A 57,488-nucleotide genomic window follows, 5' to 3' on the forward strand; every position below is an offset into this window, starting at 1 on the left:
ACATTTACTACCAGAGATTGAACAGACTTTAGCAGAAGAACTCTTGGCTTAACACCTGAAAACACAATCCTTAGTAGTGGCATAAATTGCCAAAATATTTAGGGTGCATCCGTAAAATCAGATAAAACTTGCTTGGTTATGACAACCCGTAATTCACGAATCACAAAGTGGTTCTTTTATTTAATGCTTTTACCCATCGTTGTTGCCTTCTCTGGATGGCAAGGATGGCGGTGGTGGAGTTGGGCTATTAGTCCGGTTATGTCTGCAAGTGCTGAGGCCAGGGATCGTCAAGTGCTAGTTGAAATTGGCCTCGGAACTTCAGGACAACAAATTGGTACGGATTTAGCCGATCTCGATCTCATTCGCTCAGAACAGGCTTGGAATATTTGGGCGAAATGGCTTAGATTACAAGCCAAACTTAAACCGGAGTTAGAAGGCTATTTCCAAGCAGGAACCTATCAGTTGTCTCCCACCCAGTCCTTACCGGAAATTGCGGCTCAAATTCGATCGGGAACCGTGATACAAACTACTTATACCATTCCAGAAGGCTGGACGTTGGCCCAAATGGGGGATTATTTTGAAGACCAAGGATTTTTTACATCCCAAGAGTTTTTAGAAGCAGTTAATCGAGTTTCTGGCCAAGATTATCCTTGGTTACCTTCTGTGCCGAAATTGGAGGGTTTTTTATTTCCAGATACTTATCAGATTTCTGGGGATAATTTGACGGCCGATCGCATCGTTCAACAGATGTTAACTCAATTTGAACGGGTGGCCCTGCCTCTGTATCAAAAAGCTCAAGCGCAAACGGATTTGAGTCTTTTGGAGTGGGTGACGTTGGCGAGTATTGTAGAAAAAGAGTCGGTTGTTGCTCAAGAACGAGGGGTGATTTCTGGGGTATTTCATAATCGACTGCGAACAGGAATGACTCTAGGCGCTGATCCCACGGTGGAATATGGTTTGGGAATTAAGCAAACGCCGGATCAACCGTTGACCTTAAAGGATGTGAATACTCCAAATCCTTATAATACCTATTTGAATCCAGGATTACCGCCCACGCCGATTGCTGCTCCCGGAACAGCGAGCTTAGAAGCAACCCTCTATCCGGAAACAACGGAGTATCTTTATTTTGTGGCTCGCTATGATGGGACACATATCTTTAGTCGCACTCTCAATGAACATAACCAAGCGATTAACCAAGTTGCCCAACAACGTTAACCCTAAATGGGTCTCATTTTTTTGTCCTATGTCTTCTAATCTTCTCCTGCAACCGGATCTCGTTCTTGGTGGCCCAATTTTGGATTTAACGCCAGATTTGTTGCGCTTGCACGATCTCAAAGGTCTGATCCTAGATGTTGATGATACTCTTGTACCCATAAATTCACCAGGTGCTTCTGATGACTTGAAAAATTGGATTGCACAGATCAAACCCTTGGTTCCCATTTGGCTGGTGAGTAATAACCTAAATTGGATTAGAATTCGGGCGATCGCTGAGTGTTTAGACTTACCATTTATGATGGGAGCGGCTAAACCTTCCCGGCGAAAATTGCGTCAGGCTGCCGAAAATATGGGTTTACCGATTGAGCAGATTGCAATGGTTGGCGATCGCCTGTTCACAGATGTCTTAGCTGGGAATCGTTTGGGAATGTTTACAATTCTAGTTGAACCCATGGTCGATCCCCACCACGGTTATCGACCGTTTGATGTTCGATCCTTTGAAGTGTGGTTATCTCAGATGTTGGGCGCTCGCTTGAGTCCTTCCGTACAAAACTTTACAAATCTTGATAAAACCTGAAAAAACGAAATATAAAGAAAAGATTACGAATCGGGGATCATCAACAAATTGATGCAATTATGAGAATTAGTTCAAATGGGGTCAGCCAATATAAAGACCCTAAAGATAAATCCCTGTAAATATTTTACCCTGGTAAAGCGCTGGCCCTCACTATAGAGAAGCCGGCGCTTTCCACATCGTAAAGGAAGCTGCTGTAAGGCTGGGGATCGCAGAAGCGATCCCCGAGATATAGAGCTTCGCGCTAGGCAATAGGCAATAGAAAATGTGCGAACTCTCCCTTTCTCTGCTACAGGCAAAAAGAAATAGAGGCGAAAAATTTTTCGCCCCTACTTAGGTTTTGAGAATTCAACCCTGTACTCTATAACAGAGTAAACTGCTGTATTTTGGGTTGCATATTCTATGTCCCTAACCCTTGTCATTAAAATTGGTACGTCCAGCCTGACCGATCCGGAAACCGGAAATTTGGCCCTATCCACCTTAGCCCTATTAGTTGAAGTCTTAAGCCAACTGCGCCACCAAGGACATCGCGTGATTTTAGTCTCTTCGGGAGCCATGGGAGTCGGGTGTTCGCGGTTAGGCTTGAAAAAGCGCCCCCGTGATATTGCCCTCAAACAGGCGATCGCCGCCGTCGGCCAAGGTCGCTTAATGCGGATTTACGATGACCTATTCACCACTCTCGATCAAGCGATCGCGCAAGTGCTCCTGACTCGCAGAGATCTAGAATCAAGAGTCTCCTATGTCAACGCCTACGATGCCTTTCAAGAACTACTCGATTTGGGCGTGATCCCCATCGTCAATGAAAACGATACCGTTGCTACAGACGAACTGAGACGGAAATTTGGAGATAACGATACCCTAGCTGCCCTAGTTGCCAGTCTAGTGGAAGCAGATTGGCTATTTTTACTCACAGATGTGGATAAACTCTATTCTGCCGATCCCCACTTGGTTCCCGATGCGCAACCTATTGCCCACGTTCATAACCTGGAGGAGTTAACCGAGGTGGAAGCGGGAGAGGCTTCTACCTGGGGTACCGGAGGCATGAGTACCAAAATCGCGGCTGCTCGTATTGCTACCAATGCAGGAGTGCGGATGGTGATTATGCAAGGACGCTATCCCAACCAAATTCCACGGATTTTAGATGGGGATGAAATTGGCACTCAATTTCATCCCGCTCCCCGAACACTAAATGCTCGTAAACGGTGGATTGCCAATGGGTTGGTTCCCTCTGGTACTGTGGTTCTCGATCCAGGTGCAGTCAAGGCCATTTGCGATCGCGGAAAATCCCTATTAGCCGTCGGAATTTCTGAGGTAATCGGCCAATTTCAGGTCTCAGAAGCCGTGACGCTTTGCGATCTTGAGGGTAAGGAAGTCGCTCGCGGAATCGTCAACTATGGCAGTGATGAATTAGATTTAATTAAGGGCTATCGTTCGGATGACATTCCTGACCTTTTAGGATATGAAGGTTCGGATACGGTGGTTCATCGAGATGATTTAGTTTTGATGTAATAGAGCGCTGAGGGGAGGGAATTCAGAATAAGGAATGGAAAAAAACCCGATTGTTCCCTTACTCGTAATAGCGTTCTTCTAGCCAAACCCGTACCTCTTGCTCAGAGTCAAACATCAAGTGTTGGTGGCTGAGGGGATCGTAAACGTGATAAATCCAATTCCCATCTCGGTCTTTTTTCTCGGTAATGCGAGGTTCATCGCTGTACCACCAAATGGCAACAAAATAGTTCCAAAGCTTCTGGAGGCGATCGCCTGGAAAAATAGAATGGGGAAGCTGAGGTACGCTTTTTAGATCGGTTAAATGTAACTGCGATCCTTTCGTGATTTCTGGAACAGTAGTGGTGTTTTTCATGGATCGTGCCCTCAATGCTGATCAATGGTGGTAGACAGGGGATAGAAATCTGTCAATAATCGAAAAATTCGTTGCCCCTACTTGCTATATCTCTAGTTTGGACAAAAGCTAGAAAAAAAAACAGATGCAATTGAGCTAAATTGTAACCATAACAGTTTTCCTTCTAGAAACTGTTATGGTTGATAAAATCAATAACTGTACTGGAGCGTTATGCACTTACGACCGATTGAGCAAACCCAAGGCGCTAACTTATATGAACAGGTGGCCAATCGTATTCAGGCCTTAATTGCGGAAGGAACCCTGCAACCGGGCGATCGCCTGCCTTCGGTGCGAAAAGTCCATCAACAAATGTCAGTGAGTATTTCTACTGCCTTAGAAGCCTATCGTCTCTTAGAAGACCGGGGACTCATTGGGGCTAAACCCCAATCTGGCTATTTTGTACGCTCGCTGAAATCGCCTCCGGAACCGGATCGCTCTTCCCCAACCCAAAAATCCTGTCGAGTGGATACGTCCCTCGTCTTTCAAGTGAATTCTATGCTCCGCGATCCAGAAATCATTCAACTTGGAGCTGCTGTACCCGGAATGGACTTATTTCCTCTGTCCACCTTAAACCGTCTCATGGGTCAAGTGATGCGCCAAGATCCAACCTTAGTCCATAGTTATACTCCGCCTCCAGGATGTCTTGAATTTCGCCGGGCGATCGCCAGACGGTTATTGGATGCGGACTGTGCAGTAACCCCAGATCAAATTGTGGCCACCCATGGAGCTACGGAAGCAGTGTACTTATCCTTACGAGCAACTACTCAACCCGGAGATACAGTGGCGATCGCCTCCCCGTGCTATTATGGATTACTCGAAACCCTATCTATACTTCATTTGCGAGCGTTAGAACTCCCCACCCATCCCAGGGAAGGAATTTGTCTCACTGCCCTAGAAACGGCTCTCAAACGGAAACAAATTAGCGCCTGTGCCCTCGTCTCTAATTTTAGTAATCCCCTGGGAACTTGCATGAGCAATGAGAAAAAACAAGACCTAGTGGAATTACTCGCCCGGTATCAAATTCCCCTGATTGAAGATGATGTTTATGGTGACTTGTCCTTTGATGGCGATCGCCCTAAAGCCATCAAAGCCTTTGATAAAGATGGATTTGTTTTATACTGTGCTTCCTATAGTAAGGTTTTATCTCCAGGATTGCGTGTCGGTTGGGCCATTCCTGGACGCTATCAATCTACAGTGGAACGACTTAAGCTAACAGTAAATATGAGTACTTCTCCGGCAAGTCAACTAGCGATCGCTGCCTTCCTAGCCAATGGAGGATACGATCGCCATCTGCGAAACCTGCGCCGCGCTTATGAACAGCAAATGCTACAAATGATTCAAGCGATTTGTCATTACTTCCCTGAAGACACAAAAGTTACGCGTCCGACAGGCGGTCAGGTCCTCTGGATCGAACTTCCTCCCCACTTCGATGCAATGGAACTCTTCTACAGAGCGGGTCAACATAAGATCAGTATTTCCCCAGGAATTATGTTTTCACCATCTGGAAGCTATGGCAATTGTTTCCGGCTCAATTCCGGTTTACCGTGGTCACCAGAAATCGAACAAGCAATGGAAACCTTGGGGCGGTTAATTAGCGAACAGGAAGAGTGAGGGGAGATGGGGAACATGGCTAATTACCTAATTCCCCATGACCAGCGCTTCATGCTATAGACACTTAAGGAGCAAATCAGGTGATTACCATTAATCTAATAGACACCATTTTAGATCGGGCCTTATCGGGTCAAGATATCTCAACGGATGAAGCCATGCTCTTATTGCAGCAAAGGGATTGTGGAGTAATTGAAGCGATTCGAGAAACTAGCGATCGCCTGCGAAAACAGCAAGTCGGCAACACCGTCACCTATGTCATCAATCGCAACATTAATTTCACCAATATTTGCGAACAACATTGCAGTTTTTGTGCTTTTCGTCGAGATGACAACGCTCCAGAATCCTATTGGTTAACGATAGAAACGATGCTTCAGAAAACGGCGAATGCAGTAGAGCGAGGAGCCACCGAGATTTGTCTGCAAGGGGGCTTAAATCCAGCCGCAAAAATCGAAGGAAGGACCTTAACCTATTATCTAAAACTCGTACAAGAGATCAAAAGCCACTATCCCCAACTCCATCTTCATGCCTTCTCTCCTCAAGAAATCCAGTTTATAGCTAGAGAAGATCAAATCAGTTATGAAAGCGTCATCTCTAGCCTACAAGAAGCGGGGCTGGGATCGATGCCAGGAACTGCCGCCGAAGTTCTCGACGATCGCGTTAGAGCCATCCTTTGCCCCGAAAAAATCAACACCCAAACCTGGGTAGAAATTATTAGCACTGCCCACCGTTTAGGAATGCCTACTACTAGCACCCTATTATCTGGACATATTGAAACCCCCCAACAGCAAATCACCCACTTAAATTATCTGCGAACTCTACAGCAAAAGTCCCTAGAATCCTATCCATCAGCCATTACAGAATTCATTTTATTGCCCTTCGTTGGTCAAGACGCACCGCCCATTATTCGTCATCGAGTTGGGCGAGATCAACCCCTATTATCTGATGCTTTATTGCTGACCGCAGTTGCTCGAATTTTTCTGGGTAAGTGGATTATTAACCATCAACCCAGTTGGGTAAAATTAGGCTTAGACGGGGCAACCAAAGCCTTAAATTGGGGATGTAATGATATCGGTGGAACTCTGATGGAAGAACATATTAGCACCATGGCTGGGGCCCAGGGAGGGACTTGTATCGAAGTGGGAACCCTACAAGCTGCTATTCGCTCCATCGGCCGAGATCCGCAACAGCGAGATACTCTTTATGGGACTATTTCCGGGTAATGGCGAATAATGATAAGAGTATCCTAATGGTCTATTTTCTCCATTGTTAACGGATTGATATGCTATGGCTAGAACTCGATTTGTCGTTTGTCGGCTGATGCTCCATTTAGCAGGAGATCGGATTGCACCTTTGCTGGGGGTATTGAATGAAAAGGCACAAGAAGCGATTAATGCAGAAGGGGATATCAGCGTTTTGGGTGAGGGGTTGGTCGATATTGCTGAATCTTTACTGCAATCTGAATCCTATTGGCGATCGGCGGCGAATGAAGGGGATGTGATATGGAAAGAAACGGAAGCAGCCGATTATGTGCAAGAGTTGTTTACAGATTCAGCCCAGCGCTATTTGAGCCAGCCCGATTTAAGTGATAATGACGATGACGATTTGCTTTCCCTGCCGATTACAGAGAATATTGTAGTGATGATGACGATCGCCTTTGAAGGAGAATCGCCCGATCTAGAAACGGATTTAGCCAGCTTCAGTGCCCTACAGAAGGGATTAAAAACAATGATTAATCTCCATTATCAAGACCGACTGCGAGCAGTGCAAGTCCATTTTTCTCCCGCTCGATTGGGCGATCGCCTCACGGAGGATCAACTGTTACTCAATTTCTCTGAGCTGATCCCTCTCTAGCTCATGGCACAATAGCTTTAAGGAAACCTGATAACATAACCCAATTCAATTCTATGTGGCGCAAATTCTTAACTGTCTTTCTGTGTTTTACCTTACTCCTGACCACAACTGCTTGTGGTGGCTCATCGAAGCAAACGGTCAGTTCAACCCAAACCGCGAGCGCTCCTGCGCCCGTGCGTAACCCGGTCTCTAGCGGAGAATATCCGGTACAACAAGCTACCTATGATGATGGTACGGGGGAGTATGGCTTGATGTTACTGAATACTCCGGCAGGAACTGGCCCCCTATTTCGCACGAGTGATGTACAGATGGCACGACTCACGGATGAGCAGATTCAAGCGGGAAAAAGCACTTATGCTGAAATTGAAGGCGATCGCGCTCTTCTCTATATGACTCCAGATTTTCAAATCCAATATGTTCATAATGTGACTGAAGATCGGACTAACCCGCAAACGGGACAAACAGAAACGGTTATTGTGCGCCGAGAATCTAATTTCTGGACACCGTTTGCAGGAGCATTAGCAGGACAGGCAGTTGCCAATATGCTCTTTAGTCCAACTTATTATGTACCCCCTGTTTATCAAGCTGGAACAGTAATGACTGGTTATGGTGGCTATGGCAATACCTATAATCAAGCTGTAAACAGTTACCAAAGTCGCTATAATCAACCGCCAGCAGCAGTTAAAAATCGTCAAACTCTCCGCACAACTGGCAATCTCCGTTCTCCCAGTACCACCACCAACGGTAAACCCAATTCGACTAATGCCAATCGCTCGACGGGTTCTGGGTATGGTAGCTCTAACTTGCGCTCTTCTGGCAATTCCCAATCCAAACAGCGTACATCCAGTTTTGGCAGCGGAACCTCCCGTCGCTCTTCCGGATTTAGCAGTGGTCGCAGAAGACGGCGTTAATAATGGGTAATAAATAGGTAATGGGTAATAGGGAATATCCCCATCTCCGTGTCTCCCCATTTCCCCATTCCTCCATCACCCTCAACTGCCCAATTGCTTCAAAGCGTCCAGGGCGCGTTTAAAATTTGTAACATCTGCTTGAGTATCAAAAAGCGCAGCAGCTTGTTGTAAATCAGAGATCGCCCCTTCCTGATCTCCAATTCGAGACCGGGCTAACCCCCGGTTCCCGTAGGTAAAAGCATTCTGAGGTTCAAGTTCTAGCGCTCGACTATAATCGGCGATCGCATCTTGCCATTGTTCTTTCCCAGCATAGCGATTGCCTCGATTGAGATAAGCCAGAGCTAAATTTAACATTAAGGTCACGTTCTGGGAATCCCCATGGGAAATCACCCGTAATTTTCCCGTGACTGCTCCTCTCATATCTCCCCGATTTTCATAGATCATCGCCATATTTTCTGGTAAATTCAAAGGAGATGAATGATCCCATAAAGCCTGATGTTCACCCCCCTCCTGATCGGCGATCTGGGCGGAAAGGCCAACCCCTTGATCTCTATGCCATAATTTCAGAGCTTCTTCATACACTTCAATTGCCTCTGAGTAGCGCTGGAGTCTTTGTAATAAATGACCTTGTAGCTCTTGGAGATGAATATCATGAGGAACTAAAGTAATCGCCTGTTCAATGGATTTCAGAGCTTCATCATATCGATTTAACCAGACTAGCTCTTCTGCTCGCGCCCGCCAAGCCGGTGCAAAGGTGCCCTCACTTTCAGTAATGGCTTCTTCAAAAGCAGCTAATGCCTCGTTGTAGCGTTTTTGAAAGCGCAACATCATGCCTAAACCGTACCAAGCTTGATAGAAAGATTGATCCTGTTGAATAGCCCAATTAAAGGCCAGCATTGCTTCTTCGTACTGCTCCAATTGCCAGAGGTTCATGCCATAATTAAACCAGGCAATCTTATCCGTACTACTCCCTGGTATTTCCAAATGTTTCAACAGAGAGTCCCGGATATGCTCAAGTGCAGTGGCGTGTAACTGCGGGGGAGGATTAGAGTCTAGCTTTAGCCAGGCGGGATCAATCTCCACAGAAGAGGCTAAGTCCAAAAAGGTCTCAATCGGAATTCCCACTCCATAGCCCAACTTCAGGGGACGAATTTCTCCCTCTTCATCTTCTTTTATTTCCCCCGAACCCCGACCATGAACCCCAATCACATGACCTTGAGTATCTAATATTAATCCTCCACTCATTCCGGGAGCAGTCAAATTAGAGTAAACCATTTCATAACCATAGGTTAGAGATAAAGACTCAATTCCCGGTTGCCTTTGGGTTACTTCTAGGGCACTTTGGATCTGGGAATCCTGACTGAGCAACCGCCCAGTACTTAAGAGACGTGTGGGAGGATGGGAGGTTCGCTTTAGAGAAGATACTGGCCAACCCGATACAAAGACATAATTTAAGCTCTCGGAGCTACGCCAATCATAGTTTCCTAACGTTGCGACTTGATACGGTCGATGACTTTCAAATTCTACAATAGCTAAATCTACACCTGTTAGAGGTCGTATTTGTTCTGGGTTGATGGGGTAACATTGACCATCTGGAGTCACCAGGTGATAATCAGTTGGGTTACGGATGACATGCTCGGCGGTTAAGGCATAATAGGTTGAATTATTTTGGCCAATGATGATCCCAGAGCCAATACTTTTAGAGTTAGCAATCAAGACCGTTGTTTTTTGGGCGATCGCATCCACTTGGTGAACTAAGTTCAGATTAACCCATTCTGGAACAGCTTCAGCGATTCGGTGTATGGGAATACCCCAAGCCACTTCTCTCATTTGATTTTGCAAGGGAAGCTTGGGTCGAGATCCATCCTCAAAAACATAGGGATTGCCCCAGAGAGGGTAAGGCATCATGCCATTAATACTCATCAGTTCTCCCCTCGAATTTAGGACTGGGCCCCCACTCATCCCTTTATAAATATCGTTGGTATATCCGATCTGATATCCTTGTTGTAGGGATTGATCGGGAATCAGCGTAATTTCCCCTTTGGTTAAATTCAAGGTTTGTGTCTCATCTGAAAACCCCGCTGCTATAACTTTTTCGTTGATCATTAACGTCGCCGATGATCCCAGTTGAGCAACTTGATAATCCTCTGATGATTGGAATTGTAGGAGTTCTACATCTTGGTGATTCAGAGGTAAATCTTGGAGAACCCTAGCTTGATAAACTCGACCATCAGGCATTTCTATCTGATAAGAGTCTCCTGTCGCAATGACATGACGAGTCGTCAAAACCGTATAAATGGCTCCATCTCGGTGAATTAAAGTTCCTGAACCCCCAGTGGTTCCAGTATTCACCTTAACTGTAATTGTCTGAGCTATGTTTTTTATTTCTGTATATGATAAGCTAGTTCCACTGGGAGTATGGTTACAGAGAGGATAAGACACTTGCTCATGAAGCAGTTTTAAGGATAGCCCTAGGGATAAACTGCTTAGACCAGCCACCAACACTATCACGAGGCGTTTCATTGTTAATCCACTCCCAATCTATGAATTACCCTCATCCCACCTCTATTCTGATGGGCTTGGCTTACTAAAATGCACTCCTCCATATCACATAATACCGTTTATGGGAATAGGGGTAAAACCCCTTTTATGAAATTCGAGGTAGCTTCCCACCCCTCTACAAAAGTGAGTATCCAAATTTATGCCAATAAGTGGCACTAGAAAAACAGTCCAACAGAAAGAACAGTAGGAACTTAAAAGAGAGAGATTAATCAGAAAGACTATTTTGTAGTTCATTCAGTTCAGTCAATTGTCCGGATCATCAGAGCATTACTCGCGAATTATTCTTCTAGCAATCTCCATTTTTGGGCAGGAAAAAGTACATATTGCTCCCTTGAAACCGAAGGATTGAAGCTAAATCACCCATCAAGGTTGATTTAGGTGTTTTGTATCATTTAATTGAATCATTAAGTATAAAAAAACACTTAGCTAATTGAGTAAGTGAACAACAGTAGTGAGGAAGAAAGAACACTTAACACAAGGGCAGTTTAAACACTAGCTACGGTTGTGTTGCGTCTATTAATTAGTGTAGCGAGAAAAATGGCTCCATTCAAGTTTGCGAACAAAAATTAGGGAGTGAGTTCAATATAGAAAAGACAAAAAAAGAACCGAGAGCGGTTCCTAAACCTATTTTTTGGCTCTGACTAACGAGAATTTACTGAATGTTTTTCTACGGGAGCTCGATCCATGAGTTGGTTTAAATCAATATAGATTTGATCCGTATTTGACCCTTGTAATAGAGGATTTAAACCATATTGACCGACATCAAATAAATCCTGAATGACGCGACTTGCACTCTCTCCTGGTTGGAGGGTAAACAGGAGTCCTGTACAGGGCCCTCCCAAGACACTAGAGACACAAATGACATCCAGACCATCTTGAATACCCGTAGTGATAAAATTAGCAATTCCCTGTTCCTGGTAGTTTTGTAGGCGATTGGAAACTTGTTCGCATCGAGTCTGAGGATCGTAGCCAAAAGGCGTAAAATATTCAGAAACCCAGCGAATAATGGGAATATTCCCTCTAGGAACGAGAGCAAGGGTTGTGGGAATACCATCACGGGAAGCGCCACAAGCAAAGGTTTGAGTTTGATTGCTCTTGATTTGGGCGGTTGCCCCAACCGCCAATAAGGACAACATCAAGGCTGTAACTGTAGATTTGAGCTTCATAGGAGTATTTGGGATAACTGAAGCTAGACAAAAAAAATACAAAGGTGGACAACTTACTATGCTAGTTCAGGTTCTACTTTACCATTTCTGACTCCGCAATAAAGAACCGGATCAAAGGGGATTTGATGATATATCCTTAACTAAAAAGACTAAAGGGCAGAAGATCGCACTCCAACAGCAGTGGGTCATAGCTTGCTCAGGATTCAGATTACTTGAGGAGTACAGCAGTATGAAATACGGCCTTCATGGGTTAGTCGTTTTCGGATTAATGATGGCTCATTTTCCCGGTCGATCGCTACCAGCGATCGCCTCTCCCATACCATCCTATGTGTCCCAGGCTGAAGATATTACCGGACAATGTCGGGCTGCTGGTCGGGGAACTTTCATCCACTACGAACCTAGTGATGATTCGGGCAAAATTCGTGCCCTTCAAGTCAACGATCGAATGATCTTAGGGGGCAACGAACAAGATGGATGGATAGCTATCACTGAGCCAACTGTAGGTTTTGTCCGTACTAGAGACCTCAAACTCTGTACAACGGAAAAAATCACCCTCTGTGCTAGGGTGGGTACATTTATTTATCAAGACCCTTCTACCGGATCTAAACCGATTAGAAGTGTTCTTCCTGATGAATCTGTTGTGATGACCACAGAGTTAGTGAATGGATGGCGTACGGTACTAGAACCGCGTCCGGGATTTATTCAACAAGGGCGTTTAAAGGAATGTGAAGAGTCCTCTTCAAGAGTTCCCACTCTACCGAGCCGTACCTCAACTGCTCTGGCTCAACCCAGCACGAGTTTATGTCATCGAGTCACCCCTTTAGTTGATGATGGTCTCAATGTGCGCTCTGTACCTACGGAAGCAGGGACGGTTGTTGACACTTTAACTCCAGGAACTCTGGTAACGCTGCGATCGACTACAGTTCAAATGGATAGTACCGGGCGCTCTTGGGTTTCTATCATTTCCCCAGTCTCCGGTTGGATTTCGGATGGGTTTGAGGGAAATAAGAGTAATTTAAGGCCTGTCTCGTGTGGGACGACTCGATAAACGCAAGAGGGACAAGGCAATCGCTTTTGGTACTTCGGGTTTTAGCGTTTGATCGGGTAGCTTATGATAGCTGTAAGAGTGGACGATTGTTCGCTCTTACAATCCGGTCTGATGGATATTTGAAAGGACTATAAATTAGCAGTTTGGACGATCAATTGCTGAAACCGCTATATCCTGAAAGATGACTTTTAAAACAGGACTTCATCGTATGTTCATCCTCATGGAAGCTGGATCTTTTCCTCTCGCCTTTACCTTGGTTTATGTGGTTGGATTTATTGCTGCGGTGGCGATCGGTTCGATCGCCTGGTACAACTCTAAGCGCCCCGCAGGATGGGAAGATGCAGAAAAACCCGATTATATTCCAGACATGAATAAAGACAAAACAGACTCTTAAAGCTTTTTCTCCTCTAGCGTAGCGCTCTACATGAGTTGGAGGCGCACCATAAAAAAGCCATCCATCTGATGACGGTGAGGCCAAATCTTAATCCAGCCTTCAGGGGTAGACAAATGAGCTAAGGGGGAGGGCGATCGCACGGGAGAAATCCTCCATTGGGGATTCTGGTCTAAAAAGCGGCTAATTACCTGCTCATTTTCCCGGGGGTCGAGGGTACAAGTGGAGTAGACCAAAATTCCCCCGGGTTTCACCCAAGATGAGGCTTTTGTCAATAGTTCCTGCTGTAGCATTGATAGCTGTTCAATCGACTCTGGAGACTGTCGCCACCGGGCATCGGCATGACGGTGGAGTGTCCCTAAACCGGAACAGGGGACATCGACTAATACGCGATCGCCCTTTTTGGAAAACTCCTCAATCTCGCGCAGATCCCCTACACGGGTTTTAATCGAGTGTAAATCCAGACGTTGGGCATTTTGGCTGACCTTTTTCAAGCGCGAACCTTGGCGATCGCATCCCCAAATTGTGCCGCGATCGCCCATTAATTCGGCTAAATGGGTCGTTTTGCCTCCAGGAGCAGCACACCCATCGATCGCCACTTCTCCCGGTTGTGGATCGAGCAAATACCCCACCAGTTGGGCGCTACCATCTTGGATGCTCCACCATCCTTGCTCAAAACCAGGTAACTGCTGCACTGCTCCGACTTTTTTCAATAATCTCAACCCTTGGGGAGAATAGGGCAGTCGCTCCACCGGAATATCCGACTCCTGGAAAGCCTTTTCGACTGCTTCCACCGAAGTTTTATGAATATTCACCCGCAGATCCAGATGGGGAGGATGGTTAAACCACTCACATAACTGTTCCGTTTCCGTTTCCCCGAGTTGGGTTAACCATTTTTCCACAATCCAGTTGGGATAACTATGGAGAATCCCCAAACGTTGGGCAACTGGATCGGGTAACTTCAGCGGATCGCCAGGTAACCTCGTATACTGTCGCAATACTCCATTTACCACTCCAGACAAGCCTCGCAAACCATTATTTTTTGCCAATTCCACCGTCGTATGCACCACCGCAGGAGCTGGAATTTGATTCAGATACCGCAGTTGATACAAGCCTAAATAGAAAATCAACCGTAAATCCGCCGGTTGCTGCTCAATCGGTTTACGAGCAAATTGACCGATCAGCGCATCGAGCGATCGCCTGCGCCGCACAACCCCATACACCAATTCTGTGACCAAACCCCGGTCTACCCCTGCCAGTTGTGCCCCATTCAAGCCCCGATTTAAGGCTACATCGGTATAAGTATCGCGGCGATCGATCTCCTTGAGAATTGAAAATGCAACTTGACGAGGATTAGCGTTAGGCATGTCAATTTTTTCTAGACCGACCCGTTAATGATAAGGGTTGGGGCGATCGCAGGAAAGCTTTTTTTCAAAAAACAAGAAAATCTTAAGCTTACAAGAGTTGGAATTCTAGTTTCTCACAAAAGCTATAATAATATTGTATATTCTCAATTTTTGTCCCTCAAAATAGACTGAATAGAATGGTTCAAAAAATCGCTCTCTTTAATCATAAAGGTGGAGTCAGCAAAACCACCACCACATTTAATCTAGGTTGGATGCTGGCTGAGAAAGGGAAAACTGTAATCCTTGTCGATACCGATCCCCAATGTAACTTGACCGGTATGGTTTTGGGAGAAGAAACCGAAGACGATCAAGAGAGAATTGCCGCTATTTACCAAACCGATTCAAATATAAAAACTGCTTTAGCCCCCGCTTTTGAATCCCAACCTAAACCGATTGAAGCGGTCGATTGTATTACAGTGAAAGATCGAGAAAGATTATTTTTATTACCCGGTCATGTTGGCTTGGCTGAATATGAAGTAACGTTAGGTATTGCCCAAGAGCTAAGTGGTTCAATTCAAGCTCTAAAAAATTTACCCGGATCGATTACAGAGTTATTAAACAAGACCGCAGAAAAGTATCAAGCTGATTACATTTTGATTGACATGAGTCCCAGTTTAGGATCGATCAATCAGAACCTACTCATGACTAGCGATTTTTTTATTATTCCGACAACAGCCGATTTCTTTTCCGTCATGGCGATTGATTCATTAGCTAAGGTTTTACCTAAATGGTATAGTTGGGCTAAGACTGCAAGCTCTCTTCCTGTTCTCAAAGAAGCTGTTTATCCATTTCCAGAAGTGAAGCTGAAATTTTTAGGAATTATTGTGCAAAACTATCGGATTATTAGAGGTAAGGAAACAGCCGCTTTTCAAACCTGGATCGAAAAAATAGAACAAAGTGTTTCCGAAAAAATGATTCCAGTTTTAGACTATAATCATATGATCGATTCAGGAAATATAAATAACAAATCACACGACTTTATACTGACAAAAATACCGGATTTTAATAGTTTGATTGCCTTATCTCAAGAACACCAGAAACCGGTTTATGCCTTAACAGAGGAACAGCTAAAATCTGCTCGCTGGTATGGAAAGGTTGTGGGACAAGCTAAAGAAAAACAGGCTCAATTTAAGGCGATTTTTTCTGAATTAGCCGATCAAATTATTACTCGTACTTCTTCTGTCCATGCAATCAGCTCTTGATCAATTCCGGATTAGCATTACTCGTGTTCGAGATTTGATTGCCCTTCATAATTCTGTTAGCGCTCAATCCACTGCTGCTCTAGATTTATCCGATATTTTGAGAGCTGCCTTAGTGTTGACAGTGAGTGCTTTAGACTATTATATTCATGAAGTGGTCACCCTAGGCATGATACAGATTCATCAAGGGCAACGTGCTGAGCCACAAGTCCCACCGAATACTTCCCAGTCTACCTTTTCACGGTTTCAGGTATCCTTGGGCAGGGCAAGACAAGAACGATTAATCATCAATGATATTGCATCTTGGTTAGAGAATGAAATCCAGCAAAGTCAAGGTTCATCATTTTTGCAGCAATCTCATACCGTATCATCCTTACTTCCTATACTATCGAATACTCTTGTCAACAAACTGAATAGTAGTTCTTGGCTAGAAGATGAAATTCGCCAGAAACTCAGTTACCAAAGTTATCAGCAATCGGAAAAGATTGCGGATGCGATTAGACTAATTTCAGATAAAAAGCTATGGGATGAGGTTTCAGTTAAATTAGGGCGATCGGCAAAAGATGTTAAACAACAACTCAGCTTAATTGTGGATCGACGCAATAAAATTGCCCATGAAGCAGATATCGATCCGAGTTTTGGGATCGGTAATCGTTGGCCGATTGATGCAATAATGGTTAATGATGCAGTTGATTTTATTGAACAAGTTGTTGAGAGTATTCATCAAATCCTCTAAACAAGTAACTTAATGAGAGAATCGCATGATATGGGAAATTGAATCTAAGGAAATACAAGTGGGTCGGATTGTCCAATATTATATCCGTACCGGCAAGGATTATCTGCACGTTCAAGAAGTCTTTCAACTTTGGCAAGATAACCGTAATTTTCGCTTATTTTACAATCGCATACTTGCTGATTGTTGCTTTTCTGCCTTTCGCTGGGAAACGCCTCCTTGTACTTCCCAAACTCTGGATCGCATCTTTGAATATGTGCTGATTAATCAACCGAGTTTATGTCGTTCTCCCGATCCGGATGCCTTTAAGACCTATTTTGATTCAGTCTTTGTTGGGGAAACAGTAGTTAGTTTTCCGAATTTGAGCAGGGATGCCCGTTTAATTGTGCCTTGTCCCATTGTCTCGGACTCGAGTTATGTTCATTTCGCTTCCTTTGTGCGGGAGGCTCCAGAGTCTCAACAGCAGGAATTATGGGCAACTATAGGTAGAGAAATGGTGGCTCAATTGACGCGATCGCCAGTTTCCCCCATTTGGTTAAATACTGCTGGCATGGGGGTTCCCTGGCTCCATATTCGCCTCGATTCTCGACCTAAATACTATAGCTACACCCCCTATAAGAGAGATAGAGAGGTAAGGGGATGAGGAAATTCCTTCCGACTCCCCACACCTGACTCCTTAGCCATTATTCTTTCTACGCAGTTGAGTAGCACCCAAACCGAGTAACATTAAACCAGCTAGAGCAGAGGGTTCGGGTACGTCAACGGGTTCTTCAAACTCAGAGAGGCTAGTAGCTGTGCGATCGCTCGCTGAAGTCCGTACTCCATATTTTTCCTCCAAAGCCTGTTCTTTCGCTTCAGCTTGTGCAACAACCTCTTGGCGCGTATTGGCAAGAATGTCTTGAATCTCCCGCTCTAAATCTTTACGCTTTTGTTTTTGCACATTGCGTTGAGCGATCGCTGTTTTGCGACGTGCTGTCGGTTCTACCATCGCTTCTTCATTGTCTACATATCTAGGGTTATCTGCACGGATTTGATTAATCAGGTTGTCATAAGCGCGGTTTGCCGTTTTCCAGTCATCTTGAGCTGTGGCTAAAGCCTCAGTTCCGTGCTTATTCTCAATCTTCTGGATTTCCTTGTTGGCGTTCTTGATCTCATCCTGGAGGAACTTGCGGTATTTCTCGTCTTTGGTGTTCCAGGTGGGATCGTTGGCTTCTCTCTCATTCAACTCGGCAATCTGCCCTTCTGTTTTAGTGATAAACTTAACCTGCTTTTGAATTTTATTCGCCGCATTTCTGACACTTAAAGCTGCTTGTCGATTAGCCCAGGTTTCATTGAAACCAGGAGTTCCTTTCCGAATCTCTTTGTTCTCTTCGTGATGGTCTTTAATTTCTTCATTCCAGATCCGCTTTTGTTCAGCCTGGAGGCGATCGTACTCAGTATTAATTGCTTGGAAATCATCATCCCAAATCCATTCCACACCTAGTTGTTCGGCTTGCTCATCTAGGGGGAGCGGTTGAGTTAAAGCCTTGAGATTGAATTCAAAGGCAATCAGGTGTTCTCCTGCATGATCAAAGCCAGAAGCATCAAATCCTAAATCACTCAAACGAGTGCTGTCAACAAAGGAAAATCCATCATTGTAGGCGCGAGTTCCTTGAGCCATCACATTGTATCCTGGCCCAGTGAGGTTGTAGTAGGGGTTGTTCCCACCCAGTTCATCGGATTGGATATCTCCAAAGAAGTTGCTTACATTAGTGTCCACCAAATCCATGTAGTTACCATAGGTGCGGTGACCAAAGTTGTGCATCCCTACCCCTTGAGCGGTCACACTATTGTAAACACCGACTCCAGGAGCATTAGAATCATTGGCTTGGGAGAAGTTAATCGCAAAGAGCTTACCGGAGTTTTGGGCTTCTTCAAAGGTTTGGTTACCGGAAGTGAAGAAGAGGTCACCCCAGGCGATCGCGTTGCTGCTGCGATCGCGTCCTTCTCCATTAATACTTGTATTCCCAGTCATCACCACAACAACTTTCCCATTGTTGGTTACCGTAGTAGCCATTCCTCGCATGTCGTATAGCGGGCCATCTGTATTATCTCCAACTGCATCTTGAGTGAATTGCCAACCATTGATGTTTTGGTTTCTCTGGTGGGCCATGCCATCATTGTTACAATCGAGGAAAACGCTGAACGTTCCTCCTAAAGAGGCTGCTTGTGCAGGGGAGGTAAAGAGTGTAGCTAAACCGAGAGTCGTTAATGTTCCGAGGAACTGAGTTGTCGTCTTGTAGGTCATGATTAATTCTGCTAAAACTCTGTCTGTTGTTGTTTGTCTTTTTTGATATCACCCTCTCATGAGAAGCGGGATGATATCCTTTAGAAGCACACGTATCTCTCAGAATAATTTAAATCATTCATTTCCGTAAATTGTCGATAATACTGAATTGAGGTTGAAAGAAACTTGAAGCGTATAGGGGGATTCTATCATGTGATTAATTTATCCTGTATAAATACGGGTTTTTAATCAAAGATTTATGAAAGATATACTCTCCACTATCTTGAGTAAGGGTTGATACGGGGATAGGGGGACGCTCCAGACGCGGGCAACTCCAGACACGCAGATGAAGGCAATTCTATTACTCCCTATTCCCTAAGATTTAGTAATCTCATAAATATGGCGATTCATTTGCATCGATTCACTTAAATCGACCATCGGTAAAGGATAATCCACCCCCATCTGCACGCCAAACCGTTTTTGTTCCACTGCTAACAACTTCCAAGGTTGATGAATTTTAGTCGGTGGAACATGGGCTAATTCAGGCAACCAATGCTTGACATATTGTCCTTTAGGGTCATACTCTTGAGATTGTTTAGCAATATTAAAATAGCGGAATCCGCGCCCATCATTGCCAACTCCCGCCAAATAATTCCAATTTCCCCAATTGCTACAGGGGTCATAATCGATTAAACACGATTCAAACCATTCCGCCCCCATACGCCAATCCATACCCAAATTTTTGGTCAGAAAACTGGCAACATTTTGCCGACCTCGATTCGACATAAACCCAGTGGTGGATAGTTCTCTCATATTGGCATCCACTAAAGGAAATCCTGTAATTCCCTGTTGCCAGCGCTCAAATTGTTTCCAATCCTGTTTCCAGGGTAAAGATAATCCTTGCAGTCCAGAGGCGTAAAAAATTTTATTCCCATGTTTGGCACAAATGAAGCGAAAATAATCGCGCCACATGAGTTCAAAAATCAGCCAATAAGTGGATTCATTTTTGATTCGTTCCGATTCATAGTTTTGCACTTCTTCATAAATCAAACGAGGAGATAGACAACCGAGGGTTAACCAGGGAGAAAATTTAGAAGAGCCATCTGCCCCTAACATTTGATTGCGAGTTTTTTTATAATGTTCTAAATGATTGCCCTGCCAAATATAATCTTGTATCCGTTGTAGTCCGGCTTTTTCTCCACCCCTGAAAAATAAAACGGCTCGTGGATCGGAGCGGGGGTGTTCGAGTCCCCACTCTTCTAGGCTGGGGAGAGTTCCCCGATCAACGTTCAGGGAATTCGGTAAGGGTGGAAGAGCATCAGGAGTCGGAAGGGTAGGACGTACCCTAGAGCTTTTTTCAACGGGTTTCCGATAGGGGGTAAAGACTTCGGGGATATCGGCGATCGCCCAAGGTAAGTCTTGAGGGTGATATAATGTAGACCCCCAAAAGCCCTGGGTACTAATCTGATGTTGGCTTAAGGCTTTATTGAGTTGAGTTTCTACTAATTTTTCTTCTGCTGTGACTTCCTGATGATAATAAAGGGCACTGATGTTTAGGGTTATAGCTAACTGGGCAATTATGTTTTCCGGTAAGCCTTGACGGATAATCAGATCGCTCCCTAGATCTCTTAAGGTTTGGCGCAAATTAGCAACACTTTCCAGGAGAAACTTAGCTCGAAAAACCCCCATCTTGGGAAATCCAAAAGAGGTGTTCTGTAACCAACGAGAGTCAAAACAATAGATAGGAATCACCACAGCGCCGGTTTTCAGGGCTTGGTTTAGGGGTTCATGATCGTGCGATCGTAGATCGTTACGATACCAAAGAAGGATCGGTTTTTGGCTCATCAGTCTACGAGATCTCCTGGTGATACAGCGCTTCGCGCTGTTATGGTGTACAGCCTTAAAGGCTCAAAGCCATGTACCACAACCCTATTCCCTATTCCCTATTTCCTATTCCCTAGCGCGAAGCGCTATATTTGCCTAGGGGATAGATCGATTGATTTAGCAGGCTTTTCTTCAGTTTGCCATAAAAGAGAAAGGCTTTATAAGATTGGATTGATAAACCGGGTGATGAACATGGCGAATTTGGCGGTATTGGAACAAACAGTAGCATCTATGTTTAATCCCCAAGTGGTGGCTCCTCCTGCGGGGGAAGTAGTGGAGGAACTGTTAGCTTGGGAAAAGTTGGCGAAAAGGGAGAAAATGCCCTATGGCTTCGAGCAACTGAGCGGAGCTTGGCGCTTATGTTGGATCACGGGGGAAAAACAGGGGCGATCGCTCAATTTAACGCAGATGAGGTTAGCGCAGACCTTACTGCGATTGATTCCGATTCAATTGGTGTATCGTCCGTTGGCTGATTTAGAAGGTATCGATCGAGAGAAATTTGAAGCGGGGGAAGTAGAGAACCGGATTCAAATTGGTTTGTTTACTCTAGTGGTTTTTGGGCCGGCTAAACGGTTAAAGTCTAATTCCCTGCTAGCTTTTGACTTTACCACCATGCAAATCAAGTTCTTCGATAAAGTCTTGTTTTCTACTCTGATTCGCAACGGAGAAAATCGCAATGCCCGATTTTATGGTGCGCCCATCCGTGAACTGGCGTTTTTCAACTATTTTTTAGTCCAAGATAAGTTGATTGCTGCTCGCGGGCGGGGCGGTGGGTTAGCTTTGTGGGGACGCAGTGGTGGTTGAGTCATAGATTCCTTGCAGAAGGTGAGGGAATAGGGGAGAGGGGGAGAAATAAACCCATACCCTCATGCATTAGATTTCCTCCGTTATTGCACTTTAGCGCTCCGAACATTTTAGGGCTAAACCCCTACAACGAATTGCAGCTAATGCACTATTTTAGATGAAATAATAGTTAAAAGAAAGGAATGAAAAAAATAGCGGGAAAAATAATTTTGCTGCTAGGGATCAATTACTTGGCGGCATTTGTTTTTCAGTTGGGTTTCCTGATGGGAATAATCTACAGAGATGTTTTTTTAGGGGCGGCAATAGGTTCTATATCTCTTCCTGCCCTTCTTCTACAACCCTGGTCTTTTTTTATTGTTGCTGCACCCTCTGGTGTATTATGGTGGCCTCTTGTAACGACGGGCATCACGATTGTGCTCTACAACTTGGTTGGCAGATCGAAATTCCGGACACCAATCGACTTACTCTGCTCAACTACCCGTAGCCGAATTGCTAAGATCTGCTGGATATCTTTTGTGGTGGTGGCTTTGTCTCTTGGAGTTTCTAGGTTAGTGGATTTTCCACCCAAAAGGAGCGGGATTCCAGAATTATATTATGTGGAGAAAGCAGTTAAAAAAAACTCACCGATTGAAGATTCAAAATACTATTATAAAGCATCTTTTATAGACTCAGAATTGCTCTGGAAAGCAAAATTGGATGAAGAACAATTTTTTTCATTGATGTCAGACTTAGGTCTAGAGCCAAAAACCGGATTAACTGAGGAAAGTAATTTTTTTCTACAAGGCCCGTATTGGTGGGAACCCAAGATTTATGAAGGATCTATGGTCTATTCGACTCCTGAGTTTCCTGATAAAAATCGCGGCAATGATGGTTTCCATGCATTGGCATCATGGAGTCCAAATGACGAAGTCATGTTTATGTGGATAAAAGAGAATTTTTAACTTCCAACAAATCACTGGTCGTGACGGTGATATCAAGTCCGTTGAATTATAGCGCTGCGCGCTAGGGAATAGGGAATAGGGAATAGGCACGAATGGCGATAGCTTGTATTGCTTAGGCTCTAAGGCTTCAAGCTGTACTCCATAGAAGAGAGAATCGCTATAACTTGTAAGTACCATACCGCGCAGCGCTATAATTACAAGCTGTAGAGACAAGGTGTGCCTTGTCTCTACCGTGATGGCGATCGCCTACATCTAGGGGTTAATTGCTTGTTCTGTTAGTCCATTGAGTACTTCAGCAATCTTATTAATGACCTGCGCCCCACAACCCTCTAGGCTATGTCGTTGGCTGAGGTAGTGCGGATCGTTATAAGCAATTTTTACGCCCTGCTCATCTTCAAAAATGAGCAGCTTCTGCGGCAAGTCAATACCGATGCTTTGCTGACACTGCATGAGTGGCGTTCCAGCCCTAGGGTTACCGAAAATCACCACACGGGTAGGCGGTAGCTCTAAATTAGCATTCGCAGCGTTTTGGGTATGATCGACAGTCGTAAAAACATTCAAGCCATTCGATTCAAGGACTTGAATAAAGCGTATCTCTGTTTCTTCGACGCTATAGGAACTCGGCTTAATTACCAGACCTCTAGCCGTTCTGTTTTGGGCTGTTGCTGAGGGTTGGGGCATAAGGGGACTAAGGGCAAATCCTAGACTCAATGATAGGCCCAACGCAATGAGACTTAGTGTACGCATACTCACAAACCGGAAGATTTCATTCACAGCTTATCGCTATAGCTCTGATTTGGTGACCAACTGAGACACAGACGCAACGCGATCGCCTGACAGTGATCTGCGTCGCCAAGGCTGCTCAATGACCATCACAGTTTAGCTCGTAGAAGATCATCCTTCACGATGAGGGGTGTCACCCATTAAATAGAAAATTTTGAAGACAATAAAAACATAAGAAATGAGGAAGAATACTATGTTATCCACGAAAGAAAGACTATCTGACTACATCTCACATCTGTTCGCTTCAGTCGGAGCCATGAATGCGATCTCTGCCGAAGAATTGTTCTTCCTGCAAGTTATGTCCCAAACCTTTGGAGTCGGAACCGAAGAATACAAAGCAGCTTGTCGCATCTTAAGAGGAGTAAAACGAGGCAAGGTTAAGGTTATGGGAAAATCCTTAGCCAGCTAGGGAATAGGGAATAGGGAATAGGGAAACTAGGTTTTCCCACTTCTCAGTACAAGATAAATCTGCTACCGATCGCGAATAAGCATTCTTACTTCTGATGAACAGGGAGATCGAGCTATGGCGATCGCATTTGTTTTTTGATCGAGAACATTTTACAATCCAGCTTAAGGTATAGACTTTTAGCAATGCAACATCTAAAATAATGAGGTAAGAAGCAATCCAAGTAGGATGGCTTTAGTCTAGCTCCTCTTTTCCTCCCCAATGGATGATCGACTCACCCATGAACACCTTTAGTCAAACGATTTGGTTAGTCCCGGCTTATGCCATCCTCGGTGTATTAATGACAATTCCTTGGTCACCGGGTTTGATTCGGCGAACCGGCCCTCGACCGGCTGGTTATATTAATTTATTAATGACATTAACGGCTTTTATCCATAGTCTCCTCGGTTTACGGGAAGTGTGGGGTGCGCCTGCTCACTATTCCCTCAATTGGCTCCATGCCGCTAATCTGGATATTACTTTTGATGTTGAAGTTTCAGCCACCACGGTCGGCGCATTAGTGGTGATTTTGGGCTTGAATATTCTCACCCAAATCTATGCCATTGGCTATATGGAAATGGATTGGGGTTGGCCTCGATTCTATGCTCTGCTGGCTGTCTTTGAGGCAGGGATGGCGGTTCTCATGCTTGCCAACTCCCTATTTTTCAGCTATGTGATGTTGGAAATCCTCACCTTGGGAACTTACCTGCTGATTGGCTTCTGGTTTAATCAGTCTCTGGTAGTGACGGGTGCAAGAGATGGATTTCTGACCAAGCGAGTCGGCGACTTAGTTTTACTCATGGGTGTCGTGGCTCTTTATCCCCTGGCTGGAACCTGGAATTATGATGAATTAATCGTTTGGGCAAATACAGTAGAGCTGAATCCGACAGTCGCCACGTTATTGGGTTTAGCACTGCTGGCTGGACCTTTGGGGAAATGTGCCCAATTTCCCCTACAACTGTGGTTGGATGAGGCAATGGAAGGGCCGATGCCAGCAACGGTACTCCGAAATGCGGTCGTGGTTTCTACCGGGGCTTGGGTGTTAATTAAGATGCAGCCGGTTTTGGAGTTATCGCCCTTTGTGGTGAATACAGAAATTGCGGTGGGGGCGTTTACTGCCGTTAGTTGTGCGGCGATCGCCTTAGCTCAAGTGGATATTAAACGTGTATTTTCTTATGCCACCAGTAGTTATTTAGGCATTGTGTTTATCGCGGTGGGGACTGGAAACAGTCAAGGAGCGTTAATGCTGCTGTTGACCTATGCGATCGCCATGGCGCTGATGTTAATGGCGGTAGGCGGTATTATCCTAAACAATATTGCTCAGGATATTACTCAACTGGGTGGCTTGTGGTCCCGTCGTCCCATTTCTGGTATTTGCTATGTAGTCGGCGCTCTCTCATTAGTGGCGGTTCCTCCCCTCGGATGTTTCTGGGGACTTGCAGAAATTGCCAATGGGTTATCCCCAACTTTATTAACCGTTTTGTTATTGGTGAATGGATTAACCGCCTGTAGTTTAGCGCGGGTGTTCGGACAACTATTTACGGGTTCCATTACAGATTGGACAAAGCGATCGCCAGAAGGATTATGGGCACTCGTTTTACCGATGATGGTTTTACTCGGTGTTGCCCTCCATTTACCCCAATTATTAGCCGTTTTAGGACTATTACCTACTCTGAGTTTAGTGACACAACCCGCCTCTTTATTGCTAATTGGCTCGACTATAATCGGTGCTGGGATTGCCTTATTCCTCTATGTTGGCGACCGAATCCCCAAACCCATTAAACTTCCTGTTCCAGGAATTCAAGATTTCTTTGCCTACGATTTCTACACTGCCCAACTCTATAAAGTAACGGTCATCGCTATTGTGGGATTTCTGGCCAAATTTATTGATTGGTTCGATCGCATCTTAGTCGATGGTGCAGTGAATTTGATCGGTCTGTTCACCATCGCCAGTGGTGAAGGTTTAAAATACAACACTACGGGACAAGTACAGTTTTATGCCCTCTCGATTCTTATGGGCACCATTCTCTTTGGATTATTACTCGTTTATCCCCTAATTTCTGCTTTCCCTTAATCAACTCTCCCTATGCTATCTGCCTTACTCCTGATTCCCCTATTAGGCGCGATCTCCATTTTCCTCTATCCTAAACCCCAATCGAGTCGGGCGATCGCCACTATTGCCAGTCTTGCCAGTTTCGGTTGGAGTCTCTATTTACTCAAATTATTTGACCTCAACCCACCAGAACTGAGCGCAGTCCAATTTAGTGAATTCCATACTTGGATTCAACCCCTGGGTCTAAACTATAGTGTCGGTGTTGATGGTCTCTCCTTACCTCTGCTGGTTCTCAATGGCCTTTTAACCCTCATTTCCCTCTACACCAACCGTAAAGATCTCGAACGCTCTCGTCTTCATGACAGCCTGATCTTACTGATTAACGGTGGAATTGCCGGCGCTCTAATGGCGCAAAACTTGCTCTTATTTATCATCTTCTATGAATTAGAACTGATTCCTTTTTACCTACTCATTGCCATTTGGGGAGGAGAAAAACGGGGTTATGCTTCAACCAAGTTTCTCCTCTATACCGCCGTTTCTGGCTTAATGGTAATCGTAGGATTCTTAGGACTTGTGTTCCTGGGTGACTCGGGTAGTTTTGAGTTTAGCGATCTAGACATCAATAGCCTGGATCTGATTACCCAACTCCTTCTCTTAGCTGCGCTACTGATTGGATTTGGGATTAAAACCCCCCTCGTTCCCCTGCATACCTGGATGCCAGATACTTATGTCGAAGCCTCCCCCAGTACCACGGTACTGCTCGGTGGGATTTTCTCTAAGTTGGGAACCTATGGCTTATTGCGCTTTGGACTGCAACTATTTCCTGTAGGTTGGGAAACCATTGCCCCAGGGTTAGCCATTATTGGGACAGTCAGCGTTATTTATGGAGCCTTAAGTGCGATCGCCCAACGGGACATTAAACGCATGGTCGCCTATAGTTCGATTGGTCACATGGGGTATATCCTGGTGGCAGCCGCGGCGGGGACTGAACTGAGCGTGTTAGGAGCGATCGCCCAAATGATTGCCCACGGCTTAATTCTTGCCCTCCTCTTCTTCCTCGTCGGTATCGTCGAACAAACCACCGGAACCCGCGATCTCGACGTTCTCAACGGCTTAATGAACCCCATTCGCGGTCTACCTCTCACCAGTGCCCTCCTGATTTTAGCCGGAATGGCTAGCGCTGGTATCCCTGGTTTAGTGGGATTTGCCGCTGAATTTATCGTTTTTCAAGGCAGTTTTGCTACCTTCCCCATCCCCACCCTACTGTGCATTTTTTCTTCAGGATTAACAGCCGTCTATTTTGTCATCTTAATTAACCGCACTTGTTTCGGTAAATTAGACAATTCTCGCGCTTATTATGCCCGCGTTACCCTGAGCGAACAATGGCCAGCCTTCGTGCTAACTGCCATTATCCTCTTTTTAGGCATTCAACCCAATTTCCTATTGCGCTGGATGGAACCAACCACCAACCGCATCGTCGCTGAACTGCATCAACCTGCCAAAATTGAAATTGCCCAAAACTTACCCATATAGAGGAGATCTCGACCATGAAATTAACAACTTTAGGAACATTAACGGCGGCTATTTTAGCCCTCCCCATTTCCCTCACTCTCTCTGGAGTAACTCAGGCTCAAAATACCTCCATTAGTAACTTAAATCGAGAGGAAAATACCACTATTTCTGGCACAATTATTGGTTGGGGAGAAGCCGATGAAAACGAATTTATCCTCCAAGATTCCACCGGAACTATAGTCGTAGATGCAGGCCCCCGTTGGTCGCAAGACCTGAATCTGAATATCGGAGACACAATTGCTGTTACTGGGGAATTTGATGATGGAGAATTTGATGCCTTTTCCCTCACCTATGCCGATGGTACAGTGGTAGATATTCAGTATCACGATGATGAAGAACAGTGGGAAAACTACGATCGTTAGTTAGGTACAGTAGGCAGGAAAAAGCAGCCATAGGGTTCAACATTCAACACCCTTTTCCTGCCGAACCTAGTATGATGTTCTATGCTCCATTCTCTAGCGCGAAGCACGTAAAACCATGCCTGAAACTTTAGAGTCATTAACCACAAAACTGCCTCCTTCAACTCACAAATACGCCGAAGTTATCCATCGCTTAGAAGCCGGTGGTTCCATGTTGCCGGACACCCCAGAAAACCTGATGCAAATTATCGGCATTTATAAAGCCTATGCCGTTCCCATGGATTTCTATTGGCGGGATTTACTTTATATTGCCGAGCAGGTTTTTCTTGACCCTTTACCCTTCTTTAAATACTTCTTACCCCAAGAATATTTAGATCTGCCGAACCACTATGCTGGAGACACCGCAGATTTTCGAGTTTGGCAAAAAGGAGAAGCCAGCGCTCACCCGGAATTATTGGAATTTATGGATAAGGGAGAACTCAAGAAAAAACTGCCGAAATTATTCCATCATCTTTGGCACGATCGCGTCAACATGGAGTTTGCTGAAGCCTGTATGCGTGCCATGCTCTGGCATCAGGGAATGGGGGGTCAGTTTTATGACTACCTGGAGAGTGAGGAATATATCGCCAACTGCGATAAGGCAATTAAAGCTTATTTTAAGGGCAATCCCTTGATGTTGGGACTCTATAAGCTCTTCCCACAAATGTTCTACGAGAAGGTGCGCGAACTCTCCTACTACGCTAACCTCGGCTTATTCTGGGAAGTCATGGCTCCCGTGTTCTTTGAAATGAGCGATCTTTATGATGCCGGAGAGTTCAAAACTGTCCCCGATGCCATGAATTTTCTAGTTAATGGTATTTTCATTGCCGCCGGACGACCTATTTATCACCATGTTTATGTTGGTGATGAATGTTATGAAATTATTCCCAAATCTAAAGGGTTTATGTGGCTCTATGAAGCTGCCCTGCCCTATGTGGAAGCTGTATTTTACCGTACTGCGCCCTTCCGAGGAACCAAGTCCTACAACGCCCAAGCTAAACAAGTTCCCGAAGAGCAAAAAGACTTTCACTATGGCATTCTCTACGCCGATGTTTTCCCGGTGGGAACCGCAGGCATTCCCCCAACTCTTTTAATGCAAGATATGCTCCATTTCCTCCCTCCTTATTTAGAAGAGTATTACCAAAAATACTGTCGAGGTGAAGATGATATGCTGATTCAGTTGGGAATTACCTTCCAGCGATCGATGTATAATGTCACCTCTGCGGTTATTCAAGCCTTAAGAGTTGCCCTACTCTATCCCTTAGACGATCCCAACCCCGAACACTTATTAAAAAATCGCCAATTCTTTGAAGCCCAAATGGATCGCTTCCTCCGCCCAGAAGCTCGTTTATCCGATATCCAAAGCCAAGATTATCGTTGATTCAAAGAATACCTGGAAACTGGGTTTTCCTTTTTCCTCTTGCCTTGTGCCTTGTGCCTATTCCCTATTCCCTATTCCCTAAAAAATGCCCAACATTGTTGAAATTGCAGTCAGTAATGAGGCCTTCTCCACCCTCGTCACAGCCGTTAAAGTGGCTGGGTTAGTTGAGGCGCTCCAACAACCTGGTCCCCTCACGGTTTTTGCCCCTAATGATGATGCTTTTGCCAAATTATTACCGGGAACCGTAGAGAGTTTGGTACAGAATATTCCCCAACTTCAGCGTATCCTGACCTATCATGTAGTTGCTGGACGCTATACAACTGATGAACTAAAGGATTTGGAAAGTTTAACCTCTCTGGAAGGTTCCCCCATTCCCATTCACTGTGGTGAAATTTTTGAAGTTAAAAATGCCACGGTTTTAGCCCCAGATATTGAAGCGAGCAATGGCATTATCCATGTGATAGATACCGTGATTTTGATGGGGTAAGAGTCTCTTTTTTCTCCCGATCCTAGTCGTTAGAGATCGGTCGATCGCTGTTGCAGAATACGCTCGGCGATCGCCAAATCAATGGGAGTTGTTACTTTAATATTTGTTTCTTCTCCCCTGACAATTTTTACCGGTAACTGGCATTGCTCAAATAAAGCCGCATCATCGGTGACTTCCCAGCCATTGGCACGTCCCTTTTCATGGCAGTCTTTAATTGTGTCTACCGCAAACCCTTGGGGCGTTTGGGCAGCCCAAAGATCGGCGCGGTTGGGAGTACTTTCAATCCAATGCTCAGTATTGACCACCTTAATGGTATCTTTGACAGGCACCGCCGCAATTAACCCCTGGCATTCTTGAAGGGCGATCGCACACCGGTCAAACAACTCTGGAGTCACCAAACACCGGGCCCCATCATGGATCAAAACCCCCTCAGCGCCTTCTGGAAGAGCCTGTAAGCCGTTGTAAACCGATTTTTGGCGTGTTGAACCCCCCACAATCAAATGGACGGGTTTTTGTAGGTCTAAGCCACCGATAATCTCCTCAAACGCTGGAAAATCAGTCGGTTGTCCCATAATGCCAATCCATTCAACAGTTTCCGCTGCTTCTGCTGCTCGTAGCGTCCAAGCGAGTAAAGGATCTCCCAATACAGTTAATAAGAGCTTATTGCGATCGCTCCCCATCCGCTTACCCATCCCTGCTGCTGGAATCAATACATGCATGATCGTTATGAATTCACAATTAACAATTAATAATTTTCATGTCGGCGACAGCCGAAACAATGGATTTGTAGGGGCGGGTTTTACCATTAACTAGAATACCTACGAGTCAATTCCCTAAACCCACCCTCCTTCTCTGTGTCTCTGTAGTTTACCATCTACGATACGCAAGCTAGAAGCCTGGTTTCTTGAAGAAACCAGGCTTCTGGGAACACAAGGGGATTAATTCTCGCGACTAAACCGGGCTAACAACTCCTCACGAGAAGCCTGCATACAAATAGGAATGAACTCTTCTAGAGACCGTTCCATCATGCTGTCAATCATTCCTCCTAACTCCTCATCCAAGGAACCAAACCGTGTTCTCAATAACGTTTCAATCGTTACTCGTTTAGCCTGTTGAACACCTTCTTGTATTCCTTGTCGAACACCTTCTTGTATTCCTTGTCGAACACCTTCTTGTATTCCTTGTCGAACACCTTCTCGTACTGTATCTTCTCGCCATTTTAAGTAAGCCGGTGATAATTCCATAACTAACTCCTGGTCTTCGGGATTGAGATCTATCTTAGCTTGTACATTAATTCGCCATACCCCAATCAGTTCTAGTATATTACGCCGTTGCGGATCGTTTTCTGGCAGGTCTAGCACTTGTTGGATGGCTCTTTTTTGGGTTCCCCCTTTTCCCAACAGTCTTAACCAGAGGGTTTCTGGGATTTCTGGGAGTTGGTTAATCGCGATGATTCTGGTGTGGAAAATCTCAGCAAACCGGTAAATTCCTGTACACCATTTTTTTGCATCTGAGTGAGCGCCACAGAGATCTAAGACTCTTTCCGATACGGTGGGGGTTAAAATCCACAGGGTAGGTAAGGTTTGGGTCTCTATCGGTTGTGTATCTCGCTTGGCTTGACGGTAGAATTCTCCATGGATGTACAGCAGTTTAAGTACACAACTGCTAATTTCTCGTTTACTGGGACAGTTGCGAAAAGGTTCCCACAAGCAAGGCGTAGAAGCCAGTTGAGCCAGTAAACCCAAGGGTGGAGGATTGCAGGGAGGTTCTGGGGAAGGTTGGAAAAAGAGATCAATGTGCAAGGTTTCCCCTGGAATTTCGCGGCTAATTTCCACAGTTCCTAGGGGTTCGAGCAGTTCTTTTAGGTATGCTTTGGCAAATTGATCGTGGGGTTGACGAGTCATTTCAATAAAAATTGCTCTGTGGGGCTAAGACAACGGATACAATGCAAGCGTTCATACATTCTACAGAAGGTCATGAAAGTAGTAGCCCTTGTTCCGGGTGGCATTGGGGATCAAATCTTATTTTTCCCGACTCTCGATCGCCTGAAACAGTCCTATCCGAAAGCTGAAATCGATGTCATTGTTGAACCTCGGTCAAAAGGAGCATATCGCGTCAGTCAGTCCGTCAACGATGTGTTTGCCTTTGACTTCAAAGACCGCAACTCTCCAGCAGACTGGGGAAACCTATTGGGCATTTTACGCGATCGCGAATATGAAATTGCCCTCTCCCTCGGTCAACGCTGGACAGTTGGACTACTCCTCTGGCTCACGGGTATTCCTACCCGCATCAGTTACCAAGGCCTGGGGTCACTTTTCCTCTCTAACCCCATTCCCCTGAAAACCGAGCAATACGCGGTTCATATGTATTATGACCTGCTTCAAGGTCTCGACATCACCAGCCCCTGTCCCGAACTCTCCATCAATGTGCCCAAAAAAGACATTGAATGGGCCGAAAAGCAGCAGCAAGACCTAGGTATCGGTGAAGGGGGCTATCTCTTAATTCACGGTGGGTCTAGCCAATTGGCCCAAACCAAAGGCATTGATAAAATCTATCCGGTAGCAAAATGGCAAGAAATTGTCCAAACCCTCAACCAGCAACAGCCAGATTTACCCATAGTGGTATTAAAAGGCCCTGAAGATGAAGCTCTGGTTAACCAACTTCTACAAGGAAATCCCAACTTGAAGGTCACGTCTCCACCAGATATAGGTAAACTGGCAGCCATGATTGCCAATGCCAACTTAATGCTTTGTACCGATAGTGCCCCCATGCATTTGTCTGTGGCCGTGAAAACCTTTACCATTGCCCTATTTGGCCCCACAGACCCGAAAAAATTACTCCCTGCCAGCGATAAATATATCGGTATTTCCTCCCCTACGGGCAAAATGGCAGATATCACCTCCCAAATGGTGCTGGAGAAAATTCTCGGCAGTTAGCTCTCTATTGTTTGCCCTCATACCCCAGCCCCCCTTCTGCTTCGCTCAGGGCGACGCTTCTCCCGCAGGCACTGCCCCGAGCAAAGCGGAAGGGAGAGGGCTGAGGCAACATTAAAGGGCTACGCCCTAGGTAATAGGTAATAGGAACTTATTCTTGGCAACTTTGGGTCGGCGATCGCTATTATTGTCTTATCCCCCATTTCCCTATCCCATGAGCAAACCTGCCGTATTTCTAGACCGCGATGGAGTCCTTAACCAGGAAGTTGGCTATATCCATCAGGTCGAAAACCTTAACCTAATTCCCGGTGTCGCTCAAGCTGTACGTCGTTTAAACGATCGCAACTTATTCTGTTGCCTGGTGACCAATCAATCGGGGCCGGCGCGATCGTATTATGGTATCGATCACGTTGATGCCCTCCATCAGCGCCTCTGTAGCCTCCTAGAAACCGAAGCCGGAGCCGTCTTAGATGCCCTCTTCGTGTGCCCCTATCTCAGCCTCCCAGAAGGCGGAACTCACCCGGAATTTGCCCGTTGGAGTACCTGGCGCAAACCCAATACGGGCATGTTAGTCGCGGCTGCTTGGCAACATGATTTAGACCTCAGTTCTAGTGTTGTAGTGGGTGACAAAGCGACAGATGTAGACATGGCCCATAATGCCGGATGTCAAGGAATTTTAGTCCAAACTGGTTATGGTTCGCGGGTACTTTCTGGAGATTATCAACACCATACCCGACCCGATTACATCGCTACAGATTTAGCCGATGGCGTGAATTGGATTCTGACATTAGGGAATAGGGAATAGGGAATGGGGAATAGGAGAAAGCCAATTACTTATTACTGATTACTCATTACTTAATCAATGCTACCGAGCGAACTACTTATTTATCGCTATAGCGGTGAAACCATTATTCCCAAAAAACTCAAATTAGACCGCTATTGGATAGGCATCGCCACCGATTTAATTGCCTGTTTTCAAGATCATATCGGTCAACCCCAAAAAGACCTCGATCGCAGCTTACAGGAATTTGAAGGAGAAAGTCCCGATTTTCGCATTAAGCGCGGACTCGCTCATTTACTCAAGAGCAGCTTTTCCACCTTTGAAACCATCAGTCCCCTCGACCCTCCCCTCCTCAGACAGCGCATCTTTGCTGAAGCTGCCCAAGGTCGGCCAGGAAAAGACTGGACAGAACAGACCTTAGTGCGAGTTGCCCAAAGTTTGAGCCAAGAACTGAAACGAGAAGTCGCTATTGATGAATTGCGTCAAGGGCTTTATTCTGATTTAATCGAAAATCGCATCTTCACCCAATTCGATCCCCCAGAACCGGAAGCGCTGTTGCATCGTTATAATCTTTCCCAAGTGCAAGGCATCTTTTATCGCGCCACCCATATTAAAATTAATGCCCATCGCAATGTTCCTGGAGAATATAAGCTCTTATTCCGCTATTTAAAACTCTTTCAACTGATGTCTTATATTGAAGGAGATGCTGACCATGGATTTACGATTACTATTGACGGGCCATCCAGTTTACTACGGGTGAGTACCCGCTATGGACTCGCTTTAGCTAAGTTAATTCCCGCTCTCCTGCATGTTACAAAATGGAGCATAGAAGCTAATTTACAAACTCGTGATTTCTATACTGGGGCACCCAAACAAGGTAAGTTTTCTTTAGATTCCCAATGTCAATTAGTCAGTCATTATCCCCCTGGTAAATCCTATGATAGTATGCTTGAATCCGCTTTTGCCGATCGCTGGGCCAAGCAGAAAACCGATTGGGTTTTAGAGCGAGAAGTCGATTTAATCCCCATTCCTGGGAGTGTGATGATTCCGGATTTTCGCTTTGTCCATCCCGATGGGCGGTCAGTTTTGTTAGAAATTGTGGGCTATTGGCGACCGAGTTATTTACAGAAAAAGTTTTATCAAGTGAAACAAATTGATGATAAAGCTTTAATTCTAGCCATCTCTGACCGCTTGAATTTAGAAAAAGCTGGGGTTAAGATAGAAGAGTGTCCTATCCCAATCGTCTGGTTTAAGAATAAATTATTACCTAAGTCTGTACTGCCAGTATTAGAAGCCATGCCATGATAAACACGTCTCATACATCTGCTATCCTATAGAGTATGGCAGTAATGAGGAGCCAATCGGAGTCAGTCTGTATAAAAAACGAAAAACAGTTGACCATTACCCATTACCTATAATGAGGGTGAGTCAATGAATTTTTCTTCTGAACAAATCTGGTCTATAGAAGCTCCATATTCCCCAGTTCCTATTGGCTCTCCCTTTTATATTGAACGGTTCCCTATCGAAGAAGAAGTTTGTACTGAGTTAGAAAAACCGGGCAGTCTGATTCGGATTAAAGCCCCTCATAAAATGGGTAAAAGTTCTCTCTTAATTCGGATTATTGCCCATGCTCAATCTATTGGTTATCCAACCGTTACCATTGATTTCCAGGAAATTGATGAATCTATTTATACGAATTTAAATAGGTTTTTGCGTTGGTTTTGTATTAAAGTAACTTTGGCTCTCAAATTGCCCAATGAATTAGATGAGTATTGGGATCAAGAAATCGGATCTAAAGCCAGTAGCACGTTATATTTAGAAGAATATATTTTACAGCATTTAGACTCGCCGATTGTCTTAAGTCTCAATGAAGTAAATCGAATCTTTGATTATCCAAGTTTAGCCCAAGATTTTTTGTCTTTGTTGCGGTTTTGGTATGAACAATCTAGACAAGTTAGTGAGTTCGATCGATTTCGATGGATTGTTGTCCATTCTACGGAAAATTATGTTAAGTTCAATTTGAATCAATCTCCGTTTAATGTAGGCATTCCGATCCAACTTCCCCCCTTTACTATAGAACAAGTTGAACAATTATTAAGGCGACATAAATTGACTTTAGTCGATCCATCGGATCTGGTGTATGTGATGAAAGTAACAGGCGGTCATCCCTATTTGGTTCGCTTGCTCTTTTACTCTCTTTGTCGATCTAGTTTATGCTTAAAAGATTTTCTAGATAATGATGTGTTAAAAACAAAAATATACAAGCGTCATTTACAAAAAAAATGGGGAATTTTACAGCAAGATACCGAGCTATTTAAGCAATTTCAAGAGTTAGTCTCTGAGGAAGAAGGATTAGTTTTAGAACCAAGAGTTGCTTATAAGTTGGAGAGTCTGGGATTAGTCAATATTGTGGGCGATCGCGCTCAAGTTTCCTGTGAACTTTATCGCGATTTTTTCTTGAACCATGCCTTTATTACTCCTTCTCCATCCAATCAGCATCTGGAACAACTAGAGCAGGAAAATCAAAAGCTAAAACAATTGATTCACACGGATAGTTTAACTCAGGTTGCTAATCGTCGCCTCTTTGATAGTTACCTGGAAAATGAATGGAATCGATGCTTAAAAGAAACGCTATTTATTTCCTTGGTTTTGGTTGATATTGACTGCTTTAAAGAGTATAATGATACTTATGGACATCAGGAAGGCGATCGCTGCCTACAAAAAGTAGCACGAAAGATAGCCCAATGCCTCAACCATACCGATCATCTGCTGGCTCGCTATGGTGGCGAAGAGTTTGCCATCATTTTATCGGGGAAAAATCCGATTGTTACCCTGAACCTGGCTGAAGATATTATGGAGGCAGTCAAAAGCTTAAAAATTGAGAATATCAATTCTAAAGTTGGGTCTAAAATTGTTACGATTAGCTTGGGAATTGCTAGTATTATTCCTTACATCAAAGATCATCCGGATGACCTATTCAAGCGAGCCGATCAAGCCCTTTACCAATCCAAGGAAAAAGGTAGGGATCAAGTCACTTTAAAGTAATTTTCAATTCATATTATGTCCATCTATCAGGTTGGTGGTAGCTTAAGAAAAGATTCATCAAGTTATATTCAAAGACAGGCTGACACTCAGTTATATAATGCGTTGAAGAAGGGTGAATTTTGTTATGTTTTAAATTCCCGACAAATGGGCAAATCTTCCCTACTGGTAAGAACTCGATATCAATTAGAGCAGGAAGGATGGAAATGTGCCACAGTTGATTTAACCAGTATTGGCAGTGAACATATCACTCCCGAACAATGGTATAAAGGGATCGTAAGTGAATTAAGACGAGGATTTAAGTTATTTAAGACATTTAATTTAAAGGAATGGTGGAAAACTCAAGAGAGTTTGTCCATCACTCAGCGCTTAACCCAATTCATCTATGATATTTTGTTCGCCACATTTGAGCAAGAAAATCTAGTCATTTTCATTGATGAGATTGATAGTATTTTAAGTCTGCCTTTCCCGATTAATGATTTTTTCGTTTTTATTCGATTTTGCTACAATCAACGCGCTTTAGAACCGAATTATAATCGATTAACATTTGCCATTTTTGGGGTGGCGACTCCCTCTGATTTAATTGCCGATCCATCCCGAACTCCTTTCAATATTGGCACAGCCATAGAATTGAATGGGTTTACGTTTTCTGAGATGCAACCCTTAGCTCAGGAATTATCAGCCAAGCGCCTGAATCTGGATCGAATTATCAAGCGGGTTTTGTATTGGACAAATGGACAGCCTTTTCTGAGCCAAAAATTGTTTAAAATTCTCGCTCAAGTGAGTGAAGAGATCGATGGAAAATCAGCAAAATTATTGGCTGGAAATGAAGAGTTTTGGGTCGAGCAAGTTGTCCGGGAAAAAATTCTCGATCAATGGCAATCTCAAGATGAACCAGAACACTTAAAAACGATCCGCGATCGCCTGCTCGACAATCCCCAGCACAGTGCCCGACTCTTGAGTGTTTACCAGCGTATCCTCCAAGGAGAGAGAGTTCACAATGACGATAGTTGGGAACAGATTGAACTGATCTTATCTGGTTTGGCGATCAAGGAAAAGGGGGTATTACGGGTTAAAACTCGGATTTATGAGCAAATTTTTAATCAAGATTGGGTGAGAGAGCAATTAAATGATCTGCGCCCTTACTCTCAAATGTTACAGGCTTGGTCGATCGGTGGTCAAACGGATACGTCCCGATTATTGCGAGGACAAGCGCTTCAGGATGCCCAAGTTTGGGCCCAAGGAAAACGTTTAAGTAATGAAGATTATCAGTTTCTATCGGCATCGGTTGAGGTGGATCGGCAAGCGGTGCAAACTGCCCTGGAAGCCGATCGCACTAAAGAGGTAGAAGCACGGTTAAAACAAGAACAACATCTCGCTCACTTACAACGCCAATTTCTCTGGGTTCTCAGTCTTGCCCTACTGATTGCGAGTGGATTGGGAATCTTGGCCTTTTGGTAATTTCGACAAGCGAGACTGAGCGAACAACAAGCCAGAATGAGTGAAATTAGAGCGCTGGTTTCCTCCTCTAGGGGACTCCTCATTGCTGATAAAAAATTGCTGGCTTTAGTTGAAGGAATTAAAGCCAAACGTCGCCTACACAGTCTGAATAATAGTTCCTCAACCTTAACCCAACAGGTTGATAGAATCCTAGAACAGGGAATCTATGAAATTGTTGAAGCCAATATTTTATCGGGGAATCAAGCCGGGATTCCTGAATTGGATTTTAGTCCAGATGGGCAATTGATTGCTACGGCGATCGCCGATAATACCCTTAAACTCTGGACATCAGAGGGACAGTTCCTGAAAACCCTCCAAGGTCATCAAGCGCCCGTCATTGCCGTTACCTTTAGCCCCAATAGTCAAATCATTGCCTCTGCTGCAATGGACAATACCCTTAAACTCTGGACAAGGGAGGGTGAATTACTCAAGACTTTCACCGGCCATACCAACATTATCTTTGGCATTGCCTTTAGTCCTGACGGCCAAACCCTGGCATCCGCATCTAGGGATGGCACAGTTAAACTCTGGACTCTGGAGGGTCAATTACTCAAAACATTGCCCCACGAGAGTGGAGTGCGAACGGTGAGGTTTAGTCCAGATGGGCAAATCCTCGCTTCTGGGAGTGAAGATCGCACGATTACTTTATGGATGTTAGATGGAAAACTCCAAGCGACCCTCAAAGGTCACCAGAATGCCATCACTGATATCGTTTTCAGTCCCGATGGCCAAACCCTAGCTTCTTCTAGCTTAGACCAGACGATCAAACTCTGGAACTTAGCCAGTCCTCACCCTCAAGAACTGAGAACCTTAGAAGGACATCAGGGAGAAGTCTGGAATCTGCGCTTTAGTCCCCAGGGTCAGATCTTAGCCTCGGCTAGCGACGATCGCACCGTGAAAATTTGGACAGTAGATTGATGAGTCCATCCTGTTCCATTTCTCGCAGTTGTTGAGTCAGCATTTTCTGCGTTACTCCAGAAATCGCCCGTTGTAGTTCCCCAAAGCGTTTCACCCCAGAGAAAAGTTCGCGCAAAATCAGGACTTTCCACCATCCCCCAATCACTTTGATGGTAGTTTCTACGGCGCAGGTTAGGCGAGTTGAGGACTCAATTGGACTGTGCATCGTTACTTTTTGGGTACTATGGCACTTTGAAGTACCGTCTTTACAGGCTCAGTTGAGCTGAACTAAACTAATGATTAAGAGTTGAGTTGGGTCTTTCTGTTATGGTTAACGCACCCTTAAAAACACCAAAAATTGTGCTGCGTAAATCCTCAGAACGAGGACAGGCAAACCATGGATGGTTAAAGTCTAATCATACCTTCTCATTTGCCAGTTATTACGATCCAAAATATCAAGGCTTTCGCCATCTTTTAGTAATTAATGAAGACCGAATTCAAGGCGGTTTTGGATTTGGAACCCATCCGCACCGAGATATGGAAATCATTTCTTATGTAATTAACGGTGCGTTAGAACATAAAGATAGCATGGGTAATGGGTCGGTGATTAATCCTGGAGATGTCCAGATTATGAGTGCTGGAACCGGAGTAACCCATAGTGAGTATAACCATAATCAAGAGGATACGACCCATTTTTTACAAATCTGGATTGTACCCAATCAAAAAGGTCTGAAGCCAGGCTATCAACAAGAATATTTTAGTCCAGAATCCAAACAAAATCAACTGCGATTGTTAGTGTCTCCCGATGGTGAGGGGGGTTCGGTAGTGATTCATCAAGATGCAAAATTGTTTGCATCGATTTTAGATCCACAGGTGCAGGTGTCCTATGATTTTGCACCAGAGCGTTATGGATGGATACAAATGGTTCGCGGGAAACTATCCGTCAATGGTATGGTACTAGAAACTGGAGATGGAGCCGCGATCGCCAACACCCAAACCTTAAATCTACAAGCCGAAGAATCCTCAGAATTTCTGCTCTTTGATTTAGCTTAGTTGCTCTCAATCTCTTGCTCTCTCCCTAGATCTCTCTCTTGCTGTGGGAGAAACGCCCCCTTCGACTCCGCTCAGGGGGCGCTGGGAGATGAGTGAAATAGTTTAAAACTTATTTTCTCACTCAATTAATCATGTCGAACTCCACTAAAATCCTGGCCTTTGCTGGCAGTACTCGCCAAGAATCTTTTCATAAAAAACTGGTAAAAATCGCTGCTCAAGGAGCGACTGACGCGGGTGCAGAAGTTACGTTTATTGATTTGCGCGATTACCCAATGCCCATTTACGACCAAGACTTACAAGAACAGGAAGGATTTCCAGAGTCCGTTTTAGCCTTGAAGCAGCTCTTTAAATCTCACGACGGTTTGTTAATTGCCTCTCCAGAATACAATAGCTCCATTAGCGGATTATTGAAAAATACCATCGATTGGCTCTCCCGTTCCGAACCCGATGAATCCCCCTTAGCGCTCAGTTGTTTTCGGGGTAAAGTGGCCGCAATTATGAGTACCTCCCCTGGAGGATTAGGCGGTTTAAGGGGACTAGTGCATTTACGGGCAATTTTGGAGAATATTGGCGTGATGGTTTTGCCCGATCAAAAGACGATTCCCAATGCATTTGAACAGTTTGATAGTCAAGGACAACTGAAGGAGCAAAGGCAACAGGAGTCGGTACAAGCACTGGGAAAAAAGTTGGCTGAGTTGGCAATGAAATTACAATAGATAACAGTAGGGGCGAACCCTCTTGCGCACCTACTTAGGATTTTTTGCGCGTTTTCTTGATGTTTTGTTTAATAGTTTTCTGTAGACTGGGTTCACGTCCAATCTTGGCAATGAGTGCAGAAGAATTAACATCTCGATCGCCCTCATACCCACACTGGGTACAATGATAGACAGGCTTACTGATGTCCATTTCTGGGTCATAGGCTAGGCATTTACAACAGATACGGGATAAGGGTAGGTCAGCAGCGAACTTGATGCGCTGGGTAGACTTGCCAAATTCTTGGGTTTTCTTGTCGATTAAGTCAATCTGTTGACCGATCGCCGCGTCTCGATTACTCTTATTTTGTCCTGTAACGGCCGATGCTTTATTTTTGTCAAATCCGCTCCCGTCTTCTTTCGCTTTGGCTTTTGTCTTCCCTACCATCTTCTGTAGCCCATCCTCTACAGCAATACCCGACGAATAAGTGGTTAAATAGGAAGCAATGCGGTATTGATGCGATCGCCGTCTGCGTTTGGTTTTTTCGTGGATACGTTTAATTTTCTGCTTGCAGCCCTTCACCCCTTGGGAGTCTCCGCACTGTTTCCAGCGCAAGCGTTGGATAGTACTGGCATTTAAATCAACACCAATATGGGCACATAAATCCTCAACCGTGCGGCAAGTTTTGAGAATATCCGCATCCCCTTCCGAGACATAATCCAATAGATTAGTGTCCGGATGATGAATCCAGAGAATCAGACGACGGTAGAGCTTCTCGTCCAATTTCTGCTGCGCTTTTGCCAGTTGCTCTTGGGACTCTCGATAAAACCGGGGTTTACTGATTTGTTGACTGCGAGTTTCTCCCCCCTCATTCACCCAACTCACCGAGCAATAATTCTCCTCTTTCCATCCCCAATCGATGCCTGCATATCCCCTTGGTTCCACCTTTCGCACCCGTCGGGGCGCTTCTTCGCGGGTGAGTTGCACAAAAAAACCGGATGCTTTCTCCACAATTTGCATAATTTTCACCCGACTCTTTCCCCAGCGTTTATCCAATCCAGGTAGGTGGACATCCCCAAAACCGGGGATTTTCAGCAGATCGCTCCCAATAGCACGGACAGCATCAGCCGATTGGGGTTTCTTCCCTCCCGCGTTGGGGTTGGGGTGGCGAATGGTGTTCACTGGGGTGTTCGTTCCTTTGAATTTCGGCTTACCTCGGCGTAAGGATTCTTTACTGTAACGGTCTTTGACATATTTATCCCAAGCTCCCCCTAGTTGTTCGAGTAATCCCATCCGATACTTTTGTTGCACGTTGAGGATTAATTTGCGGTCTAAGTCTTTGAGCAAATCGGGGGTAATAATTGTTGGATCTTGTAAATCTCTGGCTCTGGCAAGGATGCCTAAACCTCGTTTGGAGTCCTTCATGGCTGAATTGCTGATTAGACCAGAGTTATGGTCTCGTTGGATAGGACAGGAGTAGCCATATCCCCCAACCCATCCAGAGGCTTTAATCTCGGCGCGGGTAAATACATGATCTTTATCAGCCATTCTCTGGTGACCTGCTTTTGTAGTAGCTGTGGGGTAGGCTTGGCAAGCCGCGACAATCCACCGAGAGCGCCCGTCAAGGACGGGGGAATGGGCGACCCAGGTTTTTGAGAGGTCATCCTTGACTTGGTGACGGACTAGAGTACATTTGGAGACATAAGTTTTAGACACCTTGTCATAGTGCCAATTTTCATCAGCGTTGATCAGTTGCCCTAGGGCAAAATTCCATAGCCGCCTCAAACCTTCCTGGTATTCACGGATGATGGCGATCTGGTCGAATGTAAAATTGGCCTTGAATTCACTAACTTTACAGATCATTAAGCGTGGTTGAAATTTGCGTTTTGGTGGTATAGTAAATCCTAACATCTTACGATGTTCCCTGGTTTCGAGGGATACGGCGGTGTAGCTTTGGCAGCCGCAATCTGCTGGTGAGATCAACCAGCGATTTCTAATAGAGATTCGTTATTTATGAACCTTGAAAATTGAATATTTGGATTGCCCTTTAATTCACAGCAATCTCTATTAACTTTTGATAGGATTCCGACACAGGGGAGATGTTAAGTTGAAGTGATTCCGAGATAGGCTACAGCCCCGATCCCGATTGACTTCTAACGACTCAACTGCTCAATCGACCGTCGGCCCTTATGCAGTCAGGATTTCAGCGATTTTGGCAGCATCAAGGTCTCTCATTCAGCCATCTTTTGGGTTCAGTGTCGGAAACTGAGTGTCAAAGCTATGGCTGATAAGGATTCTACAGCAAGCTGTTTCAATCCACAGCAATCTCTATTAGCTTTTGAAACTTATTATAATAATAAGCACTTCTTATCCCCCTATTGTTTCAATCCACAGCAATCTCTATTAGCTTTTGAAACGTGTATATGCCAAAGTATATCAGAGGCAAGCTCGAGTTTCAATCCACAGCAATCTCTATTAGCTTTTGAAACCAGATCATCTTTCTGGTTTTCGTAAGTTTTCATGTTTCAATCCACAGCAATCTCTATTAGCTTTTGAAACTGATATAAAATACCGCAACGACCCCCACCACCAGGGTTTCAATCCACAGCAATCTCTATTAGCTTTTGAAACTGGGAACTGTGGATTACTGCAAAATGCTACAGCTTCAGTTTCAATCCACAGCAATCTCTATTAGCTTTTGAAACTTCATTCAATTACTCCTAATGAAGGACAAGAGAGCGATCGCCGGTTTCAATCCACAGCAATCTCTATTAGCTTTTGAAACATGACTACACCACAAGCCACATCAGATAATTCGTGTTTCAATCCACAGCAATCTCTATTAGCTTTTGAAACTTTTATCATGATCGGGACAAGTATTATTGTTTTAGTTTCAATCCACAGCAATCTCTATTAGCTTTTGAAACATCTCTAGACTAGCATGGCAAATAACCAAAATTACGGTTTCAATCCACAGCAATCTCTATTAGCTTTTGAAACAAATCTCTAAATGGAACCCAAGAATCACCGCCAGTTTCAATCCACAGCAATCTCTATTAGCTTTTGAAACTCAAGCACTAACTCAAGACTTAATCAACTGTATCGTTTCAATCCACAGCAATCTCTATTAGCTTTTGAAACAGTTCCGGCTAATACCAGAATTACCATCAGCCTAGTTTCAATCCACAGCAATCTCTATTAGCTTTTGAAACCAAAAGTAACCAAAGAGCTTCTCGATCTAGAGGGAAGTTTCAATCCACAGCAATCTCTATTAGCTTTTGAAACAGGGGGATGCGCTATTAGCGGCTCAGAATTGCCGTTTCAATCCACAGCAATCTCTATTAGCTTTTGAAACAGGCTGAAGCTGTTCCTTATTGAGAGCGCATATGGTATTGTTTCAATCCACAGCAATCTCTATTAGCTTTTGAAACTATTACCGAGGATGCATATGGCATTCAAAGCTAAATGTTTCAATCCACAGCAATCTCTATTAGCTTTTGAAACCCGATTCGCCCGGCGCAGGCTGCCTATCGATTAAGTGTTTCAATCCACAGCAATCTCTATTAGCTTTTGAAACGAAGGAAAACCCAAGGACAAACCGCCAACCCCAGTTTCAATCCACAGCAATCTCTATTAGCTTTTGAAACTCCAGAATTTCACAACCTTTAACTTCAACTGCAACATCGCGTTTCAATCCACAGCAATCTCTATTAGCTTTTGAAACGGAGCAGGGTTCCCCTTCGCAGCCGCACAACTCGGGTTTCAATCCACAGCAATCTCTATTAGCTTTTGAAACATTCCCAAACGTTGGTATGATGAATTTCCTAAAGTTTCAATCCACAGCAATCTCTATTAGCTTTTGAAACATCATGGTCGTAATTGATTAGTTACTGGGGCGGGGGGTTTCAATCCACAGCAATCTCTATTAGCTTTTGAAACTAATAAGCAGAGTAATCAACCTTCAATTGATAGCTCTGTTTCAATCCACAGCAATCTCTATTAGCTTTTGAAACTCTTCTGAAGCAAAACCTGGAGACTTATACTTGGTGTTTCAATCCACAGCAATCTCTATTAGCTTTTGAAACTCCCATGGCACACGCAGGTACGCCTCTTCAGCAGCAGTCAAGTTTCAATCCACAGCAATCTCTATTAGCTTTTGAAACATCTCCAATATAGAGAGGGCAACCATTCCTTTATTGTTTCAATCCACAGCAATCTCTATTAGCTTTTGAAACCTTCATTATCTTATGGATCCCGATACTTTTTCTGGTAGTTTCAATCCACAGCAATCTCTATTAGCTTTTGAAACGCCAAAGAAACACCACCATTCAAAATAAAGCCAAGGTTTCAATCCACAGCAATCTCTATTAGCTTTTGAAACGGATTGATAATTTCGTTTTGCTCGTTTCTGGAATAAGTTTCAATCCACAGCAATCTCTATTAGCTTTTGAAACATAAAATAATATGCAATAACTTTGCAGATTATAAGTTTCAATCCACAGCAATCTCTATTAGCTTTTGAAACGGGACTATCCGATTTCTAATCGCTCTTACTTTAAGTTTCAATCCACAGCAATCTCTATTAGCTTTTGAAACTTCCCCTGACACTTTCGATCCTTGCCTATGCAGCAGTTTCAATCCACAGCAATCTCTATTAGCTTTTGAAACAATCAGCATTTTGAAAATAGCCCCAACCTTTGGCGAGTTTCAATCCACAGCAATCTCTATTAGCTTTTGAAACTTGAGAGACGCTTTTGGAACTCACGATTAAAGCCAGGGTTTCAATCCACAGCAATCTCTATTAGCTTTTGAAACATTTATGTTCGTGATAGGCAGTGATGAAATGAAGCGTTTCAATCCACAGCAATCTCTATTAGCTTTTGAAACCTAATGGTGCTTATGCTTGTTCTGTTAACTTTCATGTTTCAATCCACAGCAATCTCTATTAGCTTTTGAAACTTTTAGATATTCGTGCGATCTCTGGGTGCGATCAACGTTTCAATCCACAGCAATCTCTATTAGCTTTTGAAACCCGGCACTTACGCTTGATACAGGCATCGGTCACGTTTCAATCCACAGCAATCTCTATTAGCTTTTGAAACATCCACCTGACGTTTGGGACTTCTTTCCCTGTGGTGTTTCAATCCACAGCAATCTCTATTAGCTTTTGAAACTAGTTGGTTCTTGTCGGGGGGAGTCACGTCTCCCGTTTCAATCCACAGCAATCTCTATTAGCTTTTGAAACTTTGCTTTCAAAGGTCAAGAGGTTCGTTTCGTAGGGTTTCAATCCACAGCAATCTCTATTAGCTTTTGAAACTGGAGAATACTGGATGAGCAAGCCAGTGAAGAAGGAGTTTCAATCCACAGCAATCTCTATTAGCTTTTGAAACCGTCCAGCTCCCTAGCCAACCCTTTGAGCTGCCGTGTTATTGTTTCAATCCACAGCAATCTCTATTAGCTTTTGAAACTTGCCAACCCAGGACGCGTTGGATTGCAGCATAGTGTTTCAATCCACAGCAATCTCTATTAGCTTTTGAAACTGACATTTTCCCAGAGTGCGTGAAGACATACAGGTTTCAATCCACAGCAATCTCTATTAGCTTTTGAAACCTCTGATGTCTTTATGGGCACTCGTGAATGTATTGGTTTCAATCCACAGCAATCTCTATTAGCTTTTGAAACATAAGCGTCCTCAAGAAGTCTATAGTCTTTCGATGAGGTTTCAATCCACAGCAATCTCTATTAGCTTTTGAAACCGAGTTAGGCGATCCCCCCACCCCTTGCCAGCAGGGGGTTTCAATCCACAGCAATCTCTATTAGCTTTTGAAACAACGACACCACCGCATTTCCGACCACGGCAACCAAGATTAAAGTTTCAATCCACAGCAATCTCTATTAGCTTTTGAAACCTATACAACGGATAGCGAACCTGCCGCAAAAAAAATGTTTCAATCCACAGCAATCTCTATTAGCTTTTGAAACTGATACTCAGATGTTGGCTGATGCCAAGCGTCACATGTTTCAATCCACAGCAATCTCTATTAGCTTTTGAAACTGGTTCATGGTTGTTTGGTTGGATAAAAAAATCGCCTCGTTTCAATCCACAGCAATCTCTATTAGCTTTTGAAACAAAATGCTTCTCTGCTGCCGCACGAATCTAAAATGTGTTTCAATCCACAGCAATCTCTATTAGCTTTTGAAACGTTCGTAGGGGTAGATATTGAACATAGACCGGACTGTTTCAATCCACAGCAATCTCTATTAGCTTTTGAAACCGATAACCCAGCCGGACATCGTATCTCAGCGCTTGCGTTTCAATCCACAGCAATCTCTATTAGCTTTTGAAACAAATAAGATAACCCAGTTTCTTATAGCTCCCCATGCAAGTTTCAATCCACAGCAATCTCTATTAGCTTTTGAAACGGGCTAGGCGTTGGGCTTGGTGTAGGTGCAGGCGCAGGTTTCAATCCACAGCAATCTCTATTAGCTTTTGAAACTTGTACCTCGATTCGCTCTTACAGAAAGAAGGGAGAGTTTCAATCCACAGCAATCTCTATTAGCTTTTGAAACCATTTTGATCAGGGCATTCCCAGCGATCGCTTTCGTGTTTCAATCCACAGCAATCTCTATTAGCTTTTGAAACTTACGAGAAGTCTGTTCTTACTGAAGGTGGCCGATCGTTTCAATCCACAGCAATCTCTATTAGCTTTTGAAACATTTTCTCCAGAGGAAGCGGAAGCGTTGCGGGAGAGTTTCAATCCACAGCAATCTCTATTAGCTTTTGAAACTTCAATGGCTCAAATCCCACTGATTTAGTAGAGGGTTTCAATCCACAGCAATCTCTATTAGCTTTTGAAACCAACGGCTATCCTGATGAATTCGGCAATTTGAGTGGGAGAAAGTTTCAATCCACAGCAATCTCTATTAGCTTTTGAAACCTTTTATTTTTTGGAGGTCAGCCATCTTGTTCTTCCAGGGTTTCAATCCACAGCAATCTCTATTAGCTTTTGAAACTCTAGATGAACTAGCAAAAGCGCGGGAATCACTAAAGTTTCAATCCACAGCAATCTCTATTAGCTTTTGAAACGAGTGACCACCCTGGCTTATATCCCAGTTCGTAAGCTTGCTGAATGTGTTTCAATCCACAGCAATCTCTATTAGCTTTTGAAACTGAGGTCGCCAATTGTCGAAGGGGAGCGCGATGAGTTTCAATCCACAGCAATCTCTATTAGCTTTTGAAACCGTTTAGCTTCCTCCACTCTTTTCTTAAATCGAGAGTTTCAATCCACAGCAATCTCTATTAGCTTTTGAAACAGATGTTCCTCTGTCCGGATGCGAAGTTGTTCCAGTTTCAATCCACAGCAATCTCTATTAGCTTTTGAAACTTGAAACCATGTATAGCTGGGTTGATAACTGGAGCATCGAAAGTTTCAATCCACAGCAATCTCTATTAGCTTTTGAAACTTGAAACTACTAATGATTAACCTCTTGCATCCATTGTTGATAAACCACCTGCTGTAGAGTTTGACTAAAATCGCGACAAATAGAGATCAAAATCTGCGGGCGTTGGTAACCTAGACTAATTAAACGTTTCTTAGCAATTTTGAACAGTTGACAGTCAGTTTTAGCCACAAATTGCAATTGTGAGGGCGAATCATCAAAGAGGTCAAGATAGCCAAAGCTAGAACCAGATAAAATTTCCTTAATGGGGATTAATTGGTCTCCAGAGCGCTTAAAAGAGATCACTGTTCCCGATCCAACAATATAACAAGCGTTCATGACTTTGCCTGCGGGGAGGATGATTTCATTTTCTAAAAACTGTTCTTGGACTAATTCTTGGGAGATTAAAATAAGTTCGTCTAAGCTCAGGCTTTGGAAAAGGGAGAGATTTTGTAAGAGGACAATGGGATTCATAAATTAAGGGGTTTTATTATTTGAGGTTTGCTCTAGGGTTGAGGAGTCTAAAGACTGCTCAATTAATCGGACGATCGCCATATCTTGAAAATTAGTAACTAAGACCAAAATCCGATGTGCAAAACTCCGATAGCGCTCATCCTGTTCCAAAGGTTGCGCTAAGGCTTCAATCTCCGCAATATCGCCAATTTTTGCGGCTTGATAAATTTGTTCTAAAATATGCCGTGGTGGGAGCAGTTTTTCGCAACAGTTGCTGACTGCTGACCATTCAGACTCAGGGGAAATTATATCTTCATAAACCCACTCAAGTTTTAAATACCTTTGCAAACATTGAAATAACTGTTGAAGTTCTACAGGCTTTTGAATAAAATCCTGACAACCAACTTCTAAACTGTTTTCTCGGTCTTTAGCCAAAACACTGGCTGAAGAAGCAATAATAATCGTGTCTTTAAACTGGGACAGGGTACGCAATTTACGCACCATTTCAAATCCATCTAAAACTGGTATGACTAAATCAGTAATGATTAAATCCGGTTGAAAACCAATCGCCTGCTGAAATCCGTCTTCTCCATGTTCTGCCTCTTGACATTCAAATCCTAAGGAGGTTAACACCGTGACTAAGGTTTCGCGGTTGACCGATTTATCGTCTACAATTAATATCTTATAGCGATCGCCCCGATAATCGATTATTTGTCCGATTTGGCTCACTGTATCCGTTTCTACCCATTCCGAAGCAATGGGTAATTCAACCTCAAAGTAAAAGGTACTGCCTTCTCCAGGTTTGCTGATCGCTTGAATTTCACTCCCCATCAAACGGACAATTTTCTGGGAGATGGCTAATCCTAAACCGGTTCCTTCAGCTTGTCGTGTTTTATTCCCCACTTGTTCAAATGGTAAGAAGATTTTACGCACTTGTTCAGCAGTCATGCCTACTCCAGTATCTTGCACAGTAAACCTGAACAATGCTTTATTAGAGTCTGCCAAGGGTAAGGCTTCTACCCTCAGTTCCACACCTCCACTATCGGTAAATTTAATCGCATTCCCTAACAAATTAAGCAAGACTTGACGCAATCGTTTTTCATCTATAGTTACTGATGAGGGCAAGTCTGGATTGAAATCAAAATTGAATGTAATTCCTTTGCTTTCTGCGGGAATTCGAGATAGTTCAACGACACCGAATAAGAAATAGGCGAGATGGATATCTTGAGGTCTTAATTCTAGTTTTCGAGCTTCAATTTTGGAGAGATCGAGAATATCGTTAATTAAATTCAGTAAATGGTGCCCTGATTGTTCAATCACTTCTAAACCACGCTCTTGATACTCGGTATCTTTAGCCTGTTTGAGAATTTGAGTATACCCCAAAATTCCATTTAATGGTGTGCGTAATTCATGACTCATATTGGCGAGAAATTCGCTTTTAGCTTGGTTGGCAAGTTCTGCTGTTTCTTTTGCTTCGACTAATTGAGCTGTGCGTTCTTTTACTTTTAGTTCGAGGTTAGTGAAGGCTGTTTTTAATTGGTGTGCCATGCGGTTGAATGCAGTAGCTAGGGTTTTTAATTCTACGATCGCACCTTCTGCAACTTGTTGACCTAAATCTCCTTTAGACATTGCTTCTGACGATTGTGCCAGATCTAGTATGGGTTTGGTAATCCACCGAGAGGTATAAATTCCCAATCCAATGGCGATCGCCAAGGCAACCAAACACAACCCAATCGTAGTGTAAGTATTAACATTAATTTCTGCGAGAAAATCTTTTTCGGGCATGACAATAACGACTATCCAATCTAACCCCCATCGATCTTGATAGGGCAAGACTTGAACAAAGTGTCGTTTTCCATTGACTTTGAAAATGAGTTTCTCTAATCGATCGATGTCATTTGAATTTCCAAAATGTTGCTCTAAAAACTGAGCAGTCAATTGAGTTAACTGATTTTGACTGTTAATGGCTAATAAGCGTTCTAATGTATTTTCCCGAGCATTAACAGAAAATGGATTTTCTCCGGTGGAATTAGCGACCAATAGACCAGAACGCTCTAAAATAAATGCTTGCCCAGTTTTCCCAATTTTTAACTCGCTGAGGAATTGATTGATATCTAATAAAGCGAAATCTGTGGCCACAACCCCAAGTAATTCGCCCTCTCGATCGTATACTGGATCTGCAAAGGTTAGGGCTAGCTTGGGACTGGCTAAATAAGTATAAATTTCACTCCAGGCCGATTGGTGCTTCGTTGCGGGGGCAATGTACCAATCACGAGTCCGGGGATCGTAGTTGGGTGAAATATTCAGGAGTTGGGTGGGTTGGTCTTGACTATTGGTTGCATAGACATGCAGATTATAACCGGTCGTGCGATCGCTATTCCAGATGTTTAAACTGTGGTCATCGAGGCGTTGGATTCCATAAAATCCTCTGTTTTCGTTAGCCACTTGAATAAAACTAATTTGCTCAAATAACCTCATCTTTTTGAAAAAGAATTGAGCTAAATGGGGATCGCGTTCTAGACTGATGTGGCCGAGAGCTTTGGCATTCAAAATACTTTGATTGACTAAGTAGGGTTTTTCTAAATAACTATTGAGGTGTTGTTCGATTCTCGCCCCAATTTCTTTCTGCAATTGGGTCGCCATATTGCCAATCGCCTTTTGTCCATTGCGGAGGGAGAGCCATCTAGTTAAGCCCACTATGGTACATATTTGTAAGACAAATGGGACAATTAACACTAAGCGCAAATGTAACTTCATAATTAAAAGAAGGTCATTATTGAGTTAATCAGCAGTTCCTTCCCTCTTCTGTCATCGACACAGCACCAAGTCTTGTCTCACAACTCTATTCCCGATTTTCTAGCGCTAAGGGCTATATGTGTACTCAGCGACTGTACTGTTATATTAGCTTAGAACTGGAGACTCTAGGGTTGATTTCGGTTTCTTCAAGGCTTTGCTTGAGGAAGGCGCTAAAGCGTTTGCAAATTTCCAGAATCATATCGGGTTTTTGGTAAACTAGGTCGAGGAAGCGATCGCTCTCTAATTTGAGTAAAGTACAATCCGTTTCGGCAATCACATCCACCCAAGCAGGATTTTGATTAAACAGTTGCGCTTCTCCAAAATAATCCCCTGAACTTAAGGTGGCGAGGATTTTTTGTCTCCCGCCCATGGTTTTGACAATCTGGGCAGTTCCTGAAGAAAGAATATAGAGATGGTGACGTAGGGAACCTTCGGCTACGATCGCTTCTTGAGAAGCAAAATGTTCTTCGATCAATTCCTGATTAATCAGCAGCAACTCATCCAGACAAAAGTGACGGAAGAGATCGACGCGGGTGAGGATATAGATCCGTTGCAGGGTTGGCTCTTGATGACAGACTTGACCCCTGGCCGGAAATAGGGTTTTTGCTACATCTTGAACAAGGGGATCTGGGGTTTGGATCAGGATCTGGGGAATATCCATCAAGGCTACCATTGCACCGAGTTCTAACCATCGGTCTTGGGACGCAAGGCATTCTAAAATCAGTTTATAGCCTTGGGTTTTCATCCATTGGGCATCGGCATTAATTTCCTGTTCCAGGGATTGACCGCTAGCCCAAGTTTCTAAAAAGGGCAATAGGGGTTGCACAAATCGACGATAGCGCAGGGAGGCAATGGTCTCTACCGCATTGGCCCGATCGCGTAAATTGTGGGAATGAATCACCTGTTTGAGTGCATCTAGGGTTGCGCTACACCCTAGGGTTGACAGGGTATGGAACACCCGCTCTAATACGCGCTTTTGATAATCATCAATGGCGATCGCCAAAAGCTTCCACTGGGGACGGTTTGTCGGAAGCTGCTGCAACCATTCCCAACTGCGGCTAAATTGGTGTAATTCGGGCGCTAAATATTCATAAAGGCGGTCTTCAGCCCGGGGTGTGCCGATATATCCCAAGGTGGAGATGGCTGCATCGACGACTTCTGAGTCGGGGGATTCTAGATAATATTCGACCCAGTGCAGAGCTTTTTCTCCAGCATGGGCTAGGGCTTGGGCTGCTTGTTGGCGCACATGGGGATGGCAATCCATTAAAGCTTGGGCTAAATAGGGAAGTAAATTTTCCTCTGGTGCTTTGCCCAAAATTTCAATGGCAGTTGCTCTCATTTGTGGATCGGAGTGACCGAGTTGGGAGGCGACTAACTCCCGAATTTGGGGACTGTTGTGACACTCTAGGGCGGTCAAATATCGTAGTCCCTGCTGCTGTATTTCCAGGGGAGCATGGCGGATCAGGGGTTCGAGTAGGATTAACAAGTCTGGGTTGCAACTGCGAGCAATGATATGGATGAGATTTCGTTGGCTATGGGAGGGCAAATCAACCGCCCAAGCCTCTAAATTAGTTGGTAATGAGGTTTTTGAGAGTTGCAGCTCTGCCAGGGTGATCAGGGCGCAAATTTCCGGGTCTCCCATTGCCCAAAATTGCGATCGCTCGGGTTCGGGAACGGGTTGTTGACATAAAATCAACAGTTCTAAGGCGATCGCCCGTGCTAACTGGTCTGTTGAGTCTAACAAGTTTCGGGTGCAAAAGTGTTGATCCTGGGAGGGAATTTGACTCAGAAAGGTAACCACTCCCTGACGCAGTTCGGCATGGGTGTGGGAAAACAGGGTTTTGACTTCTGGTAAAACCTGGCTAGGGTTAGGGAGACGAGTCGCTAATTGTAGTCCTAAAAGCTGGGTTTGGCGATCGCCACTGGTGAGCATATTTTGCACTTCCTCTTGATAGGAAGAAGGGAGCGTAACCCATCCGGTTTTGACTCCATCTAAATTCACCAAGCCTTCCGTTACCATAGTCATTAAGGATTCCAGATAACTGCGACCAGTGAAATAGCTCACCCCACTATGGATAATACTTAAACCGATACCGAGTAAGGTTGTTGTGGTTAAACTTCCTAAGTGTTGGGCACTGAGGAGAATCAGACCGCCTAAAATTTGTCCAATGGGGGAAAATAAACCTTCACTAAGAACCCGAAACCGCCCTAAAATTCGGGGAGGAACAGCATTATAGTTGAGCAATCGCACAGCTTCAGCCATGCCATAATTGAGGGAACGTTGGTTAATATTGGTAAAAACAGCCGAACCTAAACCCGGGGCGAGAAATAAACCGATAAAACTCGCTAAGGTGGTCAGGGGATAAATCAGATTCATGCGTCGCACTCCCATTTTTTGAATTAACCAGGGAGTGACGAGGGACGATAAGCCAAATTCCAATAGACTTAACAAGGCAGCCATTAAGGCAAGGAAACTCGCCAATTGTTGGGCATTGTCTAGGGAGTCGGCGTAGATCGCTGAATATTGATATTCTCCTAACAGGCGCACTAATAAGAGTAAAAACGTATTAGCACTCAGAAACAGAATAATGGGATAGCGAGAAATCAGTTGGGGAAATTGGCGCAGGGAGTCTTTGAGGGTTTCTACGTGTTTCTGGGGCTGTTGGTGGAGTTCGTTAACTTCAATATCATTTTGGTCGATTTCAATATAGACCATTTCGGCGATCGCCAACCCATATAATCCAGGCAGTGCGATCACCAGTACAGACGGTTCAATCACTTGAAGGGCAATACCGGCGATCGTATTAGCCAGTAAATAACCTAAACTAGAGGCTAAATTGAGATAGGATGTATAGCGCTTGAGTTCTAAAGTCGTAAAGTAATCGGCTACCAGATTCCAAAAACCAATTTTAATCACCAGTACGCTGACGACTTCGGAAAAAATATAAAAGATAAACAGAATATAGAGTCCAGAATCTAACCATCCCAGAATTCTTAACCCTGACATAAATAGGGCACTCCCCAAAAGGAGTAACTGCAAGAGGCGCTTGTGGGAAAATCGACCAATGACTTGGGAAAAAAAACCAGAGATAGTGATAATGCAAATCGGCGTTAAGGTATACAGTAACGGTAGTTTATCCGCCCCTGCGTTAGCTAAAAATAGAGAACGAGCCAGTAAGGACGCTAACCCTTGGGTTCCCACTAGAGTTAAGGCCAGCAGAAGAAAGGCACCCAGTCTTTTCAGTTGATCTTCAGATAAGCCTAGGCGCTTTTTGAGTAGGGATAAAAACATGGGATTGGGAGAAGCAAGTATTACGGGTTAATAATAGAGCGATAATGCTCCGCATCGCTGGCACGATCGCGGATATATTCTATCAGAGAATCTGAGAGTAAATATCCCGTATCGACAATATTTTTCCCTTCAGAAAATAGGGTATATCCGTCTCCTCCTTTGAACAGAAAACTCGAGGTAGCGACCCGATAAGTTTTATCAAGATCAAGAGGAAGATAAGCACCATCTACTTGCCGAGTTTGGATACTGAGCATCCGCGAACCCACTGGTAAATCAGAGTGCCAATCCAGTTTAAGTCCAGCCACTTGGGGAAAAGAACCATCAAGTTTATCCACTTGACTCACTCCATATTCTAAAAGCTCTTTAATCTGTTTTCCTGTTAAGTCTACTGCAATAATTGTGTTAGAAAACGGAAATACTTCTAATACTTCTCCAATGGTGATCTCTCCCGCAGGAATACTCCCTCGAATTCCACCCCCATGGGTAATAGCAATCTCGGTTTTTTTACCTGCTGTTTTCGCGAGTAACGCTTCCCCTAACAAAGTTCCCAGGTTGGTTTTTTCTTGTCGAATATAAGGGCGATCGCCATTGAGTTTAATGGGGGTTTCACCAATTACTTTATTCTTCAGTTGTCGAATCGGTTCAGAAAAAGTATCTAAAAAATCTTGAAATTCGGGATCATCCGTTATTTGTGTGTTTACAGGATGCAGATCGCCTTTCCAGTGTTGTAGATGTCCTTGGCGGTCAAACGTGATATCTAAATCCCCTAAATATTTTCCCCATTCCCAATCGGTAACCACTAAAATGGGCTGACCATTCGGTGTTTTTTCTACGATTGGATAGGGATAAGTTGCATTAGGCATATCCCCCATTCTAGTATGGGAATGACCACCAATAATCACATCAATACCATCCACTTGACGGGCTAATTCCAGATCTTCAGTGATTCCTAAATGAGTCAGGGCAATAATTTTATTAACTCCTTCCTGATTTAACTCCTCAACTGCTTGTTGAGCTGCTGAGACTGGATCTAAAAACTCAACTCCTTCTCCCACCTCTGCCATGGTCATTGTTTTTGGGGTGGTTAGTCCAAAAACACCTATTTTTTGCCCATTTTTTTGTAGGATAATCCAGGATTTTACTAATCCCGAAAGGGGAGACATTACCTCGGTTTTTAGATTAGCTGAAATAATAGGGAAATTACTGCTTTGAATGAATTTTGCTAGAACCTCCTGACCGCGATCGAATTCATGATTGCCTAGAGTCATGGCATCATATTCTAAAGCATTGTAAAATTTACTATCAGCTTGCCCTTGATAGGTATTAAAATAGAGTGTACCTTGGAATACATCACCTGCATCTAAAAGTAACAGGGGTTGATCGGCACGTTGACTTTCTTCTCTGAGTCGGTCAATCAGGGTTTTGCGTTTACAAATTCCCCCCAATGTGCCATTTTCTCCTATCTCTACCGGTTCTAAATGGGCATGGTGATCGTTAGTATGCAACAGACGGAGTTCAAATGCCGCCGTACTCCAGAACTGACTACTGACGAGTCCGATCATCACCGCTAGAACAATGCCTAGTAGTACTTGTAGACTTCTTTTCCAATAGACTGAAGTTCGAGCCATAGGTTTTTGGTTTTAGAAGTTTCAATAAGGTATTCCCCTTCTAGGATATCTTAAGATTGAATGCCCCTAAAACTTTGATAAACTAAACTTGAATCAATGACTGGCCTGAGATCCTATGCCCTCTGTCCCCTTTTATATTGTCGACGTTTTTGCCGTTAGACCCTACAGCGGCAATCAATTAGCCGTCATCCTCAATGCTGGAGAGCTGACTACGGAAACAATGCAAACGATCGCCAAAGAAATCAACTTTTCAGAAACTACCTTTGTTTTAGGCGATCGCCCCGAAAATGGCGGCTACCGAGTTCGCATCTTTACTCCAATCCAGGAACTCCCCTTTGCAGGGCATCCTACCCTAGGAACCGCCTACATTATCCAGAAAGCAATAATTGGCTCGGCAGTCGATCAAGTCATCTTAAATCTACAAGTAGGACAAATTCGGGTCCATTGGCAAACTGAGGATCAAACCTCAGAAATATTATGGATGAAGCAAAACCCTCCAGAATTTACTACTACCTATCCGAGAGAAGCCCTTGCCCCTATTCTGAGTTTAGCACCGGAAGATATTGACGATCGCTTCCCCATTCAAACCGTCTCTACCGGCATCCCCTTTATTATCGTTCCCCTGAAAACCCAAGCTGTCCTCAAACAATGTCGAATTGAACAATCCTTATATTTTGAATTTATAGAAAATAAACCAGCAAAAGAGATTTTTGTATTTTGCCCCGAAACCCATTACCCCGAAAACACCTTTAGCGCCCGCATGTTTGCTGACTCTTTAGGCATTCCCGAAGATCCAGCTACCGGTAGCGCCAATGGCTGTTTTGCCGGTTATTTAGTGGAACAGAATTATTTAGGAACTCAGGATATTGACGTGTTAGTAGAACAAGGCTATGAAATTAATCGCCCCTCCCTATTACGCCTGAGAGCCAAACGGAACCAGCAGACCATTTCTGTTGAAGTCGGAGGTCAAGTCATCCCCATTGCTAAAGGGGAATTCTTTCTATAGCCCATCATAACACCCACCACTGTCTACCGTTGAGTGTCCTTGTCACCCCTTGATCTCCGGATTTCTGTATGATACAGAAAGCGAGTTCTATTTATGGTATGAGGCACAAATTAAGGGAACCAAAGCCCTTGAGAATGACATTATTATCGTTGGGGATGCCATTGAAGTTGTCAAAAAGAATTACCTCAATGATTATGAGTTAACTAATGCTCAACGACGTAATATTCAATCTCGCAAGTCTTGGATGAAAGCCAGAAGTGTTGAATGTTAGCTTAATACCGAAAAAAAGAGGATAAAATATGATATTCTATCCTCAAATATCAAAACAATATTCTCGCCTATGGTAGCTTCGTTTACAAATCTTGTCAGACCCATTCTCAAGTCATTATCTCC

General features: G+C 44.0%; 45 protein-coding genes, 1 pseudogene and 1 CRISPR repeat array (1 of these 47 only partly in view). Of the genes and pseudogenes, 31 read left to right on the top strand and 15 right to left on the bottom strand.

The annotated features are described in order from the left end of the window. The 4 genes from J7545_RS07825 to proB all read left to right on the top strand — a co-directional run. Positions 1-52: the 3' end of a DUF3727 domain-containing protein gene (locus tag J7545_RS07825; RefSeq protein ID WP_318700191.1), read on the top strand. Its footprint begins 497 nt before the window's first position; the window shows 52 of its 549 coding nt (coding positions 498-549); the start codon falls outside the window, past its left edge; its stop codon occupies positions 50-52. A gap of 86 nt (positions 53-138) precedes the next feature. Continuing rightward, the gene (gene mltG / locus J7545_RS07830) at positions 139-1,215 is read left to right on the top strand and encodes an endolytic transglycosylase MltG (protein WP_318719389.1); all 1,077 of its coding nucleotides are present in this window, start codon (positions 139-141) and stop codon (positions 1,213-1,215) included. 28 nt (positions 1,216-1,243) lie between these two features. After that, the gene (locus J7545_RS07835; protein ID WP_271940044.1) at positions 1,244-1,792 is read left to right on the top strand and encodes a YqeG family HAD IIIA-type phosphatase; all 549 of its coding nucleotides are present in this window, start codon (positions 1,244-1,246) and stop codon (positions 1,790-1,792) included. Between the two features lie 399 nt (positions 1,793-2,191). Beyond that, positions 2,192-3,298 (top strand): glutamate 5-kinase, encoded by a 1,107-nt coding sequence (gene proB, locus J7545_RS07840; RefSeq protein ID WP_318719390.1) that lies wholly within the window; start codon positions 2,192-2,194, stop codon positions 3,296-3,298. A gap of 58 nt (positions 3,299-3,356) precedes the next feature. On the opposite strand, the gene J7545_RS07845 is transcribed toward proB, so the two are convergent. Then, positions 3,357-3,650 (bottom strand): hypothetical protein, encoded by a 294-nt coding sequence (locus tag J7545_RS07845; RefSeq protein WP_271940042.1) that lies wholly within the window; start codon positions 3,648-3,650, stop codon positions 3,357-3,359. A 210-nt stretch (positions 3,651-3,860) separates the two neighbouring features. Here J7545_RS07845 and J7545_RS07850 point away from each other — a divergent pair, with 210 nt between their 5' ends. From J7545_RS07850 to J7545_RS07865, 4 genes are all read left to right on the top strand, one after another. Next, entirely contained in the window at positions 3,861-5,300 is a 1,440-nt protein-coding gene (locus J7545_RS07850; RefSeq protein WP_318719392.1) for a PLP-dependent aminotransferase family protein, read from the top strand. A gap of 83 nt (positions 5,301-5,383) precedes the next feature. Further along, positions 5,384-6,520 carry a 7,8-didemethyl-8-hydroxy-5-deazariboflavin synthase subunit CofH gene (cofH, locus tag J7545_RS07855; RefSeq protein WP_413038608.1) on the top strand — a complete coding sequence of 379 codons (1,137 nt, stop codon included), beginning with the start codon at positions 5,384-5,386 and terminating at the stop codon, positions 6,518-6,520. Positions 6,521-6,584: 64 nt separating this feature from the next. Next, positions 6,585-7,151, top strand: coding sequence for a DUF1517 domain-containing protein (locus J7545_RS07860; protein WP_318700304.1), 567 nt, complete (start codon positions 6,585-6,587; stop codon positions 7,149-7,151). A gap of 53 nt (positions 7,152-7,204) precedes the next feature. After that, positions 7,205-8,062 carry a hypothetical protein gene (locus tag J7545_RS07865; protein ID WP_318700305.1) on the top strand — a complete coding sequence of 286 codons (858 nt, stop codon included), beginning with the start codon at positions 7,205-7,207 and terminating at the stop codon, positions 8,060-8,062. 81 nt (positions 8,063-8,143) lie between these two features. Here the strand turns inward: J7545_RS07865 and J7545_RS07870 are convergent, their stop codons facing one another. Beyond that, positions 8,144-10,585 carry a tetratricopeptide repeat-containing serine protease family protein gene (locus J7545_RS07870; protein WP_318700306.1) on the bottom strand — a complete coding sequence of 814 codons (2,442 nt, stop codon included), beginning with the start codon at positions 10,583-10,585 and terminating at the stop codon, positions 8,144-8,146. Between the two features lie 680 nt (positions 10,586-11,265). After that, the gene (locus J7545_RS07875) at positions 11,266-11,790 is read right to left on the bottom strand and encodes a COP23 domain-containing protein (protein ID WP_318700307.1); all 525 of its coding nucleotides are present in this window, start codon (positions 11,788-11,790) and stop codon (positions 11,266-11,268) included. A 229-nt stretch (positions 11,791-12,019) separates the two neighbouring features. Between J7545_RS07875 and J7545_RS07880 the strand changes: the two genes are divergently transcribed. Both J7545_RS07880 and psb35 read left to right on the top strand, forming a co-directional pair. Beyond that, complete coding sequence (locus tag J7545_RS07880; protein WP_318700308.1) at positions 12,020-12,838, top strand: SH3 domain-containing protein; 819 nt, start codon at positions 12,020-12,022, stop codon at positions 12,836-12,838. A 208-nt stretch (positions 12,839-13,046) separates the two neighbouring features. Beyond that, positions 13,047-13,232: a photosystem II assembly protein Psb35 gene (gene psb35, locus J7545_RS07885; protein ID WP_413038609.1), complete on the top strand. Its 186-nt coding sequence runs from the start codon at positions 13,047-13,049 to the stop codon at positions 13,230-13,232. 26 nt (positions 13,233-13,258) lie between these two features. Here psb35 and J7545_RS07890 read toward each other — a convergent pair whose 3' ends face one another. Beyond that, the gene (locus J7545_RS07890; protein ID WP_318700310.1) at positions 13,259-14,596 is read right to left on the bottom strand and encodes a 16S rRNA (cytosine(967)-C(5))-methyltransferase; all 1,338 of its coding nucleotides are present in this window, start codon (positions 14,594-14,596) and stop codon (positions 13,259-13,261) included. Positions 14,597-14,772: 176 nt separating this feature from the next. On the opposite strand from J7545_RS07890, the gene J7545_RS07895 reads away from it, so the two are divergent. From J7545_RS07895 to J7545_RS07905, 3 genes are read left to right on the top strand one after another with little or no spacing between them, the layout of a single operon-like run. After that, positions 14,773-15,837: a ParA family protein gene (locus J7545_RS07895; RefSeq protein WP_318700311.1), complete on the top strand. Its 1,065-nt coding sequence runs from the start codon at positions 14,773-14,775 to the stop codon at positions 15,835-15,837. Continuing rightward, complete coding sequence (locus tag J7545_RS07900; protein ID WP_318700312.1) at positions 15,821-16,570, top strand: HEPN domain-containing protein; 750 nt, start codon at positions 15,821-15,823, stop codon at positions 16,568-16,570. Before J7545_RS07895 ends, J7545_RS07900 begins: the two co-directional genes overlap by 17 nt. Positions 16,571-16,595: 25 nt before the next feature. Then, the gene (locus J7545_RS07905; protein WP_318700313.1) at positions 16,596-17,210 is read left to right on the top strand and encodes a DUF6940 family protein; all 615 of its coding nucleotides are present in this window, start codon (positions 16,596-16,598) and stop codon (positions 17,208-17,210) included. A gap of 33 nt (positions 17,211-17,243) precedes the next feature. Here J7545_RS07905 and J7545_RS07910 read toward each other — a convergent pair whose 3' ends face one another. Further along, a complete protein-coding gene (locus tag J7545_RS07910; RefSeq protein WP_318700314.1) occupies positions 17,244-18,854 on the bottom strand; it encodes an XDD3 family exosortase-dependent surface protein in 1,611 nt (536 codons plus the stop codon). Positions 18,855-19,208: 354 nt separating this feature from the next. After that, entirely contained in the window at positions 19,209-20,678 is a 1,470-nt protein-coding gene (locus J7545_RS07915) for a DASH family cryptochrome (RefSeq protein WP_318700315.1), read from the bottom strand. 225 nt (positions 20,679-20,903) lie between these two features. Between J7545_RS07915 and J7545_RS07920 the strand changes: the two genes are divergently transcribed. Further along, positions 20,904-21,521 (top strand): hypothetical protein, encoded by a 618-nt coding sequence (locus J7545_RS07920; RefSeq protein WP_318719393.1) that lies wholly within the window; start codon positions 20,904-20,906, stop codon positions 21,519-21,521. A gap of 182 nt (positions 21,522-21,703) precedes the next feature. Beyond that, entirely contained in the window at positions 21,704-22,462 is a 759-nt protein-coding gene (locus tag J7545_RS07925) for a hypothetical protein (RefSeq protein ID WP_318700317.1), read from the top strand. A 252-nt stretch (positions 22,463-22,714) separates the two neighbouring features. Here the strand turns inward: J7545_RS07925 and J7545_RS07930 are convergent, their stop codons facing one another. Beyond that, positions 22,715-23,209, bottom strand: a complete 495-nt coding sequence (locus J7545_RS07930) for a DUF302 domain-containing protein (protein ID WP_318700318.1) — start codon at positions 23,207-23,209, stop codon at positions 22,715-22,717. A gap of 229 nt (positions 23,210-23,438) precedes the next feature. On the opposite strand from J7545_RS07930, the gene J7545_RS07935 reads away from it, so the two are divergent. From J7545_RS07935 to J7545_RS07960, 6 genes are all read left to right on the top strand, one after another. Beyond that, on the top strand, positions 23,439-23,654 hold the full coding sequence (locus J7545_RS07935) for a hypothetical protein (protein WP_318700319.1): 216 nt from the start codon (positions 23,439-23,441) through the stop codon (positions 23,652-23,654). A 277-nt stretch (positions 23,655-23,931) separates the two neighbouring features. Further along, complete coding sequence (locus tag J7545_RS07940; protein ID WP_318700320.1) at positions 23,932-25,764, top strand: NAD(P)H-quinone oxidoreductase subunit F; 1,833 nt, start codon at positions 23,932-23,934, stop codon at positions 25,762-25,764. Between the two features lie 12 nt (positions 25,765-25,776). Continuing rightward, a complete protein-coding gene (locus J7545_RS07945) occupies positions 25,777-27,276 on the top strand; it encodes an NADH-quinone oxidoreductase subunit M (RefSeq protein ID WP_318700321.1) in 1,500 nt (499 codons plus the stop codon). Between the two features lie 14 nt (positions 27,277-27,290). After that, positions 27,291-27,677 (top strand): hypothetical protein, encoded by a 387-nt coding sequence (locus J7545_RS07950; RefSeq protein WP_318700322.1) that lies wholly within the window; start codon positions 27,291-27,293, stop codon positions 27,675-27,677. 115 nt (positions 27,678-27,792) lie between these two features. Beyond that, positions 27,793-29,094, top strand: coding sequence for a CO2 hydration protein (locus J7545_RS07955; RefSeq protein WP_318700323.1), 1,302 nt, complete (start codon positions 27,793-27,795; stop codon positions 29,092-29,094). A gap of 85 nt (positions 29,095-29,179) precedes the next feature. Further along, positions 29,180-29,581 (top strand): fasciclin domain-containing protein, encoded by a 402-nt coding sequence (locus J7545_RS07960; RefSeq protein ID WP_318700324.1) that lies wholly within the window; start codon positions 29,180-29,182, stop codon positions 29,579-29,581. 29 nt (positions 29,582-29,610) lie between these two features. Here the strand turns inward: J7545_RS07960 and ispD are convergent, their stop codons facing one another. Both ispD and J7545_RS07970 read right to left on the bottom strand, forming a co-directional pair. Next, positions 29,611-30,300 carry a 2-C-methyl-D-erythritol 4-phosphate cytidylyltransferase gene (gene ispD, locus J7545_RS07965; protein ID WP_318700325.1) on the bottom strand — a complete coding sequence of 230 codons (690 nt, stop codon included), beginning with the start codon at positions 30,298-30,300 and terminating at the stop codon, positions 29,611-29,613. A gap of 219 nt (positions 30,301-30,519) precedes the next feature. Beyond that, the gene (locus J7545_RS07970; RefSeq protein WP_318700326.1) at positions 30,520-31,485 is read right to left on the bottom strand and encodes a hypothetical protein; all 966 of its coding nucleotides are present in this window, start codon (positions 31,483-31,485) and stop codon (positions 30,520-30,522) included. Positions 31,486-31,557: 72 nt separating this feature from the next. Here J7545_RS07970 and J7545_RS07975 point away from each other — a divergent pair, with 72 nt between their 5' ends. The 6 genes from J7545_RS07975 to J7545_RS08000 all read left to right on the top strand — a co-directional run bounded on the left by J7545_RS07975 (position 31,558) and on the right by J7545_RS08000 (position 38,755). Continuing rightward, complete coding sequence (locus tag J7545_RS07975; RefSeq protein ID WP_318700327.1) at positions 31,558-32,517, top strand: glycosyltransferase family 9 protein; 960 nt, start codon at positions 31,558-31,560, stop codon at positions 32,515-32,517. Between the two features lie 211 nt (positions 32,518-32,728). Further along, entirely contained in the window at positions 32,729-33,319 is a 591-nt protein-coding gene (locus tag J7545_RS07980; RefSeq protein WP_413038610.1) for a D-glycero-alpha-D-manno-heptose-1,7-bisphosphate 7-phosphatase, read from the top strand. 57 nt (positions 33,320-33,376) lie between these two features. After that, positions 33,377-34,600: a DUF790 family protein gene (locus tag J7545_RS07985; RefSeq protein ID WP_318700329.1), complete on the top strand. Its 1,224-nt coding sequence runs from the start codon at positions 33,377-33,379 to the stop codon at positions 34,598-34,600. 126 nt (positions 34,601-34,726) lie between these two features. Further along, positions 34,727-36,340: an AAA-like domain-containing protein gene (locus tag J7545_RS07990; protein WP_318700330.1), complete on the top strand. Its 1,614-nt coding sequence runs from the start codon at positions 34,727-34,729 to the stop codon at positions 36,338-36,340. Between the two features lie 15 nt (positions 36,341-36,355). Further along, the gene (locus J7545_RS07995) at positions 36,356-37,798 is read left to right on the top strand and encodes an AAA-like domain-containing protein (protein ID WP_318700331.1); all 1,443 of its coding nucleotides are present in this window, start codon (positions 36,356-36,358) and stop codon (positions 37,796-37,798) included. Positions 37,799-37,834: 36 nt separating this feature from the next. Beyond that, complete coding sequence (locus J7545_RS08000; protein WP_318700332.1) at positions 37,835-38,755, top strand: WD40 repeat domain-containing protein; 921 nt, start codon at positions 37,835-37,837, stop codon at positions 38,753-38,755. On the opposite strand, the pseudogene J7545_RS08005 reads toward J7545_RS08000, so the two are convergent. Beyond that, positions 38,751-38,960, bottom strand: a pseudogene (locus J7545_RS08005) (winged helix-turn-helix transcriptional regulator); the annotation flags it as partial. The gene J7545_RS08000 and the pseudogene J7545_RS08005 sit on opposite strands and share 5 nt — an antisense overlap. 101 nt (positions 38,961-39,061) lie before the next feature. On the opposite strand from J7545_RS08005, the gene J7545_RS08010 reads away from it, so the two are divergent. Beyond that, positions 39,062-39,787: a pirin family protein gene (locus tag J7545_RS08010; protein WP_318700334.1), complete on the top strand. Its 726-nt coding sequence runs from the start codon at positions 39,062-39,064 to the stop codon at positions 39,785-39,787. 131 nt (positions 39,788-39,918) lie between these two features. After that, positions 39,919-40,503, top strand: coding sequence for an NAD(P)H-dependent oxidoreductase (locus tag J7545_RS08015; RefSeq protein ID WP_318700335.1), 585 nt, complete (start codon positions 39,919-39,921; stop codon positions 40,501-40,503). A gap of 34 nt (positions 40,504-40,537) precedes the next feature. Here the strand turns inward: J7545_RS08015 and J7545_RS08020 are convergent, their stop codons facing one another. The 5 genes from J7545_RS08020 to J7545_RS08040 all read right to left on the bottom strand — a co-directional run bounded on the left by J7545_RS08020 (position 40,538) and on the right by J7545_RS08040 (position 56,089). After that, positions 40,538-42,343: a zinc ribbon domain-containing protein gene (locus tag J7545_RS08020; protein WP_318719394.1), complete on the bottom strand. Its 1,806-nt coding sequence runs from the start codon at positions 42,341-42,343 to the stop codon at positions 40,538-40,540. 445 nt (positions 42,344-42,788) lie between these two features. Then, positions 42,789-47,944: direct repeats of the CRISPR family, unit length 37 nt; unit sequence GTTTCAATCCACAGCAATCTCTATTAGCTTTTGAAAC. A gap of 9 nt (positions 47,945-47,953) precedes the next feature. Next, entirely contained in the window at positions 47,954-48,394 is a 441-nt protein-coding gene (locus tag J7545_RS08025; RefSeq protein ID WP_318719395.1) for a cyclic nucleotide-binding domain-containing protein, read from the bottom strand. 3 nt (positions 48,395-48,397) lie between these two features. Next, positions 48,398-51,130: an ATP-binding protein gene (locus tag J7545_RS08030; protein WP_318719396.1), complete on the bottom strand. Its 2,733-nt coding sequence runs from the start codon at positions 51,128-51,130 to the stop codon at positions 48,398-48,400. A gap of 139 nt (positions 51,131-51,269) precedes the next feature. Beyond that, on the bottom strand, positions 51,270-54,461 hold the full coding sequence (locus J7545_RS08035) for a HEAT repeat domain-containing protein (protein ID WP_318719397.1): 3,192 nt from the start codon (positions 54,459-54,461) through the stop codon (positions 51,270-51,272). A gap of 20 nt (positions 54,462-54,481) precedes the next feature. Next, positions 54,482-56,089, bottom strand: a complete 1,608-nt coding sequence (locus J7545_RS08040; RefSeq protein ID WP_318719398.1) for a bifunctional metallophosphatase/5'-nucleotidase — start codon at positions 56,087-56,089, stop codon at positions 54,482-54,484. Between the two features lie 115 nt (positions 56,090-56,204). Here J7545_RS08040 and J7545_RS08045 point away from each other — a divergent pair, with 115 nt between their 5' ends. Both J7545_RS08045 and J7545_RS08050 read left to right on the top strand, forming a co-directional pair. Then, positions 56,205-57,095 carry a PhzF family phenazine biosynthesis protein gene (locus J7545_RS08045; RefSeq protein WP_318719399.1) on the top strand — a complete coding sequence of 297 codons (891 nt, stop codon included), beginning with the start codon at positions 56,205-56,207 and terminating at the stop codon, positions 57,093-57,095. A 49-nt stretch (positions 57,096-57,144) separates the two neighbouring features. Beyond that, on the top strand, positions 57,145-57,366 hold the full coding sequence (locus tag J7545_RS08050) for a hypothetical protein (protein ID WP_318719400.1): 222 nt from the start codon (positions 57,145-57,147) through the stop codon (positions 57,364-57,366). Positions 57,367-57,488 lie beyond the last annotated feature (122 nt).

Origin of the sequence: Roseofilum sp. SBFL (assembly GCF_017746885.1) — a bacterium.
Lineage (GTDB): Bacteria > Cyanobacteriota > Cyanobacteriia > Cyanobacteriales > Desertifilaceae > Roseofilum.

What these genes read in the sequence shown, in the direction of transcription:
- mltG (WP_318719389.1), top strand. Translation starts at nt 139, where the DNA reads ATGACAACCCGTAATTCACGAATCACAAAGTGGTTCTTTTATTTAATG.
- J7545_RS07835 (WP_271940044.1), top strand. Translation starts at nt 1,244, where the DNA reads ATGTCTTCTAATCTTCTCCTGCAACCGGATCTCGTTCTTGGTGGCCCA.
- proB (WP_318719390.1), top strand. Translation starts at nt 2,192, where the DNA reads ATGTCCCTAACCCTTGTCATTAAAATTGGTACGTCCAGCCTGACCGAT.
- J7545_RS07845 (WP_271940042.1), bottom strand. Translation starts at nt 3,650, where the DNA reads ATGAAAAACACCACTACTGTTCCAGAAATCACGAAAGGATCGCAGTTA.
- J7545_RS07850 (WP_318719392.1), top strand. Translation starts at nt 3,861, where the DNA reads ATGCACTTACGACCGATTGAGCAAACCCAAGGCGCTAACTTATATGAA.
- J7545_RS07860 (WP_318700304.1), top strand. Translation starts at nt 6,585, where the DNA reads ATGGCTAGAACTCGATTTGTCGTTTGTCGGCTGATGCTCCATTTAGCA.
- J7545_RS07865 (WP_318700305.1), top strand. Translation starts at nt 7,205, where the DNA reads ATGTGGCGCAAATTCTTAACTGTCTTTCTGTGTTTTACCTTACTCCTG.
- J7545_RS07870 (WP_318700306.1), bottom strand. Translation starts at nt 10,585, where the DNA reads ATGAAACGCCTCGTGATAGTGTTGGTGGCTGGTCTAAGCAGTTTATCC.
- J7545_RS07875 (WP_318700307.1), bottom strand. Translation starts at nt 11,790, where the DNA reads ATGAAGCTCAAATCTACAGTTACAGCCTTGATGTTGTCCTTATTGGCG.
- J7545_RS07880 (WP_318700308.1), top strand. Translation starts at nt 12,020, where the DNA reads ATGAAATACGGCCTTCATGGGTTAGTCGTTTTCGGATTAATGATGGCT.
- psb35 (WP_413038609.1), top strand. Translation starts at nt 13,047, where the DNA reads ATGTTCATCCTCATGGAAGCTGGATCTTTTCCTCTCGCCTTTACCTTG.
- J7545_RS07890 (WP_318700310.1), bottom strand. Translation starts at nt 14,596, where the DNA reads ATGCCTAACGCTAATCCTCGTCAAGTTGCATTTTCAATTCTCAAGGAG.
- J7545_RS07895 (WP_318700311.1), top strand. Translation starts at nt 14,773, where the DNA reads ATGGTTCAAAAAATCGCTCTCTTTAATCATAAAGGTGGAGTCAGCAAA.
- J7545_RS07900 (WP_318700312.1), top strand. Translation starts at nt 15,821, where the DNA reads ATGCAATCAGCTCTTGATCAATTCCGGATTAGCATTACTCGTGTTCGA.
- J7545_RS07905 (WP_318700313.1), top strand. Translation starts at nt 16,596, where the DNA reads ATGATATGGGAAATTGAATCTAAGGAAATACAAGTGGGTCGGATTGTC.
- J7545_RS07910 (WP_318700314.1), bottom strand. Translation starts at nt 18,854, where the DNA reads ATGACCTACAAGACGACAACTCAGTTCCTCGGAACATTAACGACTCTC.
- J7545_RS07915 (WP_318700315.1), bottom strand. Translation starts at nt 20,678, where the DNA reads ATGAGCCAAAAACCGATCCTTCTTTGGTATCGTAACGATCTACGATCG.
- J7545_RS07920 (WP_318719393.1), top strand. Translation starts at nt 20,904, where the DNA reads ATGAACATGGCGAATTTGGCGGTATTGGAACAAACAGTAGCATCTATG.
- J7545_RS07925 (WP_318700317.1), top strand. Translation starts at nt 21,704, where the DNA reads ATGAAAAAAATAGCGGGAAAAATAATTTTGCTGCTAGGGATCAATTAC.
- J7545_RS07930 (WP_318700318.1), bottom strand. Translation starts at nt 23,209, where the DNA reads ATGCGTACACTAAGTCTCATTGCGTTGGGCCTATCATTGAGTCTAGGA.
- J7545_RS07935 (WP_318700319.1), top strand. Translation starts at nt 23,439, where the DNA reads ATGTTATCCACGAAAGAAAGACTATCTGACTACATCTCACATCTGTTC.
- J7545_RS07940 (WP_318700320.1), top strand. Translation starts at nt 23,932, where the DNA reads ATGAACACCTTTAGTCAAACGATTTGGTTAGTCCCGGCTTATGCCATC.
- J7545_RS07945 (WP_318700321.1), top strand. Translation starts at nt 25,777, where the DNA reads ATGCTATCTGCCTTACTCCTGATTCCCCTATTAGGCGCGATCTCCATT.
- J7545_RS07950 (WP_318700322.1), top strand. Translation starts at nt 27,291, where the DNA reads ATGAAATTAACAACTTTAGGAACATTAACGGCGGCTATTTTAGCCCTC.
- J7545_RS07955 (WP_318700323.1), top strand. Translation starts at nt 27,793, where the DNA reads ATGCCTGAAACTTTAGAGTCATTAACCACAAAACTGCCTCCTTCAACT.
- J7545_RS07960 (WP_318700324.1), top strand. Translation starts at nt 29,180, where the DNA reads ATGCCCAACATTGTTGAAATTGCAGTCAGTAATGAGGCCTTCTCCACC.
- ispD (WP_318700325.1), bottom strand. Translation starts at nt 30,300, where the DNA reads ATGCATGTATTGATTCCAGCAGCAGGGATGGGTAAGCGGATGGGGAGC.
- J7545_RS07970 (WP_318700326.1), bottom strand. Translation starts at nt 31,485, where the DNA reads ATGACTCGTCAACCCCACGATCAATTTGCCAAAGCATACCTAAAAGAA.
- J7545_RS07975 (WP_318700327.1), top strand. Translation starts at nt 31,558, where the DNA reads ATGAAAGTAGTAGCCCTTGTTCCGGGTGGCATTGGGGATCAAATCTTA.
- J7545_RS07980 (WP_413038610.1), top strand. Translation starts at nt 32,729, where the DNA reads ATGAGCAAACCTGCCGTATTTCTAGACCGCGATGGAGTCCTTAACCAG.
- J7545_RS07985 (WP_318700329.1), top strand. Translation starts at nt 33,377, where the DNA reads ATGCTACCGAGCGAACTACTTATTTATCGCTATAGCGGTGAAACCATT.
- J7545_RS07990 (WP_318700330.1), top strand. Translation starts at nt 34,727, where the DNA reads ATGAATTTTTCTTCTGAACAAATCTGGTCTATAGAAGCTCCATATTCC.
- J7545_RS07995 (WP_318700331.1), top strand. Translation starts at nt 36,356, where the DNA reads ATGTCCATCTATCAGGTTGGTGGTAGCTTAAGAAAAGATTCATCAAGT.
- J7545_RS08000 (WP_318700332.1), top strand. Translation starts at nt 37,835, where the DNA reads ATGAGTGAAATTAGAGCGCTGGTTTCCTCCTCTAGGGGACTCCTCATT.
- J7545_RS08010 (WP_318700334.1), top strand. Translation starts at nt 39,062, where the DNA reads ATGGTTAACGCACCCTTAAAAACACCAAAAATTGTGCTGCGTAAATCC.
- J7545_RS08015 (WP_318700335.1), top strand. Translation starts at nt 39,919, where the DNA reads ATGTCGAACTCCACTAAAATCCTGGCCTTTGCTGGCAGTACTCGCCAA.
- J7545_RS08020 (WP_318719394.1), bottom strand. Translation starts at nt 42,343, where the DNA reads ATGATCTGTAAAGTTAGTGAATTCAAGGCCAATTTTACATTCGACCAG.
- J7545_RS08025 (WP_318719395.1), bottom strand. Translation starts at nt 48,394, where the DNA reads ATGAATCCCATTGTCCTCTTACAAAATCTCTCCCTTTTCCAAAGCCTG.
- J7545_RS08030 (WP_318719396.1), bottom strand. Translation starts at nt 51,130, where the DNA reads ATGAAGTTACATTTGCGCTTAGTGTTAATTGTCCCATTTGTCTTACAA.
- J7545_RS08035 (WP_318719397.1), bottom strand. Translation starts at nt 54,461, where the DNA reads ATGTTTTTATCCCTACTCAAAAAGCGCCTAGGCTTATCTGAAGATCAA.
- J7545_RS08040 (WP_318719398.1), bottom strand. Translation starts at nt 56,089, where the DNA reads ATGGCTCGAACTTCAGTCTATTGGAAAAGAAGTCTACAAGTACTACTA.
- J7545_RS08045 (WP_318719399.1), top strand. Translation starts at nt 56,205, where the DNA reads ATGCCCTCTGTCCCCTTTTATATTGTCGACGTTTTTGCCGTTAGACCC.